Origin of the sequence: Actinomycetospora rhizophila (assembly GCF_042657905.1) — a bacterium.
In the GTDB taxonomy this organism is placed as follows: Bacteria; Actinomycetota; Actinomycetes; order Mycobacteriales; family Pseudonocardiaceae; genus Actinomycetospora; species Actinomycetospora rhizophila.
In genome coordinates this window covers 111,759-165,861 of record NZ_JBHSKG010000007.1, presented here as the reverse complement: position 1 = coordinate 165,861, position 54,103 = coordinate 111,759, and the positions used below count along the sequence as shown (strand labels likewise).

Below are 54,103 nucleotides of genomic sequence, written 5' to 3'. Positions count from 1 at the left end.
TGCTCTGCGGCGCGGTGCGGGGGGCGCACACGCTCTCGGTCGCCACGGCCGTCTCCGACCGGTGGGGCACGGAGCCCTACGCCACGCTCCTCGGCCGCTTCCACGGCGTCGTCGCCGTCGCCATGGCGGTCGGTCCGGCCCTGGGCACCGCCGTCGCCCTCGCGCTCGGCTCGTACCGGCTCGCCGCGCTCCTCCTGGCCGTCCTCTGCCTGTCCGCCGTGCTCCCCGCCCGGCGGAGCTGAGCCCGGCCACGACTGGTCCGCAAGAATCTCCGCCGGACCTGTCGATCCGGGCCGGGGCCGTTCGTGGAGGGGTGTGCGGGCGCCGGGCCCGCACACCGTGCCGTACCGACCGAGGAGGACCCCATGGCCCACTACCTGCTCAGCGTCGTCACCCCGAGCGACGGCGAGATGCCGTCCGAGGACGAGATGAACGTGATCATGGGCAACGTCGCGAAGCTGCAGGCGGACATGCAGGAGGCCGGCGTCTGGGTGTTCTCCGGCGGGCTCGAGGCGCCGGACACCGCGACCGTCCTGCGGCGCAGCGGCGACGACGTGCTGGTCACCGACGGCCCGTTCGTCGAGCTCAAGGAGTACGTCGGCGGTCTGACGATCATCGACGCCCCCGACCTCGACGCCGCCCTGCACTGGGGCCGGCGCTCCACCGAGGCCGTCGGCCTGCCGATCGAGGTCCGGCCGTTCCACTGGGCCCCGTGACACCCGCGCCCTCCTCGGTGACGATCACGCGGATCGTCACCGAGGAGTACGGGCGGTGCGTGGCGACGCTGACGCGCGTCCTCGGCGACATCGACCTCGCCGAGGACGCCGTGCAGGACGCGCTCACCGTCGCGCTGACCCGCTGGCCCGCCGACGGCGTCCCGCCGAACCCGGGCGGCTGGATCGTCACCACCGCCCGCCGGCGCGCGCTCGACCGCCTGCGCCGCGACGCCGTCGGGCGCGACAAGGAGGCCCGCGCGGCGCGCGAGGAGCCCGAGCAGGACGAGCCCGAGGAAGGAGGACCGGTGCACGACGACCGCCTGCGCATGATTTTCACGTGCTGCCACCCGGCCCTCGCCCTGCCCGCGCGGGTCGCGCTGACGCTGCGCCTGCTCGGCGGCCTCGAGACCCCCGAGATCGCCCGCGCGTTCCTCGTCGGGGAGCCGACGATGGCCCAGCGGATCGTCCGCGCCAAGAACAAGATCCGCGCCGCCCGCATCCCCTACCGCGTGCCGCGCGACGCCGACCTCCCCGACCGCGTGCCCGGCGTCCTCGCCGTCGTCTACCTGGTCTTCACCGAGGGGCACGCGACGGCGACCCGCGACGACCTCGCCGCCGAGGCGATCCGGCTGGGCCGCCTGCTGGCCGAGCTGATGCCCGACGAGCCCGAGGTGCTCGGCCTGCTCGCGCTGATGCTGCTCACCGAGGCCCGCCGGCCGGCGCGGACGGCCGCGAACGGCTCGCGGGTGCTGCTCGCCGACCAGGACCGCACGCGGTGGGACGCCGCGCTCGTCGCCGAGGGCCTCGACCTCGTCCGGCGCTGCCTGCGGCGTGACGCGCCCGGGCCCTACCAGCTCCAGGCGGCGATCAACGCCGTGCACGCCTCGGCGCCGGACACCGCGGCCACCGACTGGGCGCAGATCGTCGCGCTGCACGACCAGCTGCTCGCCCTCGCACCGAGCCCGACCGTCGCGCTCAACCGGGCCGTCGCGCTGGCCGAGACCGCGGGTCCGGCAGCCGCGCTGGTGATCGTCGAGGAGCTCGCCGCGCGCCTCGACCGCTACCACCTGCTGCACGCGGTCCGCGCCGACCTGCTCGGCCGGCTGGGCCGCGACGCCGAGGCGCGCGACGCGCTCGACGCGGCGCTCGCGCGCACCGACGACCCGGACGACCGGGCGCTGCTCGCCGCCCGCCGCGACGCTGCGGGGCAACGATCGCCACACCCGTCCCGGGGGCAGGATGGGGACCATGAGCGCGGAGCCCCCCGAGATGCGGATCGGCGACCGTGAGCGCAGGGCCACCGACGACACGCTGCGCACCGCCCTCGACGACGGCGTGCTGACCCTCGTCGAGTACGACGAGCGCACCCAGCAGGCCTGGGCGGCGCGCACGCAGCGTGAGCTCGACGCCCTGGTCGCCGACATCCCCGGCGCCGCCCCCGCGCCCGCCCCCACGCCGGCGGTCGCCGCCGCGCCGGCGGCACCCCGCACGCCGTGGCACGAGCGGCTGGGCAAGGCGGTCGTACCGCTCGTCGTCGCGGCGGCGGCCGTGTTCGTGGGCGGGCACCTCGTCACCGCCGACGACGGGGCGAGCGTGTTCGGCAACCGCACGGTGCAGGCGACGCCCGGCGACACCGAGGTGCAGGTCGGCACCCTGTTCGGCCGGACCGAGGTGGTCGTGCCGCCCGGGATGGTCGCGCGCACCACCGGGACGATGATCTTCGGAAGCACGCGCTGCGAGCAGGCCTGCCAGCTGCCGCCGGGCGGGGCGACGCTGCCCGAGGTGGTCGTCGACGCCAACGGCGCGTTCGGCAACGTCCAGGTCGTCACCCCCGCCGAGGCCGCCCGGGGCGGGCTGCGCGACCGCGACGATGACGACGACTGACGACCCCATGTGAGCGAACTTCGGGGCTATAGCCCCGAAGTTCGCTCACATACCGAGGTGGCGGCGCTGCAGGGCCCGGACCTCGTCGTCGAGGGGCGGCACCGGGCCGGCGACGCGCAGCGCCGGCGCGACCTCGGTGATCGGGATCGGGCGCACGGGCGCGGGCGGCGCCCCGAGCTCGGCGCGCCACTCGGAGAGCTGCGCCGACGAGCTCGCGTAGACGATCGGGCCCAGCCCGACCCAGGCGTGGGCCGCCGAGCACATCGGGCAGTGCTCGCCGGAGGTGTAGACGGTGCTCGCCGCCCGCTCCTCGGGCGTCATCTCCCCCGCGGCCCACCGCGCGATCGCGAACTCGGGGTGCTGCGTGGCGTCGCCCCCGGCGACCCGGTTGCGGTCGGCGAACCGGACCTGCCCGTCCGGTCCGACGAGCACGGAGCCGAACGGTTCGTCGCCGGCCTCGAGAGCCTCGCGGGCGAGGTCGACGCAGCGGCGCAGGTGGGCGAGGTCGTCATCGGTGAACGCGGGAGGCACACCGACGACCGTGCCACCCGCGCCACCGTCAGGCCTACTCGGGCCGCTGGGGCACCGAGATGACGACGTCGTCGGCCGTCGAGAACGTGCGGTCGGGCAGGGCACGCAGCGCGGTGAGCACGCGGTCGTCGCCCTCGCCGCGGTCGGTGGCCCAGGAGATCACCTGGGTGCGGTCGGCGGGGAACGCCATGCCCTGCAGGGCCTTGCGGACCCGGAGGTCGTCGCGGTCGGTCATCGGTCCTCCTCGGGAGGGGTCAGAGCCGGAACTGGCCCAGCTCGGCGGCCAGCGCCTCCGGCGGGTCGTGCAGCTCGACGCGGGCCTCGCGCGCCAGGCAGCGGATGCGCAGCCGGGCGAGCACCCGGGCCAGGCCGGCGTCGCACTGGTCCAGGCCGGACAGGTCGATGACGAGCTCGGTGCCCGCCTGGCGCTCGACCTCGGCGGCCAGGGCCCGCAGGCGCTCCCGTCCGGTGCGGTCGAAGCGTCCGCGCAGCGCGAGCGCCACGCAGCCCGGCCCGTAGCGGCGGATGCCGACCGCCGCGCGGCGGTTGCCGGTGGCGGCGGGCTCGGCGTGGGCGACGGCCTCGGCGACGGCGCGGCGCCGGCGCTCGGAGAGGTCGGCGGGCAGGTCGACCTCGTCGATGAGCGTGCGGGACGGAGCTGTCGGGGCTGGGGTGTCGATGGTCATCGGGCCTCCCTCGGACGGCCACGGGTCGACCCGGATCCCGGAGGGCGGGCCGCCTGTGCGTCGCGGCGTGGAGGTCTCAACCGACGACTGTCGTGTGAAGTTAACCCACGGCGACGGCGAGCGCACGCGCCGTGCGCGTCGGGGGTCACGGTGTCTCCCGCGTGTCCGGACGGTCCTGCACGCCGTCGACCTCGGCCAACAGCTGCGCGAGCTCGCCGCGCAGCTGCAGGACCCGGCCGACGCAGCGGTGCCCGTCGGAGCGCTGCCGCTCGGCCTGGACGGCGTCGAGGATCGCGAACGCGCGCTCGAAACGCGGGTCGACGGCCGCGTCGACGTGGGCGCGCCACGCGGCGGACTCGGCGCTCACGGGAGCGCTCGCCGGACGCTGGGAAGAGGAAGCTGCTTCATGGGGCGGCTCCGGAAGAGGGGCGCGCCCACGGGGGCGCGCGGCAGGGTCACTGCGCACCGCCCCGGGTCTCGAGCGGTCGTGCGGTCGGTGTCGTGGGCGGCCGATCAGGAGATGCGGGCCGCCGGGCCGTCGTCCTCACGATCCAGCACGGGACGTGAGGACACGGTGGTGGTACCCGGTGCAGCCCGGACGACATGCCTCGCCAGGCCCAGCAGATGGGCGGCGAATCCCTCGGGCGCGCGACCCTCGGTGCGGGCGCTGGTGGCGACGGGGTGGCGCCGGTCGCGGACGACCCGCAGCCCCGCCCGGTCGAGACGCTCGACGAGCGCGACGTCCTCGCCGGTCTCCCGCGGCGGGAACCCCCCGACCGCGCGGTACGCGGGCGCGGCGACCCCCAGGCTCGCTCCGTGCACGTGACGGTGCCGGTCGCCGAGGTGGTGGTCCGCCTCGTAGGCCGCGCGGTACCGGGCGGGCACCGCGCCGGGCACCCCGGTCCAGTCGACGACCTCGACCGTGCCCACCCACGCGTCGGCGCCCCGGTCCCGGGCGTCGAGCTGGGCGGCGAGCCAGTCCGGCGGCACCACCGAGTCGGCGTCCGTGGTGGCGAGCCAGTCGGCCCCGGGCAGCGCGGACACGCCCGCCGCCCGCGCCCGCCCGACGTTGCGCGCCGCCAGCGGCACCACCGCGACGCCGTGGGCCCGGGCGAGCTCCGCGGTGCGGTCGGCGCACGCGTCGGCGACGACGAGCAGGCGCACCCGCGCCCGGTCCGCGACGGCCGCCGCCGCGTCGCGCAGCCCCGCGAGGCAGTCGGCGAGCAGGTCCTCCTCGTCGTGGGCGGGCACCACGACACCGAGTGCGATCACCGCAGGCCCGTCTCCTCGGCCACCGACCGCGCCACGGGCGGGACGCGCGCGTACACCTCGAGCCGGAAGTCGGCCTCCTCGTGGCGGACGGTGCGGGCGAGGGCGGCCCGCCCGGCCAGCTCGTCGTGCACCTCCGCGCCCTCGACGGGGTACTCGGGCGCCTCGCGCAGCCAGTGCACGGCGAGCAGGTGGCCGCCCGGGCGCAGGCACGCCTCCACGGCGCACCAGAACGCCTCCCGGTCGCCCGCGTCGAGGTAGTAGACGACCTCCGAGGCGACGACCAGGTCGAACGTCCCGTCCGGTGCGCTCCCGGGCAGCGCCCCCTGCTCGACGCGCACGTGGGGCCGGCCGGCCAGCCGCGCCCGGGTCGCCGCCACGGCCCGGGCCGCGGGGTCCCAGCAGACGAGCTCGTCGCACCGGTCCGCCAGCGGCGCCGACAGCGCCCCGCCCGCGCAGCCGGGCTCGAACGCCCGCGCGTACCGCGCACGGGGCAGGGCGGCGAGGACGACCGCGCGCTTGCGCTCCTCGTACCAGCCCGCCTCGATGCCCCACGGGTCGGCGTCGGCGGCGTAGAGGCCGTCGAAGTACTCGCCGGACAGGCTCACCGCGGCCCCCAGACGATCTCGGTGTCGCGCCGGAACCGCGCGAGCACGGGCGCCGGCAGGACGGCCGCGTCGCGCGGGTCGTCCGACAGCGGCGCGATCTGCGTGGTGAAGTGGGCGATCGCCGCGGCCTTGGCGTTCACGGCGGTCCCGGGCAGGCGCAGCCGCCGGGCACCGTCGAACGACACGTCCCCGGGACGCGCCCAGTGCCACAGCCACACCGGGTAGCGCCAGCAGGCGACGCCGGCGCGCGCGGCCGCCGTGCCGGCACCGAGGGCGGTGGCGTCGTGGTCGGGGTGCCCGTCGCCGGTGACGGGCGCGATCACGGTGTCGCCGGGGCGCAGGACGGCCGCGACCCCGTCGGCGACGTCGTCGGCGGTCACCGCGGCGTCGGGGAGCCGGAGGCGGGCCACGGCCGCCTCGATCCCCAGCGCGGCGAGCGCGGCGCGGCGCTCCTCGGCCCGGCGGTCGGCGAGCACGGCGGGCGTGAGCGTCGGGGAGCCGGGGTGCGAGCCCTCGCCGTCGGAGACCGCGACGACGGCGACCTCCGTGCCTGCGGCCGCCCAGACCGCGAGCGTCCCGCCGACCCCGAGCACCTCGTCGTCGGGGTGCGGGGCGACCACGACGACGCGGCCGGGCGGGCGGACCGCGGCGGGGTCGCGCGCCGGCACCTCGTCCAGCCCGCCGGGGCCCCACCACGCGTCCTCGGGGGTCCCGGTGCCCTTCAGCGACGGCGTGCTCACGAGAGCGGGTCCTCGTCGACGGGGACCAGCGCACCCAGGTCCGCGAGGTCCCGCTCGGCGTGGCTCTGGCGCACGTAGACCTGGAGGTCGGCGACGCGCTGCGCGTGGGCGGCGTCGCCGGCGAGCGGCGCGGGCCCCAGGGCGCGCCCGCTGCGCGTCAGCGCGCTGTCGACGGCGGCCTCCACGACCGCGCGCACCTGCAGGGCGCGGCGCCGCTCGACGTCCCACGCGCCGGGCGGCTGCGTGTCGAGGGTGGTCGCCGCGTCCCGCAGCACCGCGCGGGCCGCGGCGAGGTCGGCGTCGACCGCCCCGAGGTGCGCGAGGCCGTGGGCGTCGAGGCGGCCGTCGCGCCCGGCCCGCCGTAGCGGCGCGGCGACCCCGGACGCGCCGCCGAACCAGGCCGCGGCGACGGCGATCGCGCCGTGCCAGAACCCGGGCCGCTCGAGGTACGCGCCGGGGCGGCCGATCTCCGTCGCCGGCACGTCGTCCAGGTCGACGGTCGCGGCGGCGCTGCCCCGCATGCCCAGCGCGTGCCACTCGCCGGCGTGGACCGCGATGCCGGAGTCGGCGAGGTCGATCGCGAAGAGGCGTCCGCCCTCGACGGTCACCAGCGCGTGCGTGCACGGCCCGGCCGCGCCCGAGCAGAACCGCTTGCGACCCGAGAGGCGTCCCCCCGCCTCGTGCAGGGGATCGGCGCCGGTCTCCGCCGCCCAGACGCCCCAGCACGTGCCGGGTGCGGGCGCGGGACCGCCGAGCTCGGCGAGGATCGTCGTCGCGTCCAGGTGCGCCTCGGCGAGGCGGGCGACGTCGAGGTCGCGCGCCGCGGCCGCCGCGAGCACCGCCAGGTTGTGGGGCGTGCGCCCCTCGCCCCGCGGCGTGGGCGCGGTGCGGAACCGGGCCAGGACGGGCCCGACCGCATCGATGGGGGTCATCGCTCTCCTCGGCGCCGGGACGGCGGCGGGCACGGGTGGGTGCGACCGCCACGGCGACGCACGGGGCGAGGGCTGCACCCCGGGGCGGAGGTGGACGCCGGCCGGCGCCCGCGACCTCGGCGGACCAGGCCGGGGCTACCCGGGGCTCCCCGGGCTCACCCGTGATCTAGGAGGCACCGCCGACGGCGCGCTCGATCTGCGCGGCGACCGACACCAGGCGCGCGTCCTGGTCGGGGCCGACGACGCACTGCACGGCGAGCGGGAGCCCGACGTCCGACCGGTCCACCGGCACCACGGCCGCCGGGACGCCGGCGTGGTTCCACGGCGGCGTGTGAGCGTACTGCTGCGCGAGCCCGAGCATCGTGGTCAGACCGCGACGGCCCGCCCAGTGCCCGACGGGCACCGCGGGACCCCGGGCGGGCGGGGTGAGCAGGACGTCGACGCCGAGGTCGGCGAGCGCCCGGCGCCCGAACGCCTCGCCCTGCCGGCGCGCCCGGCGCACCGCGGCGTCCGGGATGCGCCGACCGATCCACGCCACCTCGGCGGTGCGCGGCTCGAGCAGCGCCGGGTCGTCGACCTCCGCCGCGGCGCCGGCGACACCGTGCAGCATGCGGGCGACGAACCCCGCGGCCATGGCGCCGTGGCGCACGCGGACGTCGCGGACGTCGTGCCCGAGGCCGGCGAGGAGGTCGGCCGCCCGGCGGACCGCGGCCTCGAGCTCGGGGTCCAGGGGCAGGGCCGGGGTGGCGGGCGAGGCGAGGTCCACGCCGATCCGCAGCCGCGGCGGGTCCTGTGCCGCGGCGGCGGCGAGCGAGGACGGGAAGTCGCCGATCAGGTCGAGGTAGGTCGCGGAGTCGGCGACGCGCCGCGTCACGCAGCCCTGCACCGAGAGCCCGTTCCACCCGCCGCCGGGCGTCCGGCCCGCACCCGGCTTGATCCCGACGAGCCCGCAGCACGACGCCGGGATCCGGATCGAGCCGCCGCCGTCGCTGGCCGTCGCGATCCCCACCGCGCCGCCCGCGACCGCGGCCGCCGACCCGCCGGACGAGCCGCCGGAGGTCCGGCTCGTGTCGATCGGGTTGCGCGTCGCCCCGAACCGCTCGGACTCGGTGAACCCGTAGACCGCGAGCTCGGGCAGCGTGGTCCGCCCGATCGGCACCATGCCCGCGGTCCGCACCGCCGCCACGACCGGACCGTCGGCCCGGGCCGGGGTGGTGCGCGCCCGGGTGCCCCAGGACGTCACGTGCCCGGCGGCGTCGAGGTCGTCCTTGAGCGCGATCGGCACCCCGAGCAGCGGCCCGTCCTCGCCCGCGGCACGGCGCCGGTCGGCCTCCTGCGCCGCGGCGTGGGCCCCGTCGGGGTCGAGCTCGGCGAAGGCGTTGACCCGCGCGTCGACGGCGCGCGCGGCGCGCAGCGTCGCCTCGGCGAGGTCGACGGCGCTGACCTCGCCGGCGCGCAGCGCGGCGGCCTGGGCGAGCGGGGCCTCGGTGACGAGCGCGGCGGCGTCCACGGCAGCGGACGCTAGCCCCAGCCGGCGCGCACCGAGGCCGCGCACCGTCGCGGGTCGTCGCCGGCGGCGGTGAACAGCGCGGTCAGGATCGCCGGCACGTGCTCGTCGAGGGCGATGCGGGGCAGCACCTCGGAGATCACGAGCAGCAGCAGCCCGTGCCCCGAGGCCCACTGGCGGGTGGCGACGGCGACGGGGTCGGCGTCACGGAACCGCCCGGCCCCGGCCGCACGGCCCGCGGCCTCGACGAGCACCCCGAACGCCGCGCCGGCCGCCTCCGGGTCGGGCAGGTCCGCGGCGGCGTCGAACATCGCGCGGTAGAGCGCCGGGTGCTCGAGGGCGTTCGCGGCGTAGGCGGCACCCAGGGCGGCCAGGTCGCGCACCGGGTCGTCGGTCGAGGAAACGTCCGCCAGGCGACGGGCCAGGCGCGCGAACCCCTCCTGACGCACCGCGCCCCAGAGGCCCGCCATCCCGTCGAAGTGGGTGTACACGGCCATCGTCGACGTGCCGACGCGCGTCGCGAGCGCCCGCAGCGTCACCGGCTCGCGGGCGACCAGCATCGCGGCCGCCTGCTCGATGAGGGCGGTGCGCACGGCGGGATCGGGTGGGCGGGGCACTGGTGCAGTGTGGCATAACGCTGCTATACATTGCGAGACATAACAGCGCTATCCAAGACCCACGGAGGACGCCATGCCCGTCGAGCTCATCAACCCGTCCGGCCTGCCCGCCCCCGACGTCTACCGCCAGGTCGCGGTGGCGACGGGCACGCGCACGGTGTTCGTGTCCGGTCAGGTCGCGCGCACCGCGGACGGCGCGCCCGTCGGCCCGGGCGACCTCGCCGCCCAGACCGAGCAGGCGTACCGCAATGTCGCCACCGCGCTCGAGGCCGTCGGCGCCACGCTCCACGACGTCGCCAAGATGACCGTCTACGTCGTCGACCTGACCCCGGAGAAGATGGGCGGCTTCGGCGAGGGCGCGATGCGCGCGGCCGCCGCCCTCGGGCAGGTGACCCCGGCCATCACGCTGGTCGGGGTCACCGCGCTCGGGGAGCCCGACCTCCTCGTGGAGGTCGAGGCGACGGCCGTGCTCCCGTGAGGTGCGCTCCGCGCAGGTGAGCAGAAAGAAGTGCCGGAGCACTTCATTCTGCTCACGTGCCCGCAGGGCACCGCTCAGCCGAGGAACTCGAGCAGGGCCCGGTTGAACTCCTGCGCGTGGGTGGCGTTGAACCCGTGCGGGCCGCCCTCGACGACGACGGTCCGGCTGTCCTTCACGGCCTCGGCGGTGCGCCGGCCGGAGACCTCGAACGGCACGATCGCGTCGGAGTCGCCGTGGATCACGAGCGTGGGCACGTCGATCGTCGCGAGGTCGTCGCGGAAGTCGGTGTCGCTGAAGGCCCTGATGCACTCCAGCGTGCCCTGCGGCGACGCGAACTCGGCGATCTCGCGGTGGTAGAGCCGCGAGGGCTCGCTGATGAGGTCGGTGCGGTCGCCCGCGGTGAAGAAGTTCGTGACGAAGCCGTCGAGGAACGCGATCCGGTCGTCGGTGACGCCGTCGAGGAAGCCCTGGATCGTGGCGTCGTCGAGCCCGCCGTCGGGGTTGTCGTCGGTCTTGTGGAGGTAGGGCGGCACGGCGCCCGCGAACACCGCCCGCGTGACGCGCTCGCTGCCGTGGCGGCCGAGGTAGCGGGCGACCTCGCCGCCACCCATCGAGAAGCCGACGAGCGTGACGTCGCGCAGGTCGAGGTGGCGCAGCAGCGCGTCGAGGTCGGCGGCGAAGGTGTCGTAGTCGTAGCCGGTCCAGGGCTGCGACGACGACCCGAAGCCACGGCGGTCGTAGGTGACGACGCGGTGTCCGGCGTCGACGAGGGCCGGGACCTGCTTCTCCCAGGAGCGACCGGACAGCGGCCAGCCGTGGATGAGCACCACCGGGCGGCCGGAGCCGTGGTCCTCGTAGTACAGGTCGACCGGGCTGCCGTTCTCGTTCGCGACGGTGAGCGTGGGCATCTCGCAGTCCTTCCATCGGGGGCGATGTAATCGTTCGCAACTGACTTCCCGACGGGCGCATTCCCGACACTGTCGGTCCCCCACGGCAGGCTCCCCGTCATGGTCATCGCGATCACGACCCCCCGGGGGCACGTCGGGTCCCACGTCCTGCGCGTGCTCGTGCAGGCCGGCGTGCGACCGCGGGTGCTGATGCGGGAACCGGACGCGCTCGATCCGGTGTGGCGCGAGCGCGTCGACGCCGTGCGCTGCGACCAGGACGACGGCGACGCGGTGGTCGCGGCCACCCGCGGGGCCGAGGCCCTGTTCTGGGTGAGCCCGACGTCGTTCTCGGGCGATCCGGTGGAGGGCCACGCGCGCCTGGGTGCGCACGTCGCGCGGGCCGTGGTGGAGAACGGCATCGCGCGCACCGTGTTCCAGTCCAGTGTCGGGGCCGAGAAGCGCCGCGGCGCCGGGGAGATCGACGGCCTCGCCCGCGTCGAGGAGGCGCTCGACGCCACCGGCGCGCCGGTGCTGCACCTGCGGTCCGCCTACTTCTTCACCAACCTCGCGCTCGACCTCGACGGCATCCGTGAGGGTGTGCTGCACACGGCGTGGCCCCTCGACGCGCCGATGCCGTGGGTCGACCCGCGCGACATCGCCGAGGTCGCGGCCGCGCGCCTGCTCGCGCCGTGGAGCGGGGGCGGCGTGCAGGCCGTGCACGGGCCGCGCGACCTCACGTTCACCGAGGTCGCCGAGGTGCTCACGGCGGTGCTCGGGCGGCCGGTGCGCGCGGAGCGGGTCAGCGACGACGACGTGCGCGCCGGCCTCGCGTCGGTCGGGCTGGGCGGGGCGCAGGTCGAGGCGATCGTCGGGATGGCGGCGGGCCTGCGCGACGGCTTCGTCCCCGCGCAGCCGCGCTCCGTCCTGACGACCACGCCGAGCACCCTCGCGGGCTGGGTCGACGCCCACCTGCGGCCGCTGCTCTGACGATCACGCGGGGATCTCCGTGTGATCACCTCGTGGTCCCTCGCCCGCCGGGGGCCGCTCGTCCGCCGTGCGCGACCACCCGCCGCGCCGTCGGCGCCGCCTGATCGATCAGGTACTCCGGACGGGAGCACGAGGCCTCGGGGGCGCGTTCACTGGGGGACAACCTCCCCGGGCCCCGAGCGGCCCGGGCCTCGTCAGGAAGGGGCAGACATGATCAAGAATTCGGAACTGGCCCTCATCCCGGACTCCGCCCTGGGCATGCTCGAGCTCCCGGCCACCTCGCCGGCGCCCGGCCCGCGCCCGTCAGCCGACCGCTCGGCCGGGACGCCGCGCACCACCTCCCGGCGCCCGGTGCGCCGTCCCGAGCGGGTGGCTCGCTAGGAGGTGTGCTCGCGCGGCTGATCACGAGCACGTCATCCACGTCGCCGCGCCACGCGGAGTGCAGGGCGTGCTCGTGATCTCGGGATGCGGCCGGGTCGCGTCGGGTCGTGCCCGGCCCTCGGTGATCACGAGCACCTCATCGACGTCGACCCCGACCGCGAGGTGCACCGAGTGCCCCTGATCTCGGGACGCGTGCCGGCCCGGCGTGACCTCGCTGATCACGAGCACCTCATCCACGTCGACCCGCCCACCGCGGTGCACCACACGCTCCTGATCTCGCCGGGCTGGACGCGCGACGCCCGACGAGCGCCGCGCCCACCACACGACCCCACATGATCGTGGCGCCTTTCCTGACGTTGAACGCGAGCGTGGCCGCCAGGCTGGAACACCCACGAGCAGCATGCTCACTCGCAGGCGACGCCGTCGTCGTCGCGGTCGAGAGCGGCGCGGTAGCCCGGCTGCCCGCGCAGGAGTGGCGCCGCGCCCGCCGCCCGCGCCGCGGCACAGTTCGCGTAGGACCCGCCACCGGAGCGGGCCGCCGTCGACTCGCGCGTCGCCGTGCGCGGGGCCACGGGCAGCGCCGTGCGGGGCCGGTCGACGTCGGGCGAGGGGGTCGCGGTCCGGCGGGTCGTGGTCGGCGCCGTCGTGGTGGACCCGCAGGTCCGGCCGTCCGCGTCGAGCCGGCGCAGCGTCGCCTGCACGGTCGGGGAGGCGTCGTTGCGCCCGTCGGTGTAGATCGCCGTGTGGTCCATCGTGACCATCGACGACGCGAAGTCGCTGCCGCCCGCGGTGACGTAGCGCAGCATCCGCCCGTATCGGTCGCGGTCGACGCCGGGCTGCGCGGCCAGCGTCACGGGCGCCCCCACCAGCCGCGCGCGGGCGGCGTCGGTCGCGCGGCGCCCGCCGGGGGTCGTCGCCTCGCAGGAGTCGATGCCGAGCACCCGCACCTCGTCGCCCGAGGTGAGGCGGAAGGTGTCGCCGTCGATCACCTCGAGGACCCGCGCCGGTGCCGACCCACCCGCGGCGCCCACCGGCGCGGCGGCGGCCGTCGCCGGCAGCGACGACGAGCTCGCGACGGTCCCGGCCGGCGGCGTCACGCCCCGGCCCGACAGGTCGGTGACGGCGACGAGGCAGAACACGCCGGCCGCGATCCCGGACCACACCTTGTACGCCTGGCGCACGTCGACGTCCCCTCGAACCGGCGATGATCGTCGAGCTTGTCGGGCGGAGCGCCGCGGTCGTTACCGTCCGGACCTTCCCTGTCACGAAACACGCTCCCCGGACGATGGGGCCGGTGTGGCCGTGCTCCTGCTGATCAAGTGGCTCGCGATCACCGCGGTGATCCTCGCGGTGCCGTTCGGCATCTGGTGGACCATCGACCGGTCCCGACGTCAGACGCTCGCCGCCCCGGCCCCGCCCGTCCTCGCCGCCCCGCTCGTGACGCCCGCGATCCGCCCCGCCCGCCCGCCGGCACCCCGCCGCCCCGCGACGCGCGAGGGCGAGCCGCCCACGGCGCCCGTCCCCGTTCCGCGCGGCGCCGCCCCGGCGACGGTGCTCGACCCCGACCGCGAGGTCGTCGTGACGCGCGAGGAGGACCACCAGGACGTCCTCGCCGCCCGCCACCGCCCGGGCGCGGCGGCGACGCCGGTGACCGTCGAGCTGTGGTCGTCGACGGTCACCCGCGGCAAGTACCGGGGCGACTACGCGGTGGAGGTCCGCCTCGACGGCCGCCGGGTCGGGGAGCTGACCGCGGCGATGAGCGCGCGCTACCGCCACCTCGTGGACGTCGTCGGGCCGGTGCGCTGCCGGGGCGTCGTCACGCACGACGGCCGTCGCGGCTTCCAGGTCGACCTGAAGCTGCCCGACGTGGTGTAGCTCAGGCCGGGTGCCGCAGGGTCACCGTGGTGCCGGTCGGCCCCGGGTGGACGGTGTGGGCGTCGGCGAGCTCCTCGATGAGGGCGAGACCGCGTCCCCGGTAGCCCGCCCCGACCGAGGGCGGCCGCCAGCGCCCGGTGTCGGTCACGCTGATGACCACCGCGCCCGGGCCGGAGGGGTCGCGCTGCGCGGAGAGGGTCATCGTGCCCGGCTCGTCGCGGTCGGCGTACGCGTGCTCCGCGGCGTTCTCGAGGGCCTCGCTGACGGCGAGGGTCAGGTTGTCGACGGCGTCCGGATCCCGGTCGCCGAGCGCCTGGCGCAGCCAGCCGCGGACCGCGCGGCGCAGGCGTCCGACGTGGGCCGGGGTCGCCGGTACCTCGAGGTGCAACCCGTCGTCGCCCTCCCCCACGAGCACCCCCGTCTCGGTCCGTCCCGAACACCGCTGGCCGTAGGCTGTTCCCGGTGGAGGACGAGTCCAATCCGGGGCACCGGATCGACGACCCCGGACGGGTCGCGGCCGTCGTGTCGACGGGTCTCGTCGACACTCCCCGGGAAGAGGCGTTCGACCGCCTCACCCGGTTGGCCTCCGACCTCATCGGGGCCCCGATGGTGTTCGTCACCCTGGTCGACGACCGGGTCTCGTACTGGAAGAGCACCACCGGCCTCGACGACGCGGGCCCGCGGCAGAACGCCGTCGAGGAGTCGTTCTGCCAGTTCGTCGTCACCAGCGGCACCGAGCAGGTCATCGCCGACACCCGGGCCGACACCCGCACCAGGAGCATGGCCGCGGTCGAGTCGATGAACATCCAGGCCTGGGCCGGCATCCCGGTCCGGGCGGCGGGCGGTGAGGTGCTCGGCACGTTCTGCGCGATGGACGTCCGGCCCCGCGAGTGGACCCACCGCCAGCTGGAGATCCTGCGCACGCTCGCCCAGGCCGCGGGCGGCGAGATCGCCCTGCGGATGGCCCTGCAGGAGGCGCGCCACGCGTCCGCGGCGGCCGAGCGCCACGCCGCCGACGCCGAGCGCCACGCCGCGCGCGCCGAGCGCTCCGCCGCCGAGGCCACCGAGCTGGCGGAGACGCTGCAGCAGAGCCTGCTGCCCTCGGGCAACCCGCGGATCCCGGGCATGGAGGTCGCGGCGCGCTACCGCCCCGGCGGCGGGGGCGCCGAGGTGCTGGGCGACTTCTACGACGTCTTCCCGGTGCCCGGCGGCTGGGGCGTCGTCGTCGGCGACGTCTGCGGCAAGGGCCCGTGGGCGGCGCGCACCACGGCGCTGGCCCGCTCCACCGTGCGTGCCGTCGGGCACACCGAGGACGACACCCGGGCCGTGCTCGCCGCCCTCAACGACGTGCTGCACGTCTGGTTCGCCGGGCGGCACAGCTTCGTCACCGCCACCTACGCCACCATGACCGCCGCCGACGAGGGCCTCAACACGGTGGTGGTCAACGGCGGGCACCCGCCGGCGTTCCTGCTGCGCGCCGACGGCGAGGTCCGCCAGTTCGCCGACGGCGGGCGCGCGCTGGGTCTGCGCCCGGAGGCCGCGGTCGGGCGCGAGGAGGAGTGCCTGAAGCCCGGCGACAGCCTCGTCTTCTACACCGACGGTGTCACCGAGTCCCGCCCGCCGGGCAGCACCGACCAGTTCGGCGAGGACGGCGTCGCCCGCGTCCTCGGGTCGCTGCCGCCCGCGGCCGGCGCCGAGGCGGTGGCCGAGGCGGTCAGCCGCGCCGCGCTCGACCACGCGGGCGGCCAGGTCCCCGACGACACCGCCATCGTCGTCGTCCGCAGCCCGCAGAGCCTCCCGATCCCGGAGCCCGCATGACCACCTTCCGTGCCGCCGTCGAGCGCGGCGACATCGACGCCGCCGTCGCCCTGCTCGCCGAGGACGTCGAGTTCTCCAGCCCCGTCGTGCACACGCCCTACCGCGGGCGCGACGCCGTGGCGCCGATCCTGCACGCGGTGTTCACCGTCTTCGAGGACTTCCGCTACGTCGACGAGATCGACGGCGGGGACCGCCACCTGCTCGGGTTCCGCGCGCACGTCGGCGACCGCGAGCTCGAGGGCATCGACCTCCTGCACCACGACGCGTCCGGCGCGATCGCCCGCCTCACGGTGATGATCCGCCCGCTGTCGGCGCTGCAGGCGGTGGCGACGGCGATGCGCGAGCGCCTCGGGGGCTGACCAGGGCAGACTCCCCGTCGTGGACGCCGCCTACGACGCCGAGCCGTGGTCCGACTTCGCCGCCGGGATGGCCGGCGCCGCCGCCGCGCTCGCCGGCCTGCTCTTCGTCGCCGTGTCGATCAACATCCAGACGATCCTCGCCGGGCGCGGGATCGCCGGACGGGCCGCCCAGGCCCTGATCCTGCTGGCGCTGCCCGTGTTCATCTCGCTGGCGCTGCTGGTGCCCGGCCAGCCGGAGCTCGCGCTCGCGATCGAACTGCTCGTGATCTCCGCGGTGACCGTGCCCTCGCTCGGCTACCTCGCCCGCCCGAGCGCCCGCGCCGGCGAGCAGCCGATGACCTCCTGGGTGGCCACGAACCTCGTCCCGTCGGTCGTGGTCGGCGTCACGCCCGTGATCGCCGCGATCGGGCTGCTCACCGAGTCGCTCGGCGGGCTGTACTGGCTCCCGGCCGCCGTCGCGCTCGCCCTCGCCGGCGGGCTGGTGAACGCCTGGGCGCTGCTCGTGGAGATCCTGCGCTAGACGCCCCGTGACGCCGGGCGGGCCGCCAGCGCGCCGACCACCGCGACGATCGCGAAGGTCGCGAACAGCCAGCGCGCCGAGGCGAGCGGGTCGGTGCCGCCGAGGGCGAGCCCCACGCCGCCGAGCGCCGTGCCGACCGAGACGGCGAGCATCTGCACGGTCGTCACGGCCGCGGACGCCTTGTCGGCCTCGCTCTCGTCCTGCGCGGCCTCGGAGCCGGGGGACGGGTCCGCGCCGCCGATCGCCGACGCGGCGAGGTGCGGCCACGCGGTGCCGATGCCGGCGCCGCCCGCGAGCAGCCCGACCGCCCACAGCACCACGCCGACGGGGCCGTCGAACGTCAGCAGGCTGACCGCGACCAGGACGGTGCCGGCCGCGAGCAGCACCGGCCCGGCCAGGACCCGGGGCCGTGCGCGGCCGGCCGACGCGCTGACCATCTCGCCGAGGACCCAGCCGGCGCCCAGCGCCACGCCGAGGAAGCCCGCGAGCACCGGGGTGAGGCCGGCGACCTGCTGGCCGACGAGCGGCACGAACGCCTCGACCCCCGAGACGCCCACCAGCACCGCCATCAGTCCGTAGATCCAGCGCAGCGGCGAGCCGGGCCGGAACGTCGCGCGCGGGAGCACGGCGGCCGACGTGCGCCGCTCGTGGACGACGAAGAGCACGAGGAGCGCCAGCGCGAGGAGCAGCCCGAGGCCCGCGACCAGCGGGGTGGCGGCCAGCCCGGCGACGCTGAGCACGGCCGCGGCGGCCCCGACGAGCAGCACCGAGCCGACCGGGAACGGGCCGGGCGAGATCGGGGCGCGGGCGCGGCGCAGCGCCGACGGCACGATCGCGGCGATGACGAGGCTGCCGATGACGAGGGCGCCGAACGCCCAGCGCCACTGCCCCGCCTCGGCGAGCACCCCGCCGAGGCCGGGCCCGACGATCAGCGCCACGCCCCACATCGCGGCGATCACCGCGCTGCCGCGCGTCCACAGCGTGCGGGGCAGCGTGACGCGGATGAGGGCGTAGCCCATGGCGGCGAGCAGGCCGCCGCCGAGGCCCTGCACCACCCGCCCGGCCAGGAGCACGGCCATCGACGGGGCGAGGGCGTCGACCAGCGCGCCGAGGGCGAACACCCCCAGCGCGGCGAGGTAGGCCCGCGCCGCCGGCACCGTCGCCAGCACCCGGCTGGTCAGCGACGAGGCGACGACGGCGGCGAGCAGGAACAGGGTGGTGGGCCAGGCGTAGAACGAGGCGCCGCCGATCTCGGCGACCGCCGAGGGCAGGAGGCTCGCGGTGACGTAGGTGTCGATCGCGAACATCAGCGTGCCGCCGGCCAGCACCGTCACGGCTCCGCGACGTCCGGGCGCGACCATCTGCGCCCACGAACCGCCCTGCTCCTCGCTCATCGACCGGTCACGCCGCCCGGTCGGTGGGCACGTCGATGACCTGCCCGGGCTCGATCGCCCGGGCCGGGCGGGTCTCGAGGATTCGGTCACTGCGATAGCGGGCGACCTTCTCCGCCTTGCGGGGCGGGCCGTCGTTCGCGATCAGCACCGCCATCCACGGCAGCGGCACCGACAGCATGACGAGCACCGCGGCCGCGACGGTCCACCCGAACCCGAGGGCGAGCACCCCGGCCACCACGAGGCACGGGATGCGCAGGGACATGATCAGTGAGTAGCGACGCCGGCGCGCCGCGAACTCCTCCGCGGGGGAGACGGCCGCGCCGGTGATCAGGACGGGACTGCTCTCGTGACGTCGCAACGAACGACTCCTCTCCGGACTCCGTTGTCCGGACACCCGGTCCGACGATCTCGGCGCGATCTCGGGCCGGCATCGGTCTCAACGTCACGGGTCCCCGCGGCCTTCCGGTCGCCCCCGCGGTGGCGCGGTGCGTCCGGTCACCGGCCTCGCGGGAATTCCCTGGACCGCGCGCGCCGGGCGGACCAGGCTCCGGGACGTGCCCGATCACCTGCTCGCCTTCGTGGTCGCCTGCGCGATCGTCATCGCCGTCCCGGGCCCGAGCGTCGTGTTCGCCGTGAGCCGCGCGCTCGCCGCCGGGCGCCGCCGCGCGCTGTGCTCGGTGGCCGGCAACGCGCTCGGCATCGGCCTGCAGGTCCTCGCCGTCGGCGCCGGGCTCGGCGCGGTGCTCGCGCAGTCGGCGGCGGCGTTCACGGTGGTGAAGTTCGCCGGCGCGGCCTACCTGGTGCTGCTCGGCGTGACTGCGATCCGCCACCGCCACGCCACCGCGGCCGCCCTCGCGTCGCCGACGGCGACCCCGGCGCTGCCCGGGTGGTGGCGCTCGGGCGTCGACGGCGTCGTCGTGGGGCTGCTCAACCCCAAGAGCGCGCTCTTCCTCATCGCGTTCCTGCCGCAGTTCATCGACCCCGGCGCCGCGACCGCACCCCAGATCCTCCTGCTCGGCGTGATCATGACGTCGATCGGCCTCGCCTTCGACAGCGCCTGGGCGCTCGGCGCGGGTACCGCGCGGGCCTGGTTCGCGCGCTCGCCGCGACGGCTGTCGGTGCTCGGCGGCGCGGGCGGCGTCGCGATGATCGGGCTGGGCGCGGGGCTGGCGACCACCTCCCGCGCGGCCTAGGACACCGGGGGCCGCAGCACGCTCCCGGCCAGCGCCGCCGTGCGCGCCCGGGCGCCGGGGCGCAGCGCGAGGTGATGCACGCGCACCAGGCTGTTGATCAGCGCGAGCGCGGCGTGGACGAGCACGCGGGCCTCGGCCGCCGGGAGCCCGGGGCGGGCCGCGGTCAGCAGCGCGACCCACTCGGCGAGGTAGGCGCGCTGCGAGCGCCGCAGCTCGTCGCGGGGCTCGGCGGGCAGGTGGATGGTCTGCGAGACGAGCACGCTGACGATCTCGGGGTTCTCGGCGACGAAGGCGGTGTAGTCGGCGGCGAGGCGGGTCAGGGCGTCGTCGGCGTCGACGGCCCGGGCGAGCGCGTGGTGCAGGCCGAGCCACAGCGCCTCGTTCCCCCGGTACAGGACGGCCAGCAGCAGGTCGGTCTTGGTGGCGAAGTGCCGGTAGACGCTGGGGCCCGCGATGCCCGCCGCCGCGCCGATGTCGCCGAGCCCCACCGCCGGGTAGCCGTGCTCGCCGAAGAGCCGGGTGGCGGCGGCGAGCAGCGCCTCCCGACGCGACGCCGGCGCCAGCGCGCCGGGGCGGGCGGCCGCGGCCGCCGGTCCGGTCGCCGGCGGCAACGGCGCCGTGAGCACCGCCCGCGCGGCGCCGGCGAGCAGGTCGCCGAACCGGTCGCCCGGCAGCGCCCACCGGTGGTGCGCCGGGCTGTCGATCACCGACATCGCCGCCCAGGCACGCAGCTCGGCGGTCGCCGCGTCCGGCTCGGCGCCCGCGGCGGCGACGACGGCGGCCACGTCGCGCAGCCGGTGGCGGATCGCGCGGCTCTCCTCGGCGGGCAGGTGACCGGCCTCGCGCTCCCAGAGCAGGCCGAACTCGCGGCGCTCGAGGGTCAGCGCGGCGAGACCCGCCACGAGGTCGCCGTCGGGCGCGGCGACCAGGCCCTCGATGCGGGCGAGGTGCTCGTCGAGGATCGCGAGCAGGAGCTCCTGCTTGCCCCGCACGTGCCGGTAGAGCGCGCTCGGGGCGATGCCGACCGCTGTCGCGACGTCCGCCATTCCGACCCGGTGGTAGCCCTCGGACCAGAACAGCGCCGCCGCGGCCGCGAGGATCTGCCGGCGCCGGTCGCGCGGGCGGCGGCGCACGGGCGTGTCGGTCACCCGGGGGCCCGCGGCGCGAAGTGCGGGCGCCGGCGCTCGAGGAAGGCGGCGATGCCCTCCGTGCAGTCGGGCTCGCCGATGAGCCGGGTGATCGTGCGGCTCTCCGCCGCCGAGGCGGCGTCGGCGTCGGCCGGGAGGGCACGCAGCAGCGTCCGGGTGGCGGCGACCGCGGACGGCGAGGTGCGCTCGGCGACCGCGCGCGCCCAGCCGGTCGCGTGCCCGACGACGTCGTCGACGACCGCGCCGAGGAACCCCGCGGCGAGGGCCTCGCCGGCCTCGACGAGACGCCCGGAGAGCAGCCAGTCCGCCGCCCGTCCCGCGCCGACGACCCGGGGCAGCAGGAACGTCGAGGCGCCCTCCGGGCTGACGCCGAGGCGGGTGAACGGGAAGCCGACGCGCGTGCCGGTGGCGGCGAAGCGCACGTCGGCGCCGAGCGCCACGGTGGCGCCACCCCCGACCGCGTCGCCGCTCAGCGCGGCGACCACGGGTACGTCGAGCCGGGCCATCGCCGCCGTGACGCGGCCCGCGGGCTCCCGGTAGCCGGGCCGGTCGCCGCCGTCCTCGGCGATCAGCCGGCGCAGCGCGTCCGGGCCCCCGGTGAGGTCGGCACCGACGCTGAACGCCTCCCCCGCGCCGGTCACCACCACCACGCGCACCCGGGCGTCGCCTCCGCACGCCCCGAGCGCCGCCACCAGGGTGTCGGCGAACCCGGCGGTCAGCGCATTGCGGGGCGGGCGGTCCAGCACGAGCGTCGCGACCCCGTCCGCCACGCCCAGGTGCACGACGCCATCATCCGGGCCGCCACGGGAAGTGAACGACGGTTCACGTGCCGTGACGGTCATGTCGGGACACCGTCCTCGAACGCCCGGATCATCCCGTTCTCCTCCCGGCGGACGCTTCCGCGGCCGCGGGTGACGTGCTTCACTGTCGCTGGACTTGAGCTAATCACGGTTCACATAGCGCGGCAACCGCGCCGACGGGAGGACCGGACGTGGAGATCACCCAGGCGCTGCACCGCGCCGCCCAGCAGACCCCCGACCTGCCCGCGACGATCGCCGGCGAGCGCGTCCGGACGTGGGCGCAGTGCCGCGACCGCGTGGCCCGTCTCGCCGGCGCGCTGCAGGCGCTCGGGGTCGGGCCCGGCGACCGGGTCGCGATGCTCTCGCTGAACTCCGACCGCTTCCACGAGTACCTGTTCGCGGTGCCGTGGGCCGGCGGCGTCGTCACCCCGGTCAACATCCGGTGGAGCCCGGCGGAGATCGCGTTCTCGCTCGAGGACGCGCAGGTGGCGATCCTCGTCGTCGACGATGCCTTCGTGCCCGCGGTCCCGGCGATCCGCGCCGGAGCCCCGGTGCTGCGGACGATCGTCTACAGCGGCGACGGCGAGGTGCCCGAGGGCATGGTCGGCTTCGAGGCGCTCCTCGCCGAGCACGAGCCGGTGCCCGACGCGCGCCGCGGGCGCGACGACCCGTACGGCATCTACTACACCGGCGGCACCACCGGCACGCCGAAGGGCGTGGTGCTCAGCCACGCGAACCTGCTCGCGTCCGCGCTCGGCAGCGCGGCGAGCGGCGACTTCATGACCCCGGGCGGGCGCCTGCTCCACGCCGCGCCGATGTTCCACCTCGCCGACGGCGCCTCCTGGGTGGCGCGCAACGTCACCGGCGGCACCCACGTCATCGTCCCGATGTTCACGCCGGCCGGCGTGGCCGCGGCGATCGCGGCGCACGAGGTCACCGACGTCCTGCTCGTGCCGACGATGATCCAGATGCTGGTCGACGCGCCCGAGGCCGCCGACGCCGACCTCACCAGTCTGCGCCACCTGCTGTACGGCGCCTCGCCGATCTCCGAGGCCGTGCTCGAGCGGGCGGCCAAGCGCCTGCCCGCCGCCGAGTTCACGCAGGCCTACGGCATGACCGAGCTGTCGCCGGTCGCGACCCTGCTCCGGCCCGTCGACCACGGCGTCGACCGGCTGCGGCGCTCGGCCGGGCGCGCGGCGCCGCACGCCGAGGTCCGGATCGTCGACGAGAACGACGAGGAGGTCCCGTACGGCACGGTCGGCGAGATCGTCAGCCGCGGACCGCACGTCATGCTCGGCTACTGGAACCGCCCCGACGAGACCGCGAGCGCGCTGCGCGGCGGCTGGATGCACACCGGCGACGGCGGCCGGATGGACGACGAGGGCTACGTCTACGTCGTCGACCGGATCAAGGACATGATCGTCTCGGGCGGCGAGAACGTGTACTCGGTCGAGGTGGAGAACGCCCTGGCCAAGCACCCCGACGTCGCGTCCTGCGCGGTGATCGGCGTGCCCGACGACGAGTGGGGCGAGCGCGTGCACGCGGTGGTCGTGCCCGTGGCGGGCGCCGCGCCGAGCGCCGACCAGCTGCGCGAGCACGTCAAGGGCCTGATCGCGGGTTACAAGGCCCCGCGCACGGTGGAGCTGCGCGACGCCCTCCCGATCTCCGGCGCGGGGAAGATCCTCAAGCGCGACCTGCGCGCGGAGCACTGGTCGTCCGCCGACCGCGGCGTGTCCTGACCCGGTGCGCGCGAACGCCCGTCTCCCTCACGCGTCGAGGGCGGCGATCTTGCCCCGGAGCACGCCCCGCTCACGTTCGTTGCCGCAGCGCGCGACGGCGAGCTCCAGGGCCTGGCGCGCCTCGGCCGGCCGTCCCAGCCGGATGAGCAGCTCCCCGCGCACGCTCGGCAGCAGGTGGGAGCCCGCGAGGACCTCCGCGTCCGCCAGCCCGTCGACGATCGGCAGTGCGGCCGCCGGGCCCTGCGCCATCGAGACCGCCACGGCCCGGTTGAGGTCCACCACCGGGGACGGCGCGAGTCGCCCCAGCGCCTCGTAGAGCAGCACGATCCGCTCCCAGTCGGTGCCCGGCACCGACGGGGCGACCGCGTGGCACTCGGCGATCGCGGCCTGCAACCCGTAGGCGCCGAGGCCCCGCCCGAGCCCCTGCGCGCGGGCCAGCGCGGCCCGGCCCCGCCCGATGGCGGCCACGTCCCAGCGCCGGCGGTCCTGGTCCTCCAGGAGCACCGGCTCCCCGTCGGGCCCGGTCCGCGCCGGGAAGCGGGCCGCGGTCAGCTCGAGCAGCGCGAGCAGGCCGTGCACGTCGGCGTGGTCCGGGACGAGGCGGGCCAGCACCCGGGCGAGCCGCCGCGCCTCCGCGGCGAGGTCGACGCGGATCAGGGCGTCACCGGAGCTCGCGGACGACCCCTCCGTGAAGATCAGGTAGATCACGTTGAGCACCGACCCGAGCCGCTCGCCGCGCTCGGCCGCCGGCGGCACCCCGAACGGCACCCCGGCGGCACCGAGCGTCTTCTTCGCCCGGGTGATCCGGGCCTGCACGGTGGCCGTCGGGACGAGGAACGCCCGCGCGATCTCGTCACTGGTGAGCCCGCCGACCACCCGCAGCGTCAGCGCCACCCGGGCCTCGCGCGAGAGCACCGGGTGGCAGGAGACGAAGATCAGCGCGAGGACGTCGTCGTCGATGCGGTCGGGGTCGAAGAGGAGATCGTCGCCCTCGGGCACCGGTTCACCCCCCGTCGCCGCGCCGCCCTCGCCCAGCCCGTGGGCGAGGGCGGCGTAGCGCTCGTCGCGGCCGGCGCGGCGGCGGAACGCGTCGATGGCGCGCCGCCGCCCGACCGTGAGGAGCCACCCCGCGGGCTCGCGCGGCACGCCGTCGCGCGGCCACGTCACGAGGGCCTCCGCCAGGGCCTCCTGCGCGAGGTCCTCGGCGAGCGCGAAGTCGCCGGTGTAGCGGGCGAGCGCGCCGACGATCCGCGGCGACTCGATCCGCCACACCGCGCCCACCGCGTCACGGCCGCTCAGAGCTGCCCGGTCGCCTCGCGCCACGCCCGCTCCTTCTGGATCCACGGGTTGTCCTGGGGGAACTCGTCGATCGACGAGACGCGCCGGATCTCGGTCTTGAAGCCGGGACCCGTGCCGGGGGCGCGCTTCGCCCACTCGACGGCCTCCTCGCGCGAGGCCACGTTGAGCAGGTAGAAGCCGCCGAACAGCTCCTTGGTCTCGCCGTAGGGGCCGTCGGTGACGACCGGCGGCTCGGAGCCGTGGTCGACCACGACCGTCTCCGCCGGGTCCTCGAGGCCCTCGGCGGCGAGCAGCACGCCGGCCCGGAGCATCTCCTCCTGGAACCGGCCCATCAGCTCGATCATCTCGTCCATGTCGACGTCCGCCATCGACGCGTAGGCCTGGTCGGTGGCCCGCATGATCAGCATGTACTTCACGGCGTGTCTCCTTCGTCGGGGTCCCTGGTCGGACCCTGGCACCCACAGGTCGAGCGGCCTCCGCGCGGATCGACAGCGGATCCGCGGAACTTCTCCCGTCACCCGATTGATCACCTGCTGTCACCGGGATCGGTCCCTGTCCGGACGACGTCCCGACGGTTAGAGTCCGCCGGGTGACCGCGGACGCCCATGAGCTACTGAACGTAGCCGCGTCGGCCCTGGACGCCACGACGGCGCGGGCGGCGGGCATCCAGCAGCTCACCGAGCAGCTCTCCCGCGCGCTCACCCCCGCCGACATCGGTCGGCTCACCGCCACGACCGCGGCCACCCTCATCGGCGCCGACGCCTGCGCGGCCTACGGGCGGCGCGAGGGCACGGACGTCATGGAGTCGCTGCACACGCACGGCTGGCCGGGCGACACGCGGCCCTACGCCGAGGTGCCGCTGCACCGCGGGCGCCCGATGTCGGACGCGGTCCTCACCGGCGAGCCGGTCTGGCTCGAGGACACCGAGCAGTGGCACGTGCGCTACCCCGAGATGGCGCCGCTCGGGGTGTCGCAGGGCCACGAGGCATCCGCCGTCCTTCCCCTGCGCGTCGAGGAGCGTGACCTCGGCGCCGTGGTCTTCAGCTTCTACCGGCCCCGCGCCTTCGACCTCGCCGAGCGCGAGTTCCTGCTGACCGTCGCGTCGCTGTGCGCCCAGGCGCTCGACCGCGCCCGGCTCTACGCCGCCGAGCGTGCGGCGCGCGCCACGGCCGAGCGCGAGCGCGACCGCATGGCGTTCCTGGCGCAGGCGAGCAGTCTCATGGAGGCGCCGCTGTCGGTGGAGGAGCGCCTGCGCCAGCTCGCCGACCTCGCCGTCACGGGGATCGCGGACTGGTCGGCGGTGCACCTCGTGCGCGGATCGCGCGTCGAGAAGGTCGCCGTCGCGCACCTGGATCCCGAGAAGATCGAGTTCGTCGACCGCCTCGAACGGCGCTACCCCCAGGACCCCGAGGCGCGCGGCGGCGCGGTCGAGGTGGCCCGCACCGGCGTCCCCGTCGTCCTGCCGGACGTGCCCGACGCGCTCCTCGTCGCCTCCGCGGTCGACGCCACCCACCTCGCGCTGATCCGCGAGCTCGGGATGCGCTCGGCGATCGTCATGCCGCTGCTGGTCCGTGGGCGCAGCCTCGGCGCGCTGACGCTGGTGCAGGCCGAGTCGGGGCGGCGCTTCGGCGAGGAGGACCTGACGTTCGTGGGTCAGCTCGCCGCGACGGCCGCCCTCGCCATCGACAACGCCGCGCTCTACGAGCAGCAGCGCCTGGTCGCGCGCACCCTGCAGACCGCCCTGCTGCCCAGCGAGCTGCCGGACATCCCGGGGGTGTCGTGCGCCGGGCGCTATCTGCCGCCCGATCCGGACCTCACCGACGTCTACGTCGGCGGCGACCTCTACGACGTCCACCCCGACGAGGAGCACGGACGCTGGGCGCTGACCGTCGCCGACGTCTGCGGCAAGGGCCCGCAGGCCGCCGCGCTCACCTCGCTCATCCGCCACACCGTGCACGCCGAGGTCCGCCACGGGCTGGGGCCGGCGGAGGTGCTGCGGCGGGTGAACACCGCGATGCTGCGCCAGCACGGCGAGGCGCGGGCGCGGTTCGCAACCATCGCCCACGCGGCCGTGACGCCCGACGCCGGCGGCGTCGCCGTCACCCTGGTCAACGGCGGCCACCCGCCGGGTCTCGTCCTCCGCGGCGACCGCCTCGAGTGGATCGACCTGCCGGGCACCCTCGTCGGGGTGTTCGGCGACGTCGACCTCCCGGAGATCGACATCCGGCTCGATCCCGGGGACACCCTGGTGCTCTACACCGACGGCGTCACCGAGGCCCGCGGCCCGGCGGGCTTCTTCGGTCCCGAACGGCTCGCGGCCGTGGTCGCGGGCCTGGCCGGCCGGCCCGCCGACGCCCTCGCCGACGGCGTCCTCGCCGCGATCTCGGACTTCCAGCGCGGGCGGCTGCGCGACGACGTCGCGCTCCTCGTGGTCCGGGCACAGCCGTGACCGAGCCCCGCGCCGTCCTGGAGGTGGACCGCATGTCGCACGACGGCCAGCTGGTGCTGGCGCTGCGCGGCGAGCTCGACAACGACACCCTCGCCGCGGCCCAGGACCAGGTCGCGGCGGCCGAGGCCGAGGCCCCGCCGGTCCTCGTCCTCGACCTCTCGGGGCTCGAGTACGTCGGGTCGTGCGGCGTGCGCCTGGTGCTGCTCGCCCAGCACGGCGCCGAGGCGGCGCACCGGCGCCTCGCGGTGCGTCTCGGCCACGGTCAGACCCGGCGCATGTTCGACATCCTCGGGCTCACCACCCGCCTCGAGGTGCTCGACCGGGACTCCCCCGAAGGCTCGCCCACGTGACCGCCGCCCCCGATCGTCCCGCCCCGCCGACCGACGGGACGGCGGACCCGTTCCGCCACCTCGCGATCAACTACCACGACGTCGACGGCCTCGTCGCCACGCTCGCCCCGGTGCTCGAGGAGGCGCTGACCCGCGGCGACCTCGTGCTCGCCGTCGTCGACGACGTCGTCCGCGCGGCGATCACCCGCCACCTCGGCGACGCGGTCGCGGGCGTCGTGTTCGGGGAGCCGGCGCAGCCCTACACCTACAGCGGGCAGACGACCGCGGCGCGGCGCGCCTCGACGCTGCGCGAGATGACGGCGGGCGGGCGTGCGGCCCTGGTCCTCAGCGACAGCACCGCGACCGGCGACCCGGACGCCTGGAGCGCCCTGGACGCGAGCTCGAACCTGGCGCTGCGCGGTCTCCCGGTGACCCTGCTCTGCCTGTGCGACGCCACCCGCGCCCTCGAGGACGCCGAGCGCTTCCTCTACTGGAACCATCCCGAGCTCTACGTCGGGGCGACGGCGAGCCCGAACCCGCGTTACCGCTCCCCCGAGACGGTGCTCACCGCCGTCCCCGCCCCGCCCGCACCCGAGCTCGGCCCGCCGGAGCACGTGACGACGTTCGCGGGCGCCGGCGCGCTGCGCGAGATCCGGCGCGAGACCCACCGCCGCGGCGAGGAGGCCGGCCTCGACGACGAGCAGCTCGACGGCCTCGTCCTCGCGGTCGGCGAGCTGGCCAGCAACAGCGTCGAGCACGGCCCGGGGCACGGCTCGCTGTCGTGGTGGACGCGGCCCGGCCGGCTCGTCGCGCAGATCAGCGACCCCGGGCGGATGACCACCACGACGCCCGGGCTGCGCTGCCCCGAGACGCGGTCGGTACGAGGGCGGGGTGTGTGGCTCGCCCGACAGCTCACCGACGTGCTGCACCTGTGGACCGGCCCCGGCGGTACCCACGTGCGCCTCGAGATCGGTGACAGGGCGGGAAATTAGTTCCCCGTTTGCTCCCCCCACGGGCGCCGCCGTGCGGTCTGCTCAGCCGCGCGGTCGTCGAGAACCCGGCGGCTGCGCGACACGTGTCGGCCGGGTGCCGCGCAAACGGCCCCGCGCCACCAAGGAGGCCATTCGGTGATCGTCCTCGGCGTCATCCTCATCATCCTGGGATACATCCTCGGGATCTCGATCCTCTACACGATCGGCGCGATCCTGCTGGTCGTCGGACTCGTCCTCACCCTGCTGGGGGCGGCCGGTCGTGGGGTCGGTGGTCGCAAGACCTACTTCTGATGCTCCGCACGTGAGTGGAATGGGTCGTCAGGACGACCCATTTCACTCACGTGCGGCGGAGCCGCCTCAGGCCGGCGCGATCCCGATCGGCCGGGTCGGCATCCAGCGCGGGGCCGGGTCGGTCCGCGCGGGCGTCACGGGCCCCCGCGGTGCGGGGATGAGGTGGTACGGGAGGGGCGGCGGGTAGCCCCAGGGCGTCCACGTGGGTTCGCCCCGCCAGCCGGCCGCGATCGCGACGGCGTGCTGCCAGGCGGCGGCCGCCCAGGGCTCGCCGAGCTCGCCCACGTCGGCCAGCCCCGCCGGCGCCTCCACCCGCGGCGGCGCGGGGTGCCGGATCATCTGTCGCTCCATGCCGCTGTGACGGTCCGGGGACCCGGAAGTGTTCCCACGTCGGCTCCTTTCTCGAGGTCGTCGAGTTCGTCGAGGTCGCGGTCGTGCCGGCGGGCGAGCAGCAGCCGGGCGAGGAGCGCGCCGCACAGGCACAGCGCCATGTCCCACTGCGTGTCCCTGGGTCGCGAGATAGGCGTCGGCGCTCCGCCCGAGCGCGAGCGCCGATCGCCGGGACGACACCCGCGGACCACACGAGGGCCACCAGCACCACGGCGACCAGGGACCGATTGCGCACACCGCGACGGTCACAGGGACGAGGCCCGCGTCGCGTCGGTACTTCTACGCGGTCGGGGCCGGCGACAGCTCCTCGGCCAGCGCGACGATGATCCCCGCGGGTCCGCGCACGTAGCAGAGCAGGAACATCTCCTCGAACTGCGCGATCTCGCCGACGAGCTCGCCGCCGTGGGCGCGGAGGCGCTCGACGGTGTCCCGGATGTCGTCGACGGCGAACATCAGCCGGCGCAGACCGATGGTGTTCGCGGGCGCGCTCGGCTCGGCGGTGGTCGCCGTCGGCGTCCGGAACCGCGTCAGCTCCAGCTTGCTGTGACCGTCCGGCGTCCGCACCATCGCGACCTCGACGCTGACGCCGTCGAGCCCGACGACGCGGTCGACCCACGCCCCCTCGGCCGGCATCCGGCCCTCGAGCTCCATCCCCAGCTCGAGGAAGAACGCGGTCGCCGCGTCGAGGTCCTCGACGACCACGCCGACGTGGTCCATCCGCCTGACGGCCATGGTGGGCCCTCCTTCGTCCGTCCGTTCCTGTCCCCGGGGACGGAGCGGGGGCGGCGATCTCGACAGAAAGTCGGATGCGACGTGTCGGGGTCGGGCGCGAGGGTGCAGGGATGCTGCGCCTGCGAGCACGTCGGCACACGCGACCGTCGGTCGCGCTCGCCGTCTCCCGTGCGCTCGTCGACGCCGGGCCCCAGACCGCGGCGCTGGTGCGCGAGCACGCCGAGCAGCACGGCGACGTGGAGCCCACGGTGCTGCTGGCCGAGCTCGCCCACTGGTACGTCGCGGCGTCGCTCGGGCCGGTCGCCGGCTCGCGGGCCGTGGCCGACCGGGTCGTGGTGGCGCTGGCGCAGGAGTTCCGCGACGGCGACGACGTCATGCGCGCGATCATCGCGACCGGTTTCCTCGACGTGCTCCCGCCGCCCGGCGAGCTCGGTCACGAGGTCGTGGCGCGGCTGCCGCGGCGTCTGGCCCGCGAGCTGGTCTGACCCCCGCCACCGCCGTGCGAGCGGACAGCGGCGCTCACTCCCACGGCGGCTCCTCGTCCCCGTCGGCGATGCGCTCCCCCTGCTCGACGAGGGCGCGGTGGAGGTCGAGGAGGACGCGCGCCTGGTCGGCCACGGCGTCGTCGCCGTCGATCGCACGGGCGATCCAGTGGTGGGCCATCACGGGGTCGGCCTCCGCGATCGCGATCTGGGCGAGTCGCAGCTCGCACTGCCGACCCCGGCCGCCCGGCGCGGTGGTCGCGAGCCCGAAGAACGACTCGGCCCCGTCGAGGTCACCGCGACCGAAGGCGATCTCGCCGCGGACGGAGCACTCCCAGCTGCGCTCGCCGGCCGACCCCGCGGTGAAGCCCAGGAGCTCTCGCTCCGCGCCGTCGATGTCGTCGGCGTGCAGGCGGTCCTCGGCGAGGCGCAGGATGTCCGTGCCGGTCCGGGCCCGCCGGAACGCGCCGTCCGCGGCGTCCTGCTCCCCCCGGTCCGCCAGGATCCGGCCGAGGGCCAGCGACGCCTCCCGGATCCCGGCCAGGTCGGCCTGCCGCAGGAGCGGCAGCGCGTCGTCCGGTCGCCCGCCCCGCAGGTCCGCCCGCCCGGCCCGCCACGCCCCGAGCGCGGCGAGCTCCGGGTCGGGGCCGGCCGCGGCCTGCACCCACCAGCCCCGGGCGAGACGGCCGTCGCGCAGCCACGTGTCGATGTCACCGAGCGCGAGGAGGGCGCGCTGGTCGGGCACCGCCGCCTCGAACACCGGGCGCAGCGCCGCACGGATCTCGACGTCGGTGGACCACGCCGCCAGCAGCACCGCGCCGATCCGGACCCGCGACGCCGTGAACGCCACGGGGTCGCCGGCCGTCGGGGCGTCGCGCCCGATCAGCCGGGCGAGGCTCAGCGCCTCCCAGCGTGCGAGCTCCTGCTCGAGGTCCGTCGAGGTCACGGGCCCATGGTCGCGGCGGGCCCGCCTCGATCGCGACGGAGATTCAGCTGCCGGGCTCGCGATAGGCGCCCTGGACGGCCGCGGCCCGCTCGAGCACCGCCGGCAGGTCGGAGCTGGCGAAGATCTCGTGGGTCTCGAGGCTGCGGATCGCACCCGTACTGGACACCGCGATCGACAGGCCCGCCGCCCTGGCCGAATCCGGGAGATCGGTGATGACGAAGCCGTCGTACGACCCGAACATGAAGTAGGCGGCCTCGACGTTCCCGCCCAGCGACTCGGCCGCCGCCTGGACCGCGGCCCTCCGATCACTCGGGTTGGCGATCATCTTCGCCCACGTCTCGTCGGTGTAGCTGAAGAACGTGACGTACTTGGCCATGCCGCACCCCCGGCGCTCGTCGACGCGCCGACGCCGCCCCCTGCGGACGTGGCGCCCTGTCACTGTCCCGCCGCCGCCGGCGCAGACGGGTGTCGGAACGAGCGCGTTCTCGTCACGCGGCGCCCCGCGGCCCCGGGAAGCACTCCACATCGCATTCCTGGACCGCTCGCCACGGTGACCGGAACTGCGTCGAGTAGCGGGGCGGTGACGTCGGGTCCACCCTGCCTCCCCGCGTCGTTCGAACAGCGGTAGAACCCGCCCGGAGATCGGTCCACGCTGTGCGACACCTCGGGGCGCGCGGCGTCGGGGATGGCGCACTCCTGGGAGCCGGAAAATGAGCAATCGCGGTCGTTCGGTGAACTGCATCCTTCCCCCGCACATCCTGAACGCGCTCCTCGACAGCGACGACCGCGAGATCCGGCGCACGGCCGTGGCCACACTGACCAGCACCTCGCGCCTGCGCGGCGAGCGGACGGCCCGCTCCATCGCCGCCGTCGCCGCGCCGGCGGGCGGCCGCCGCACGATCTCCGACTGCCATCAGAGCAAGGTCCTGGCGCAGGCGACGGTGGAGCGCGGAGAGGACGACCCGGCGGTGGCCGACGGCTCGGTCAACGCGGCGTTCGACGGCCTGGGCACGACCCGCGACTTCTACGCCCAGGTCCTGCAGCGCAATTCCATCGACGGCAAGGGAATGCGGCTGAACGGCTACGTGCACTACGGCCAGGCGTTCAACAACGCGTTCTGGGACAGCCGCGAGATGGTGTTCGGCGACGGCGACGGCCGCGTGTTCAGCGACTTCACGGGCGCGCTGGACGTCATCGCCCACGAGCTCACCCACGGCGTCACCGAGCACACCGCCGGGCTGGACTACCACAACCAGTCGGGGGCGCTGAACGAGTCGATCTCCGACGTGTTCGGCTCCGTGGTGAAGCAGTGGAAGCTCGGGCAGACCGCCGCGCAGGCGGACTGGCTGATCGGCGAGAAGATCTTCACGCCGGGCGTCGAGGCGGACGCGCTGCGCTCGATGAAGGCACCGGGCACCGCCTACGACACCCCGTTGCTCGGCGGGAAGGACCCCCAGCCCGACCGCATGAGCAGGTTCCTCAACCTCCCCGACACCGACGAGGACGACAACGGCGGCGTCCACATCAACTCCGGCATCCCGAACAAGGCCTTCTACCTCGCCGCCACCGGGATCGGCGGGAACTCCTGGGGGGCGCCGGGCGTCATCTGGTACGAGGCGCTCAAGGCCTCGTCGCCGGACACCGACTTCCAGGCGTTCGCCGACACCACCTTCGCGAAGGCGGGCCAGCTGTTCGGGACGGGCAGCCCCGAGCAGCAGGCGGTCTTCGCCGCGTGGCAGGGAGTCGAGATCAAGATCAGCGGTGCGTCGCCCCTGTCGGTGCGGCTCAGTGCGTCGAGCAACGGGACGGGCGCCGCCGCGGCGGCGTCGCTGCCGAGTCGCGTCGACGAGCTCGCCGGCCAGATCAAGGCCCTGACCAAGGAGGTGAACGGCCTGCGGAAGGCCCGCGCATGAAGATCACGGTGACCGAACGGGGCGGGTTCGCCGCCACGGTGCTGCGCCAGCAGCCCGACAAGGTCGTCGACACCGCGGAGCTGGGGTCCGCGGACGCCGCCGAGCTCGAGGGCGCCGCCCGCACCGCGGTGGCGCGGGCGGCCGATCACGACGGCGCCGGGCACCGCGCCCGTCCCGACGAGCAGAACTACCGCATCGTCGTCGACGACCACGGGGACCAGACCGTCATCAAGGCCTACGACTCGACGATGGACCCGGCCGTCGCCGACCTCCTCGGCCGGCTCCACCGGCACTGGTAGGTCGCCTGCTCAGCGGTCGCCCGACCGGTGCTGCGTCGGCGCGCGCAGCAGGCGGACCGCCTTCGGCCCCACGCCGTGGATGGCGAGCAGCTCGCGGTCGGACATGGCCGCGACGCGGTCCATGGTCGTGATCCCGAGGTCGGCGAGGGCGCGGGTCGCGGTCCGGCCGATCGCCGACGGGAGATCGCCCACCTCCCCGGGTTCCGCGGACGCCGCGGCGGCGGCGTTCTCCGCGAGCGCCGTCGGCGCCTGCGCTGCCCACGCCCGCCGGACCCACTGATTGAGCTGCTGGCCGTCGATGTCGGCGAGGGCCAGACGGACGCCGGTTCTCCGGTCGTTCTCGTGCACGGCCTCCGCCGTGGGGTGGGCCTCGATCATCGCGTCGATCTCCGCGTCGGGGAGCGACAGGACGACGATCCGAGCCGTGTCCAGGACCGCGAACACCCGACCGTCGACGGCGAAGGCGGTGCGCCCCTCGTCGTCGGTGGTCTCCGCGGCCCGCAGCAGACCCAGAGCCGCCTTCCGCGGCTGGCGCTGAGTGGTCACTCGGCGAACCTAGGGCAAGTGGCGGTCAGGGCCGGTCCGCGACGGGCTGATCTCGGACGGGCCGCGCCCGCCGACCTGGGACTGGCGGACCATTGCCCCTCGAGCCGCGCCAGGGCGTCTCGATCACCCGCTGGCCGGCGAACGCACCGTCATCGCCGAGGCCCTGTAGATCTCCGCAGGAGGACCGTAGCGTCCCGATCTTGCGGTGATCCGCTCCGCGGATCTCCGAAGGTCGAGCGCTGGGGGGCGGCTGTGGCACTGGGGACGTTCGCGGTGCTGTTCATCGTCGGGGCGGCGATCGTGGCGCCGTTCCGCCGACGGATCGGTGGTCCGGGAGGCGGCAGCGAGAAGGCCATCGTCGGCGTGACGTGGTTCCTCGTAGCGATCTTCCTCGGCATCCTGGTGGCCTCGACCTAGCCTCGGGCGCGGGAAGCGGGGTGGAGCCGCCTTCGGTGCGCTTGCGACAGCACAAGGTCGCGTTCGCGCCGCCACGCCGAGAAGTGAGGTCAACCAGCCCGGTGGTGAGATCGATGCCGTGGCTGGGCGGTGGTGGCCAGGTAGGCCGCCCCGTCGACCCTGAGCGCGGCGACGCCCTCGCGCTCACCGGATGTAGAAGGACGCCACGACCGCGTCGAGGGCGGCGGAACACGACGCGGAAGCCTTCACGTGTCGCACGATTGGCTTCCGCTGAAACGGCTGTTGCCGTTGCTCTGAACAGCCCCGTTCAACGCACCAGTGGTCCTGCCCGACCTCTCGGAGGAGCGGTCATTGAAGGGTCCCTCGGTTGTCGTCGTGGGATCTGTCCCACCACGTGCCACGCAGGCTCCGAAGTTCCCGGGCGGGGCGGACGCGGCGTTGGCGACCCCGGCGAACACCCCGAACGAGGCGAGGACCAGGGCCCCCATCGCGATCGTCGAGCCCAGAGCACGGCTACGTGTCATCACTTGACTCCCCCTCGAACTTCGGGTCGCCCCGTCGGCGCATCCTCGGATAGGCGACCCTTGCCGTCACATCGGGCGTACGTCACCACGTCTCGTGGCGTGTTGACCAGATGCGCCGTCGAGCGTTCACCAGACGGCCTAGCGTGAGGCGTTCCGCGCCAAAAGCTCCGACTACTGTCGGTCGCAGGACGTACGGCGGCCCCGACCCGTGGTCACCGCCGCCGAGCTCGACGCCGATCGCGCTCGGCTTCCCGCCCTGGTCGCCGACGATCCGGTTCGCGGTCGAGCAGCTGGTCGAGCGCGACGGCACGCACGGCCTGCGCGAGCTCGCCGGGGATCACTCGACCCGCGCCTGGCCGGCGAGCGCCGTCTGCGGCCGCGCTGGCGTCGGGTGCTCGACGAGGAGCAGCCACGAGAGCCTTCTCCTCGCGCTCCGTTTCACCACCCCGGCGACCTTGGCACGCCGGCCGGCTGATCCAGCACGTCACCTCGGCGGGCGACCATGGTTCCTCGACTCGACGGACGAGGAAGCGAGCGCGACCGTGATTCCTCGACACCAAGTAAGGGAAGGCCGGTCCGGAGCGTTCCGGTCCGGCCCTGACCTGCGGAGCCGCCTTCGGGATTCGAACCCGAGACCTACGCATTACGAGTGCGTTGCTCTGGCCATCTGAGCTAAGGCGGCAGTAGCACCAAGTCTAGGGCAGGGCTCCCGCGGGATGGTCGGGCGGGTCTACGCCGCGACGAGCAGCAGGACGCCGAGCCACACGAGCGCGACGACCTTGGCGCCTTCGAGGGCGATGTAGGCCAGGTGCGCGCGGGAGCGGGGCGGGTCCTCGCCCGCGAGGACGCGGTCGGAGCGGCGGTTGAGCACCGGGCGCACGACGGCCAGCTGCACGATCAGCAGCACCACGAGGACGGCGACGAGCACCGTCGGCGCGGCCGGGACACCCGCGAGTACGACACCCACGATCGTGACCACCGCGAGCACGAGCTCGGCGACGTTGAGCGCCCGGAACACCAGCCGGCCGATGCCGAGGCCGATCACCGTCGTGACACCCGGCGCGCGGAACTTCAGCGGCGCCTCGAGGAACGAGATCGCCAGCACCATGCCGAGCCACACGAAGGTCGCCGCCGTCGCCACCGCCACGACCTCGGTATAGCAGCGGGAACAACCACGCCCACCGAACGGGTTGCGGCTGTCGTGGAGATCAGCCTGGTCGGCGCGGCCGTGCTCGTCGGCGTCCTCGTCGTCGCCACCGCCGTCGGGCTCGTCCTGCAGCGCCGGAACGGGCGTGTCCGGACCGTCGGGACCGCGGCCCACGGGTGGGACCTCGCGTGGATCTCGCCGGAGCCGGACGACCGGGTGCTCCTGCTCCAGCTCTCGTCGCCGATCTGCACGCCGTGCGCGCGGACCCGCGACCAGCTCGAGGCCCTCGCCGCCGAGCACCCCGACCTGCGCCACGTCGAGATCGACGTCGCCGACCGGCCTGACGTCGCGAAGGCCCTGCAGGTCCTGCGCACCCCGACCACCGTCGCGTTCGACCGCGCCGGCACCGAGCTCCTGCGCGTCGGCGGCGTGCCGCGCCGGGCCGACCTCGTCGCCGCCCTGCCCCTCGAGGAGTCCTGTTGACAGAGCAGCTCGACCCCCGCGGGGTGCGCTTCGCCGCCGCCGTCACCACGGTCGTCCTGGCCGTGGTCCTGCTGACCGGCAGCGGCGTGCTCGCCGCGCTGCAGGCGGCGGTGTTCGCGATCCCGGTCGTCGCGGGGATGCGCTGGTCGCCCTACGGCGCGCTCTACCGGGCCCTGCTCGCGCCGCGCCTCGGCCCGCCGAGCGAGCGGGAGGACGCCGCGCCGGTGCGGTTCTCGCAGGCGGTCGGGCTGGTGTTCACCGTCGTCGCCGCCGTCGGCTACCTGAGCGGCGCGACCGTGCTCGGTGTCGTCGCGACCGCGACGGCCCTCGCCGCGGCGTTCCTCAACGCGGCGTTCGGCTTCTGCCTCGGCTGCGAGATGTACGGCCTGATGGCGCGGGTGCGCGCCGCGCGCTGACTCAGTCCGGCGGACAGAGCGCCGGCGGGACGGCGTCGAGGACGATGCCGAAGACGTCGCGGTAGGTCGCGAGCTGCTCGTCGACCGACAGCTTCTTCTCGGTGCGCTCGCCGTCGTCCGGGGTCTCGATGAACAGGTCGCCGGACAGCGTGACGCGGGCGGTGGGCGTCAGGCGGGACGCGAGCAGGGCGTGGGTGAACGGGGACGTCGGCGAGGTCCGGTGCCACCACGCCATCGGGACGAAGTCGGCGAGGGACCGCGCCCGAGGGTCGAGGCGGTACTGCGTCCCGCCGTGCCAGACGATGTCGAGCTCGCCGTCGGGGGCGTCGCGGACGGTGAAGACGCCGGCGCGGTCAGGCTGCTCGTCGCGGGAGTCCAGGTCGAGCGGCCCCACGGCGAAGCGCCCGAAGCCCACGTCGACGAGGGTGCTGCCGCCGACGACGAGCGCCATGTGGTCGCCGGGGAAGCTGAGCCCGTCGTCGGTCGCGACCCGCGCCGAGCAGCACCGCACATCCCACCCGAGCGCGCCGAGCAGCCAGGCGAACGCGCCGTTGAGCTCGTAGCAGAAGCCGCCGCGGCGACGGTCGACGATCTTCTCGACCAGCGCGGGGTCCTCGAGCGGCACCCGGTCGCGCTGGTGCACCGAGAGGTTCTCGAACGGCACGGTCTCGAGATGGCGCGCCATCAGCGCGGCCAGCGGGTCGTCGGCGGCAGCGCCGATCCGCGCCAGGTAGGCCGTCGCGTCCACACACACGGTATACACGGTGCATGCGCGTCGCTCTGGCCCAGATTCTCGGCACCGACGACCCGTCGGCCAACCTGGAGATCGTCGCCGACCACGCCGCCCTCGCCGCCCAGCAGGGCGCGACGGTCGTCGCGTTCCCCGAGGCGACGATGTGCCGGTTCGGGGTGTCGCTGACGCCGATCGCCGAGCCGGTGGACGGGCCGTGGGCGAACGAGGTGCGGCGCATCGCCGAGCGCCACGACGTGCTCGTCGTCGCGGGCATGTTCACCCCGACCCCGGACGGCCGGATCACCAACACGCTGCTCGCCACCGGCCGCGGCGTCGACACGGCCTACGACAAGATTCACCTGTACGACGCGTTCGGGTTCCGCGAGTCCGACACCGTCGCCCCGGGGACCAAGCCGACCACGGTGACCGTCGACGGCACGACCCTCGGGCTCGCGACCTGCTACGACATCCGCTACCCGGAGCTCTTCCGGGCCCTCGCCGACCAGGGCGCCACCGTGACGCTGCTGCCGGCGAGCTGGGGCGCCGGGCCGGGCAAGGTCGAGCAGTGGCAGCTCATGGTCCGCGCCCGCGCGCTCGACGCGACGACCTTCGTGCTCGCCGCCGACCAGGCCGACCCGACGACCCGCGGCATCGATCCGGGCAGGGCTCCGCGCGGTGTCGGCCACAGCCTCGCGGCGTCTCCGTTCGGCGTCACGATCGACGAGCTCGGCGCGGAACCGGGGCTGCTCGTGGTCGATGTCGACCCCGAGCAGATCCCCGAGGTCCGCAAGACCCTGCCGGTCCTCGCGAACCGCCGCCTCTAGCGATCCCCTAGGCCGGGCGGCTCAGCCAGCTCACGCGGTCCTGGTAGGGCGCGAGGCGGGTGAGCAGCTCGCGGCGCGCGGCGGGGTCGGCCGTCGCCGTGAAGGCGCGGTCGCGGGTCATCCGCGCGCGCACGGCACCGGGATCGAGCACGAGGACCTTCGACGCCTCGCGCACGGCGGCGTCGAGTCCCTTGGCGCCGGCGTGGGTGGCTTCGCCTCCGACGCGGTCGGCATAGACCTGCGCGGCGGCCAGACCATCGGCGTCGGGCCGGGCGGCCACGACGAGGACGCGTTCGGCGTCGGGGGTCACTCGGGGGGCGGGAACGGGCAGGGCGGTCGCGGCCGGAGTGGTACCGGCGGCGCGGGTGGTCATCGTGAGCTCCAAGATCGTGCGCCTCGGACGGGACGGTCCGGCGACGCTGTTCGTCGTACGTCCTATAGACGCACGGGGCGGACTTCGGTGTCGTGTGATGTCCCGCACCTCAGGGCAGGATGCGGGAGAGAAGATCGATCAAGGTGTCGGACGCCTCCTCGGGAAGGAAGTGCCCGGCGCCCGGGACGATGTGGAGTTGCGCCCCTGGCAACGCGTTGCGCAATGTGGTACCCGCTGCTCGAGGGATCCATGCGTCCTCGGCACCCCAGACGACGTGGCTCGGCACGGTGATCTCGCCGAGGCGGGCGACGACGTCGCGGGTGTGGTCCTCGGTAAAGCCGGCGACCTGGTCGAGGTAGCGCTGCTGCCCCTCCGGGCCGGCGTAGCGGGAGAGATAGGCCCACTCCGCGTCGTCGGCGAGGGCGCCGGCCACGGTGGTCCGGAGATGCGCCGTGATCATCGCCGTGAAGAGGTGGTGGGGCATCGCCCGGTAGGTGTCGAGGTGCTCCCGGACGTGCTGGGTCGCCCCGGTGACCCACGGCGATAGCACGGCGGCGTCGGCGAGGACGAGCGCCCGAGCGGGAGCGGCGTACACCAGGTGGGCCCGCAGCGTGGTCGCGGCACCGATGTCGTGACCGATGAGCACGGGCGCGTCGAGCCCCCAGTGCTCGACGAGCGCGGCGAGCGTCCGGGCGTGCCCGTCGACGGAGGGGTGCTCGCCGGTGGAGTCGCCGTAGGTGGGGAGATCCCACAGGTGGACCGGACGCTGCTGCGCGAGCGCCGGCGCCACGCGGCGCCAGAGGTAGGACCAGGACGGCGTGCCGTGCGTGAGCACGACGGGGACACCGGGCCGGTCGGCGCCGAGGACGTCGACGGCGATGGTGCCGGTGGGCAGGGCCACGCGGTCGCGCAGCGCCCAGGTCGCGAGATCGGTGGTCACGGGCCCTCCTCGACAGGGTTAAACTCTCGGATTGGGCCTTACTCTACCGAGGAGCCGGTAAGGGATGCAAGCAGTCTTTGACGATTACGTGGCGGCAGCCGGGATGGCGACGGAGCTCGTCAACACGGCGCCGGGGGTGTGGCACGGCGAGGACCAGCTGCCGGACGGCGCCGCGCTGGCCGTGTTCGCGGGCGAGCACGGGCTGTCGGGCGAGGACGACGTCGACGCGGTCCACGAGCTGCGCGACCGCCTGCGCGCGGTCCTCGACCTGAGGGACGCGGACGACATCGAGCGTGCGGCGTCCGCGCTGGTCGCCCGGGGCCTGGGCTCGGTCGGCCTCGAGCCCGACGAGCGCGGGCGGCTGCAGTGGATCGCGCGGCCCGCTGCGGACGCCACGCTGGCCGACCGGCTGGCGCTCATCGGCGGCGTCGGCGTCCTCGGGGCGCTGCGGGCGCTGGGGCCCGAACGGTTCCGCGACTGCGCGTCGGACACGTGCTCGGGCGTCTTCATCGACACCAGCCGTCCGGGGCGGCGGCGCTACTGCATGCCCGACCTCTGCGGCAACCGCGCCAACGTCGCGGCCTACCGGGCGCGGCGCAGGGCGAGCGGGGGGCTTTCCTGACGTCCAACGCCGGCGTGGCCGCCAGGCTGGACCACGGCGCGCGGCGAGCCCGGGGTGTCGCGCGAGCGAGTGCGCTCTCGACCTCAGCGCAGGGCGCCCGCGAGGTCGGCGGCCGCCAGGAGGGCGACGAGCACGGGCACGACGCCGGAGTCGGGGACGCGGTAGGTGCGGCCGTCCTGCTCGACGACGCGGGCGGCGGTCAGCGTGCGCAGGTGGTGGTAGAGCTGGCCGGACGAGGAGAGCGCGGCGGCCTCGACCAGCTCGCCCGTGCCCGCCGGCCCGGCCAGCAGGCGGCGCACCAGCGCGAGGCGCACGGGGTGACCGAGCGCGGCGAGCACCTCGGCGACCGGGCCGGCGGCGAGGCCGAGGGTGGCGGCGGCGTCGTACCCGATCGTCCAGGTGATCGGACCATGGTCCTCCTGGAGGCGCACGCTGCCGTGGTAGCCGACCTCGCCCGTCGCGTCGCCGCGGTCGTCGGGCGGCGGGCCGCCCGCGCGCTCCTCGAGCGCGGCGACGCGGGCCTCCAGGGCGTCGAGGCGGGCCTCGGGGCTCGTCACGGCGTCACGCCAGGCAGAGCACGCGGCTGCGCGCGGCCGGGTCCTCGACCGCCGCGACGAGCAGGCGCAGCTGCCCCAGCGCCACCTCGTCCAGCGAGGTGCTCGGCCGGAAGCCCCGCCCGAGCAGCACGCCGACGCCGATGGTGCCGTCGGGGCGGCGCACGCTCACCGCCATCGTGCCGACGCCCGGGAACGACCCGCCCTTGATCGCGCGGACCTGGCCGTCGCGACGCGGCGCGTCGGGCTCCAGCTCACCGCGGGCGACGTCGGCGCCGGGCCCGAACGTCCCGCTGATCACCGCGCGCCACAGCCCGGCGAGCTGCACCGCCGAGCCCGTCGAGGTCGAGCGCGCCCACCGCTCGCTCTCGATGAGGTACGCCTCGATGTCCTCGGCCTGCACGGCGAGGCGGCGACGGGAATCCTCGCGGTAGGCCGGATCGGACGCGAAGCGCTGCGCCATCGCGAGCTCCGCGGGCCCCCGGACCGAGCGCGGCGCGGACAGCGGCGGCGCCTCCTGCGGGCGGACGAGGGCCAGCTGGGCGCCGAGCTCCGAGGGCAGGTCGAGGTCGCGCCAGCCGCCGGAGGCGGCCGCGTCGACCAGCGCCGGGTCGCCGAGGCGGTCGCGCAGGTAGTCGGCGGCGGCGTTGTCGCTGAACTGCACCATCGCGGCGACCATCTGCTGCAGCGTCACCGTGCGGCCCGGGTCGACGGCACCCAGCAGGCCGTTGCGCGGGATGCCGAGGGCGTCCAGCGCGCCGACGTGCGCGCCGGCGTCGGCGGCCAGGTACCAGTTCTCCCAGTCGCCGACGCGGACCTGGTCGTCGGGACGCACCCGCCCCTCGGCCACCGCCCGGCCGTACGCCGCGACGTGCACGATCTTGACCGCCGACGCGAGGGGCATCTGCGCGCCGGGGGCGTGCGAGACGACCGCGCCCCGGCCGTCGTCCACCACCAGACCGACGTCCTCCGGCGTCGCGGCCATGATGCCCAGCCACCCGTCGGACGTCGTCGGGGTCGCCGCGGGCGCGGGCGCACAGTCCGCGGGGCGGGGCGGGTTCGCGGGCACGGACGCGGCGGGCACCGGCTCCGGCGCGGTCCCCGCGTCCTCGCCGGACGAGCAGGCGGCGGGCACGAGCAGCGCGACGACGAGCGCCATCACCGCGATTCCGCTTTTCCGTGATTCCGGCACACGACACACTAGCCCGGATGGCGCACACCGCACCACCGAGGGTCGGTGCGGCGGCGGTCAGCCCGCGCGCAGGGCCGTGACCAGGGCGTCGATCGCGATCTCGGGCTTCACGTTCGCGGCCAGGGCGTCGCGGCAGGCGAGGATCGCCTCGAGGCGGCGCAGGGACGACTCGGGCGTGCTGTCGCGGGCGGCGTTGCCGATCTCGGTCGCGCGGTCGGGGTGGGTCGAGGTGACCGATGCGCCGACGCCGCGCACGAGGACGTCGCGGTAGTAGCCGGCGAGGTCGACCAGCGCGCGGTCCAGCGCGTCGCGCTTGGTGCGGGTCAGCCGGGACTTCTGCTTCTTCTCGAGGTCCTTCTCCGCCGCGCGCGCCGAGCGCTGGGCCTGCGCGGTGCCCTTGCCCGTGCCGCCGGCGCCGAGGGAGACGGCGAGCTCCTCGCGCTCGGCCTCGTCGCGGGACGCGGCGAGGGCGGCGGCCTCGGTCTCGGCCGCGCCGACCATGGCGTCGGAGGCGGCGAAGGCGTCGGCGGGCGAGCGCAGCGCGCGGGGCAGGGCGAGGACGGCGTCGCGCTCCTCCCGGGCCTCGGGCACCCGCGCCAGGCGGCGCGCCCGCCCGATGTGCCCGCCGCAGACCGACGCCGCCCAGGTGGCGTCGGCCTCCGGGACGCCGTCGCGCTCGACGAGCACCGCGGCGATGGCGTCGGGCGCGGGCGAGCGCAGGCGGACCGCGCGGCAGCGCGAGCGGATGGTCACCGAGATGTCGTCGGGGTGCTCCGAGGGGCAGCACAGCAGGAACACCGTGCGCTCCGCCGGCTCCTCCACCGACTTGAGCAGCGCGTTCGACGCCTGCTCGGTGAGCCGGTCGGCGTCCTCGACGATGACGATCTGCCAGCGTGCCGTGGTGGGCCGCCGGGCCGCGACGTCGATGGTCGTCCGCACCTCCCTGACGCTGATCGAGAGGCCCTCGGGCACGATCTCGCGCACGTCGGCGTGGGTGCCGGCCATGACCGTGTGGCAGGCGGGGCACTCGCCGCAGCCCTGGTGGGGGCACTGGAGCGCGGCGGCGAAGGCCCGGGCGGCGACCGAGCGCCCCGAGCCGGGCGGGCCGGTGAACAGCCAGGCGTGCGTCATCCCGGGGCCGGCGCCCTGCTCGGACGCGCCCTCGTCGAGCTCGTCGGAGAAGCGCACCCGGGCGCCGCGCTCGGCCGCGGCCCGCAGCTCGGCCACCGCGGCGGGCTGCCCGACGACCTGCGACCACACGCTCACGCCGTCGATGATGCCCCACCGGTCCGACGGCTTCGCCACGTGAGCGAGATGGGTCGTCACGACGACCCGGATCGCTCACGTGGCGGAGCCATCACCCGCGCCACGAGCGGGGCGAGCAGCTCGCGCACGCGGACCGCGACGTCGGCGGGGTCGCCGTCGCCGTCGACGCGGACGTAGCGGTCGGGGTCGGCCGCGGCCATCTCGGTCAGCGTCCGCTGGACCTGCCAGGTGTCGACGATCCCGCCGGTGGTCGGAGCGGGGTCGTGGACGCTCGGGTCGCGGTCGAGCAGGACGGTGACGTCGGGGCGCACCGCACCGGTTGCCCAGGCGCCGAGACGTTGCAGGTCGGCGGCGTCGAGCTCGTCGCCGACGCGCGCCAGCGGCGAGTCCAGGCAGCCCTCGATGACGACGACCCTCCCCGCACGCAGCGCCGGCAGCACCTCCTGCGCGAGCACCTCGGCCCGCACGGCCGCGGCGACCAGCGCCCGGGCGCGCTGCCCGTCGAGCCCGCTCGCCGACACCGCCGCCGACACCCGCGCGGCGTCGGTCGCGCTGCGCCCGGCGAGCACGACGTCGGCGCCCTGCTCGCCGAGCCACCGCACGAGGCGCTCGGCCTGCTCGGCGGTGTCGGTGCGCGAGGCGCCCTCGACGGCCACGAGCAGGCCGGGCTCGCCGTGGCGGCTGCGGCGCAGCGCCCGCTTGACGTCGGCGAGGATCGTGCGGTCCCGCCGGTCGTCCATCTGGTGGTAGGCGAGCACGCCGACGGCGGCGGCGACGAGCCCCGCCCCGAAGAGCACGAACCGGGTGCCGTCGACCTGCGCGGTCTGCCCGAAGAGCGTCAGCGTCCGCGACTGCACGAGCCCGACCAGCAGCGGCACCACCGACATCGACGCCAGCAGGTCGACCCGCACGATCGACTGCACGAACGCCACGACCCGCCCGCGCACCGCGTCCTCGACCTGCGCACCGATGATCGTCAGCCCGGTGAGCAGCGCCGTCCCGGCGAAGAAGCCGACGAGGACGACGGTGGCGAGCGCGAGGTAGAGGTGCCAGGCCACCGCGACGGCGAGCAGCGAGGTCCCGGCGCCGACGATGGCCACGCCGAAGAGCCGGTGGTGGGGCATGCGCCGGGAGAACCGCGGCACCAGCGCCATCCCGAGCGCGAGCCCCGTGAACAGCGCGATGAACAGCACCGAGTACGCCGCGTCCCCGCCGCCGAGGCTCGCCGCGTAGAGCCGGGCGCTCGCGATGACCGCGCCGCCCGCGGCGAACGCCCCGACGATGCCGACCACGAGACCGCGCACGAGCGGGGTCGTCGACACGAACTGCGCACCGTCGCGCAGCATCGCCAGCAGGCCCGGGGCGGCCGCGCGCCGCTCGGCGCTGCGTCCCGAGATCTCGGGGATGCGGAAGGCCACGGTGGCCGCGGTGAGCAGCGCGGCGAGGCCGTTGACGACGAGCGCGAGGTACACCGTGGTGGTCGGGCTCGGGTGCCAGCCCGCGATGTTGCCCGACTTCGAGATCAGCGCGAACACGCCGGCCGCACTGATGACCGCCACGCCGTAGGTCATCACCAGGGAGAGCTGGTTGGCCGTCTCGACCTGGTCGGAGCGCTTGAGCAGGTTCGGCACCGACGAGTCCTTGGCCGGGATCCAGCACAGCGCGCACAGCTCGATGAGGAACGTCGCGGCGAACAGCCACCACAGCGACCCCACCAGCGGGATCGACAGGAACAGCAGGGCCTTGAGGACGTCACAGGTGACCATCACCGTGCGGCGGTCGAACTTGTCGGCGAGCACCCCGCCCAGCGGCGCCATGAACAGCGCGGGCAGCAGCTTCGTGGCGACCACGCCGCCGAGCGCGAAGCTCTGGGCCTGATAGCCGCTGGTCAGCTGGGTGGCGAGCGCGGTGAGGGCGAGCAGCGAGAGCCAGTCGCCGAAGCTCGCGACCGCGGTGACGGCCCACAGCCTGCGGAACGGGCGGATCGCGAGCACGCTGCGGATCCGGTGCGTCGCGGACGCCGCACCGCCACCCGTGGGCTGCTCGTCGATCCCCGGTCACCCCTCGCGTCGCCCTGACCGTCCCCGCAGGGTAGTGGCGCGCGCGATCGTCTTCGTGAGGCGCCGCTCAGCAGGTGCCGTCGGCCTGCATCTCGCGGATCTCCGCCGCGACCTGGCAGGCGGTCGCGCCGTCCGACCCGAGGGCGAGGCGCTGCAGGAGCGCGCGCAGCTGGTCGCGCTCGGCGGGGTCGAGCGGGGCGAGCAGCTCGTCCTCGGCCTCGCGCAGCCGGCGCTCGAGCTCGCAGAGCCGGGCGCGGCCGGTGTCGGTGAGCAGGACCTGGCGCGCGCGCCGGTCGGCCGGGTCGGGGCGGCGCGCGACGAGGCCGGCCCCCTCGAGCTCGTCGAGCAGGTAGGTCATGACGGTCCGGTCGACGCCCAGCGAGCGGGCCAGGGCGAGCTGCGTGCGCGGCGGGCCGTCCTCCAGCCCGGCCAGCACGTGGTAGCCGCGCGGGCCGCCCGGCAGGTCGGACACCACGTCCTGCGCGGTGCGCATGTGCGCGCGCGTCACCCGCCCCAGGGCCCAGCCCAGGTCGGCCTCGACGCGCGGCGTGGTCATGACCACAGACTAGCGGTCGCAGAGCACTTCTGTTGACAAGAACGTCTGCTCAACAGAACATCTTGGAGACAGCTCGTTCTGCTCCTCCCGGAGGATCCCGTGACCCTGTTCCGTCTCGACAGCAGCATCCGCACCGAGGGCTCGGTGAGCCGCGAGGTCGCCGACACGCTCGAGCGGGCCTACCTCGACCAGCACCCCGACGGCACCGTCGTGCGCCGCGACCTGCGCGCCGCTCCCGTGCCGGCCGACGCCTGGCCCACCGCCGCGCTCGCGGGCTTCACGCCCGAGGACCAGCGCAGCGACGAGCAGCGCGCCGCCGTCGACCTCGCGGCCCGGCTGGCCGACGAGGTCGAGGAGGCCGACGCGCTCGTCGTCGCCACCCCGCTCTACAACTTCGGGGTGTCGCAGCAGCTCAAGATGTGGATCGACCTGCTCATCACCGACCCCCGCTTCGCCCCGGGAACCTCGCCGCTGGCCGGGAAGCCGGTCACGCTGGTGATCGCGCGCGGCGGCGGCTACGGCGAGGGCACCCCGCGCGAGGGGTGGGACCACGCCACCGCCTGGATCGTGCGCATCCTCGCCGACGTGTGGGGCGGCGACGTCACCCTCGTCGAGGCCGAGCTGACCCTGGCCGACGTCGTGCCGGCGATGGCCGAGCTGCGCCCGCTGGCCGACCAGGTGCGCGCCCGCGCCCACGAGCTGGCCGGCGACGCCGGCCGGCACATGGCACGCGCCGCCGGGGCCGCCCGGGTGGCGTGAGGCCGCCGGTGGCGGCGACGGGACCCGTGTCCTCGGGACACGGGTCCCGCCGGCGTCAGCTGGTCGGCGTCCCGCGCTTCGTGCCCGTGCCCGACTTCGCGGTGGTCTTCTTGGCGGTGCCGGTCTTGCCGGCTGCCTTCTTGGCCGGCGCCTTCTTGGCCGCCGGCTTCTTGGCCCCGGGCTTGACGCCGTCCTTGGACCGCTTCTCGGCGAGCAGCTCGGCGGCTCGCTCGTCGGTGAGCGTCTCGACGTCGTCGCCCTTGCGCAGCGAGGCGTTCACCCCGGTGCCGTCGGTGACGTAGGGCCCGAACCGGCCGTCCTTGACGACCATCGGCTCACCCGAGGCCGGGTCCTTGCCGAGCTCCTTGAGCGGCGGCTTCGCCGCGGCCCGGCCCCGCTGCTTGGGCTGGGCGTAGAGCTTCTGGGCCTCCTCCAGCGTCACCGTGAACAGCTTCTCCTCGCTGTCCAGCGACCGGGAGTCCTTGCCCTTCTTCAGGTACGGCCCGTAGCGCCCGTTCTGGGCGGTGATCTCCTCGCCGGACTCGGGGTCCGTGCCGACGACGCGCGGCAGGCTGAGCAGCTTCAGCGCGTCCTCGAGCGTGATCTCCGAGAGCGTCATCGACTTGAACAGCGACCCGGTGCGGGGCTTCTCCTTCGCACCCTCGGGCAGCGACTCGGTGACGTAGGGCCCGAAGCGGCCCTCCTTGGCGAGGATCTCGTGGCCCGACTCCGGGTCGGTGCCGAGCGAGCGGCCCTCCTGCGGGGTCGAGAACAGCTCCTCGGCCAGCGCCAGGTCGAGCTCGTCGGGCGGGAGGTCGTCGGGCAGGTTGGCCCGCTGGGACTTCTCCTCGCCGTTCTCGCTGACGATCCGCTCGAGGTAGGGCCCGTAGCGGCCGACGCGCACGACGACGTCGCGACCCTGCTCGTCGGCGAACATCCGCAGCGAGTTGACCTCGCGGGCGTCGATGCCCTCGAGCTTGTCCCCGACGAGCTTCTTCAGCCCGCCCAGGTTCGACATGGACGCCTCGACGCCCTCGCCGCCACCGTTCGGCGGGCCCGACCCGTTGGTCCCGTTCCCGTTCGACCCGTTGCCGTTCGCCCCGAAGTAGAAGTGCGACAGCCACGTCTCGCGCTGGGCGTCGCCGGCCGCGATGGCGTCGAGCTCGTCCTCGAGCGCGGCGGTGAAGTCGTAGTCGACGAGACGCCCGAAGTGCTGCTCCATCAGCCCGACCACCGCGAACGCGATCCAGCTCGGGACGAGCGCGCTGCCCTTCTTCCAGACGTAGCCGCGCTCCTGGATCGTGTTGATGATCGACGCGTAGGTCGAGGGTCGGCCGATGCCGCGCTCCTCGAGCGTCTTGACCAGGCTCGCCTCGGTGTAGCGCGCGGGCGGGTTGGTGCTGTGCCCCGACGGGTCGAGCTCGTCGGGCGCGACCCGCTCGCCGGACTCCAGGCGCGGGAGGCGGCTCTCGGCGTCGTCGGCCTGCCCGCCGGCCTCCTCGTCGACGGTCTCGACGTAGGCGCGCAGGAAGCCGGGGAAGGTGATGGTGCGCCCGGACGCGGAGAACGTGCACTCCTCGCCCGTGGCGGCGGAGGCGGCGATCCGCACCGTCATCGTCGTGCCCCGCGCGTCGCGCATCTGGCTCGCGATCGTGCGCTGCCAGATCAGCTCGTAGACGCGGAACTCGTCGTTGGAGAGCTCGCCCGCGACCTGGCCGGGGGTCCGGAACGACTCCCCCGCCGGCCGGATCGCCTCGTGGGCCTCCTGCGCGTTCTTGACCTTGCGCGTGTACTGGCGCGGCTTCTCGGCGACGTTCTCCTGGCCGTAGAGGTCGCGGGCCTGGGTGCGCGCGGCGTTGATCGCCGTGTCGGACAGCGTGGTCGAGTCCGTGCGCATGTAGGTGATGTAGCCGTTCTCGTACAGGCGCTGCGCGGTGCGCATCGTCCGCTCGGCCGAGAACCGCAGCTTGCGCCCACCCTCCTGCTGGAGCGTGGACGTCATGAACGGCGCGTAGGGCTTGCGCGTGTACGGCTTCTCCTCCACCGAGGAGACCGTGAAGTCGCGGTCGGCCAGCGCCTCGGCCAGGCGGCGGGCGCTGGCCTCGTCGAGCCGGCGGACGCCCTCGGTCTTGAGCTGGCCGAGGGAGTCGAAGTCGCGGCCGGTGGCGACCCGGGCGCCGTCGATCTCGACGAGGCCGGCCTTGAAGGTGGGGGTGTTCGCGGAGTCCTGCTCCTTGAGCGAGCGCAGGACCGCGTCGATGCCCCAGTAGCCCGCCGACACGAACGCCATCCGCTCGCGCTCGCGCTCGACGATGACGCGGGTCGCCACCGACTGCACCCGGCCCGCCGAGAGCTTCGGCATGACCTTCTTCCACAGCACGGGGCTGACCTCGTAGCCGTAGAGGCGGTCGAGGATGCGCCGGGTCTCCTGCGCGTCGACGAGGTCCTGGTCGAGGTCGCGGGGGTTGGCCGCGGCCGCCTGGATCGCCGACTCGGTGATCTCGTGGAACACCATGCGCCGGACCGGCACCTTGGGCTTGAGCGTCTCGAGCAGGTGCCAGGCGATGGCCTCGCCCTCGCGGTCGCCGTCCGTCGCGAGGTAGAGCTCGTCGACCTCCTTGAGGGCCTCCTTGAGCTCCGTGACCGTCGACTTCTTGTCCGGCGTCACGATGTAGAGCGGCTCGAAGGAGTTGTCGACGTCGACGCCCAGACGCGCCCAGGCCTCGCCCTTGTACTTGGCGGGGACGTCGGCGGCGCCGCGCGGCAGGTCGCGGATGTGGCCGCGGCTGGACTCCACGATGTAGCGCGAGCCCAGGTAGTCGGCGATCTTGCGGGCCTTCGCCGGGGATTCCACGATCACCAGCCGGCGACCGCCGTCACCGGCGGGCGTCGCGCCGCCGCGACCGGTCTTCCCGCCGCCCCCCGAGGACTTCGCGCCGGACTTCGCGCGCGTGCTCGATCGCGCCGCCGACCCGCTCTCGGTGGGGGTCGGGGCGTCGGTCGTCGCGCTGCGTGCCGTCGTCGAGCCCTTCGTCGATGCCACGGACATGCCTCGTCTCGTCGTACTCATGGCGGGTCGCCACTCGCCGCCAGTGTGCCTCACGGTGTCCGCTGCGCCAGGCGCGACCGGTGTCACCGCGTCGGCACGGGGGTGGTGACGGTGCCCGCCGGACCCTCGACCGGGCCGGTTGCCGGCCCGATCGATGCTGGTCACGGGATCGTCGGGGTGTTCTGCGAGCCGGTGTCGCCGGGCTCACACCGGCCAGACGCCGTCGGCGAGATCGCGGGGCGGACGGCCCAGCAGCTCGCCGAGACGACCATGACGTCGCTTCCCGACGATACGCAGCACCGGCGTCCGTGCCGCGCCCGCCAGGGTGGCGCCGAGCCCGACGTCGCGACTCGCCGTGAGCAGACGGTCACTCGATCCCGGCGCGTCCGGGTCGAGCCCGAGCGTGTACGCCGTCCCGTCGAGCGCGCCCGCCGCCAGTACCCAGAGCCGCAGCCGCGGCCCGTCCAACTCGAACCCGTCGGGCACGTGCTTCATTCCCCCGCCGCAGGTCCAGGCCCGGGCCAGCCCCACCAGATCGGCCCGGAACGCCGTGCACACCTCCGGCCGCCCGTCCTCGGTACGCCGGACCTCGGCGGGCACCCCGCGTGCCCGCAGCGCGCAGCACAGGGCCCGCACGCGCCACGTCAGGAGCGGGTCGTCGGGGCGCTCGGGGCGGCGAGCGATGCGGCGTTGCCGGCGTCCCACGCCAGGATCGCCACACGCTCGCGACGGCGACACGCCGGCGTCGTGGGGGTCGGCGTGGATGTCAGCGTGGCGGCCTCGTGCGGCACGGAGCGGAGCGGGAGCTGCCGCGCCGGAGGCGAAATACTGACGCTCAACGTCAGGAAAGCCGCCCGCTCGCCCCATCAGCGCCGCGATCTCCTCGGGGTCGAGGTCGAGGTGGGCGAGCTCGTCCGGGTCGAGCGCGGGGGTGGATCCGGAGTCGTCGATCTCGAGCGTGGGCTCGGGCGTGTCGTCGGGCGGGGGCGCGTCCTCGTCCTCGTCGCCCTCGTCCTCCTCGGGCGCCGGCTCGGGCTCCGGGCCCAGGACGATCGTCAGCCGCGCCGCCGAGCCCCGTCCGAAGATCTCCGCACGTCCGGGCCCGCAGAGCAGCCCCTCCAGGTCGCCCAGGGCGCGCGGACGGGCGTCCGCCGACCAGAACGACAGCTGCCCCACGGCCGCGGAGCCTAGAACACGCGTTCGAACGGACGTGGGAACCGGCCGGTCCCCGAGACGAGCGAAGGGCCCCTCCGGTCGAGTAGATCGACCGGAGGGGCCCTTCGCTCAGTACGTGCTGACCCGGGTCAGGCCTGGGCGGGAGCCGCCGCGTCCTGATTCGAGTCGGCGATCGCCGTCGAGCGGCGCTTCGACACGTAGATCGCCACCGCGATCCCGATCACCGCGACGACCGCGATCGTGATGCGGACGGCCGGGTTGGCGTCCACGCCGACCGACAGGGCGACGACGGCCGGGGCGATCAGCACCGAGACCAGGTTCATGACCTTGATCAGCGGGTTGATCGACGGGCCGGCGGTGTCCTTGAACGGGTCACCGACGGTGTCACCGATGATCGTCGCCTCGTGGGCGTCGGAGCCCTTGCCGCCGTGGTTGCCGTCCTCGACGAGCTTCTTGGCGTTGTCCCAGGCACCACCGGAGTTGGCGAGGAACACCGCCATCAGCGTGCCCGCGGCGATCGCGCCGCCGAGGTAGCCCGCGAGCGGCCCGACACCGAGGCCGAAGCCGACGGCGATCGGGGCGAGGATCGCCAGCAGGCCGGGGGTGGCCAGCTCGCGCAGCGCGTCGCGGGTGCAGAGGTCGACGACCTTGCCGTACTCCGGCCGACCCTCACCCTGGCCGCCCCGGTACTGCATGATCCCGGGGATCGAGTTGAACTGGCGGCGCACCTCGTAGACCACGGCGCCCGCCGCGCGGGACACGGCGTTGACCGCGAGGCCCGAGAACATGAACACGACGGCCGCGCCGATGACGACGCCGACGAGGATGTTCGGGGCGGTGATGTTGTAGATGTCGCCGATCGCCTGGCCGGCCTCGCTGTAGGCCTGGGTGATCGCGTCGTTGTACGACCCGAACAGCGCCGTCGCGGCGAGCACCGCGGTGGCGATCGCGATGCCCTTGGTGATGGCCTTCGTGGTGTTCCCGACCGCGTCCAGCTCGGTGAGGATGTCCGCGCCGGCGCCCTCGACGTCACCGGACATCTCGGCGATGCCCTGCGCGTTGTCGGAGACCGGACCGAAGGTGTCCATGGCGACGATGACGCCGACCGTGGTCAGCAGGCCGGTGCCGGCGAGGGCCACGGCGAACAGGGCGACGAACACGGAGCCCGAGAGCAGGAACGCGCCGTAGACGGCCGCACCGATGACGATCGCGGTGTAGACCGCCGACTCGAAGCCGACCGAGATGCCGGCGAGGATCACCGTCGCGGCACCGGTGAGCGAGCTCGTCCCGACGTCCTTGACCGGCTGGGTCTCGGTGCCGGTGTAGTAGCCCGTCAGCGACAGGATGATGATCGCGAGCACGATGCCGATGACCACGGCGACCGCGGCGATGACGGCCGGGTTGCCGGCCGCGGCGAGGTCGCCGATGCGCTCGGCGTCGACCCCGGGCAGCTCCGCGAAGCTCGTCGGCAGGTAGTAGAACGCCGCGAGCGAGCAGGCGACGATCGAGATGATCGCCGAGATGTAGAAGCTGCGGTTGATGGCGCGCAGCGCGTTCTCGCCCTCGCGGGTGCGGGTGATGAACACGCCGACGATGGCGGTGAGGACACCGATCGCCGGGATGATCAGCGGGAACGTCAGGCCCAGCGTGCCGAAGGCGACCGAGCCCAGGATCAGGGCGGCGACCAGGGTGACCGCGTAGGACTCGAACAGGTCGGCGGCCATGCCGGCGCAGTCACCGACGTTGTCGCCCACGTTGTCGGCGATCGTCGCGGCGTTGCGGGGGTCGTCCTCGGGGATGTTCTGCTCGACCTTGCCGACGAGGTCGGCGCCGACGTCCGCGGCCTTGGTGAAGATGCCGCCGCCGACACGCATGAACATGGCGAGCAGGGCGGCGCCGAGGCCGAAGCCCTCGAGGACGCGCGGGGCCTCCTCGACGAAGATCAGCACGACGATCGCCGCGCCCAGGAGGCCGAGGCCGACGGTGGCCATGCCGACCACGCCGCCGGTGCGGAACGCGATCTTGGCGCCCTTGTCGCGCCCGCCGGGCTCGTTGGCCGCGGCGGCGACCCGGATGTTCGCCTGGGTCGCGAGGTTCATGCCCAGCGCGCCGATCGCCATGGAGAACAGGGCGCCGACGACGAAGGCGACCGAACGCCCGATCAGCTCGCCCGTGCTGCCGGCCGGCAGCGCGAAGAGCACCAGGAAGACGACGACGATGAACGGAGCGAGCGTCTTGAACTGGCGCGTGAGGAACGCACTCGCGCCCTCCTGCACCGCACGGCCGATGTCACGCATCCCCTGCGTGCCCTCGTCGGCCGCGAGGACCTGCTGGCGCAGGACGACGCCGATGATCAGCGCGATGACGGCCACGACCGCCACCACGACGACCACGATGTTGTCGCCGGCGGAGAACGAGATCCCCGCGGCGAGGACGGACGCTTGCATCCAGCCTCCCGGTTGGCACTTCTGCTCGACGCGCCCGGCCCGGCCTCGCGGCGACCTCGGCGCGTGATGAATACAGGCCACCGACCCGACGACACTCAGGTGGTGGACAGGTGCCGCAGTGTAGGAGGTGGGAGTCACCCGGTCGCACGGCAGTTCCCCCGGGCGCTGTGAGGTGTGTTTCTTTCTCGAACGAGAGCGGGAGTGCGGGGCCTGTGTCAGGGTCGGAGCGCGTGGGCGGCGGACACGGGCTGGTGGACGGCCCCGCCGCGCTGCCCGGCGACACGCGCGGCGCGCAGCTGCTGCGCCGGGTGCTCGCCGGCACCCCCGAGGGCGAGAGCCCGCTGACCCACGCCGAGATCGTCCCCGCCCGCGACGGCCGGACCACCGGGTGGCCCGAGTGGGTGCCCGAGTCGGTGCGGGCCCCGTTCGTCGCCCGCGGCGTCGAGCGCCCGTGGAAACACCAGGTCGCCGCCGCCGACCGCGCCTGGGCCGGCGAGCACGTCGTCGTCTCCACCGGCACGGCGTCGGGGAAGTCGCTGGCCTACCAGCTGCCGGTGCTGTCGTCCCTGCACACGGACCCGCGCGCGACCGCGCTGTACCTCTCGCCGACGAAGGCGCTGGGCGCCGACCAGCTGCGCACCGTCCACGATCTGCGCGTCGACGGGGTGCGCGCCGCGTCCTACGACGGCGACACCCCGATCCCCGAGCGCGACTGGGTCCGCCAGCACGCCAACTGGGTGTTCACCAACCCCGACATGCTCCACCGCGGCGTCCTGCCGCGGCACGGTCGCTGGACCACGTTCCTGCGCCGGCTGCGCTACGTCGTGA

65 protein-coding genes and 1 tRNA gene (2 of these 66 only partly in view) are annotated in these 54,103 nt (G+C 75.1%); 27 read left to right on the top strand and 39 right to left on the bottom strand.

Features of this window, described 5'->3' with window-relative positions:
- The 4 genes from ACFPK1_RS15435 to ACFPK1_RS15420 all read left to right on the top strand — a co-directional run.
- Positions 1-242, top strand: the 3' portion of a protein-coding gene (locus ACFPK1_RS15435) for an MFS transporter (RefSeq protein WP_378021811.1). It extends 160 nt beyond the left edge of the window; only the last 242 of its 402 coding nucleotides appear in the window; its start codon lies beyond the left edge, outside the window; its stop codon occupies positions 240-242.
- A gap of 123 nt (positions 243-365) precedes the next feature.
- Complete coding sequence (locus ACFPK1_RS15430) at positions 366-716, top strand: YciI family protein (RefSeq protein ID WP_378021810.1); 351 nt, start codon at positions 366-368, stop codon at positions 714-716.
- Positions 713-2,005 (top strand): RNA polymerase sigma factor, encoded by a 1,293-nt coding sequence (locus tag ACFPK1_RS15425; RefSeq protein WP_378021809.1) that lies wholly within the window; start codon positions 713-715, stop codon positions 2,003-2,005. Before ACFPK1_RS15430 ends, ACFPK1_RS15425 begins: the two co-directional genes overlap by 4 nt.
- Complete coding sequence (locus tag ACFPK1_RS15420) at positions 1,965-2,600, top strand: DUF1707 SHOCT-like domain-containing protein (protein ID WP_378021808.1); 636 nt, start codon at positions 1,965-1,967, stop codon at positions 2,598-2,600. Before ACFPK1_RS15425 ends, ACFPK1_RS15420 begins: the two co-directional genes overlap by 41 nt.
- A 45-nt stretch (positions 2,601-2,645) precedes the next feature.
- Here the strand turns inward: ACFPK1_RS15420 and ACFPK1_RS15415 are convergent, their stop codons facing one another.
- The 10 genes from ACFPK1_RS15415 to ACFPK1_RS15370 all read right to left on the bottom strand — a co-directional run bounded on the left by ACFPK1_RS15415 (position 2,646) and on the right by ACFPK1_RS15370 (position 9,490).
- Positions 2,646-3,131 (bottom strand): nucleoside deaminase, encoded by a 486-nt coding sequence (locus tag ACFPK1_RS15415; protein ID WP_378021807.1) that lies wholly within the window; start codon positions 3,129-3,131, stop codon positions 2,646-2,648.
- Positions 3,132-3,165: 34 nt separating this feature from the next.
- On the bottom strand, positions 3,166-3,366 hold the full coding sequence (locus tag ACFPK1_RS15410) for a DUF2795 domain-containing protein (RefSeq protein ID WP_378021806.1): 201 nt from the start codon (positions 3,364-3,366) through the stop codon (positions 3,166-3,168).
- 19 nt (positions 3,367-3,385) lie between these two features.
- Positions 3,386-3,817: an STAS domain-containing protein gene (locus ACFPK1_RS15405; protein WP_378021805.1), complete on the bottom strand. Its 432-nt coding sequence runs from the start codon at positions 3,815-3,817 to the stop codon at positions 3,386-3,388.
- Positions 3,818-3,962: 145 nt separating this feature from the next.
- On the bottom strand, positions 3,963-4,184 hold the full coding sequence (locus tag ACFPK1_RS15400) for a hypothetical protein (RefSeq protein ID WP_378021804.1): 222 nt from the start codon (positions 4,182-4,184) through the stop codon (positions 3,963-3,965).
- A gap of 146 nt (positions 4,185-4,330) precedes the next feature.
- Positions 4,331-5,089, bottom strand: a complete 759-nt coding sequence (locus ACFPK1_RS15395) for a glycosyltransferase family 2 protein (protein ID WP_378021803.1) — start codon at positions 5,087-5,089, stop codon at positions 4,331-4,333.
- Positions 5,086-5,694 (bottom strand): class I SAM-dependent methyltransferase, encoded by a 609-nt coding sequence (locus ACFPK1_RS15390; RefSeq protein WP_378021802.1) that lies wholly within the window; start codon positions 5,692-5,694, stop codon positions 5,086-5,088. The genes ACFPK1_RS15395 and ACFPK1_RS15390 overlap by 4 nt, the downstream gene beginning before the upstream one ends.
- Positions 5,691-6,434: a PIG-L deacetylase family protein gene (locus ACFPK1_RS15385; RefSeq protein ID WP_378021801.1), complete on the bottom strand. Its 744-nt coding sequence runs from the start codon at positions 6,432-6,434 to the stop codon at positions 5,691-5,693. Before ACFPK1_RS15385 ends, ACFPK1_RS15390 begins: the two co-directional genes overlap by 4 nt.
- Positions 6,431-7,366 (bottom strand): acyl-CoA dehydrogenase family protein, encoded by a 936-nt coding sequence (locus tag ACFPK1_RS15380; protein ID WP_378021800.1) that lies wholly within the window; start codon positions 7,364-7,366, stop codon positions 6,431-6,433. The genes ACFPK1_RS15385 and ACFPK1_RS15380 overlap by 4 nt, the downstream gene beginning before the upstream one ends.
- A 166-nt stretch (positions 7,367-7,532) precedes the next feature.
- Positions 7,533-8,876 carry an amidase gene (locus ACFPK1_RS15375; protein WP_378021799.1) on the bottom strand — a complete coding sequence of 448 codons (1,344 nt, stop codon included), beginning with the start codon at positions 8,874-8,876 and terminating at the stop codon, positions 7,533-7,535.
- 11 nt (positions 8,877-8,887) lie between these two features.
- The gene (locus ACFPK1_RS15370; RefSeq protein ID WP_378021798.1) at positions 8,888-9,490 is read right to left on the bottom strand and encodes a TetR/AcrR family transcriptional regulator; all 603 of its coding nucleotides are present in this window, start codon (positions 9,488-9,490) and stop codon (positions 8,888-8,890) included.
- 73 nt (positions 9,491-9,563) lie between these two features.
- Here ACFPK1_RS15370 and ACFPK1_RS15365 point away from each other — a divergent pair, with 73 nt between their 5' ends.
- Complete coding sequence (locus ACFPK1_RS15365; RefSeq protein WP_378021797.1) at positions 9,564-9,968, top strand: RidA family protein; 405 nt, start codon at positions 9,564-9,566, stop codon at positions 9,966-9,968.
- Between the two features lie 74 nt (positions 9,969-10,042).
- Here the strand turns inward: ACFPK1_RS15365 and ACFPK1_RS15360 are convergent, their stop codons facing one another.
- The gene (locus tag ACFPK1_RS15360) at positions 10,043-10,876 is read right to left on the bottom strand and encodes an alpha/beta fold hydrolase (protein ID WP_378021796.1); all 834 of its coding nucleotides are present in this window, start codon (positions 10,874-10,876) and stop codon (positions 10,043-10,045) included.
- 99 nt (positions 10,877-10,975) lie between these two features.
- Here ACFPK1_RS15360 and ACFPK1_RS15355 point away from each other — a divergent pair, with 99 nt between their 5' ends.
- Positions 10,976-11,842, top strand: a complete 867-nt coding sequence (locus tag ACFPK1_RS15355; RefSeq protein ID WP_378021795.1) for an NmrA family NAD(P)-binding protein — start codon at positions 10,976-10,978, stop codon at positions 11,840-11,842.
- Positions 11,843-12,052: 210 nt separating this feature from the next.
- A complete protein-coding gene (locus ACFPK1_RS15350; protein ID WP_378021794.1) occupies positions 12,053-12,223 on the top strand; it encodes a hypothetical protein in 171 nt (56 codons plus the stop codon).
- Between the two features lie 21 nt (positions 12,224-12,244).
- On the opposite strand, the gene ACFPK1_RS15345 is transcribed toward ACFPK1_RS15350, so the two are convergent.
- Together ACFPK1_RS15345 and ACFPK1_RS15340 are read right to left on the bottom strand one after the other, a co-directional pair.
- Positions 12,245-12,460, bottom strand: coding sequence for a hypothetical protein (locus ACFPK1_RS15345; protein WP_378021793.1), 216 nt, complete (start codon positions 12,458-12,460; stop codon positions 12,245-12,247).
- A gap of 167 nt (positions 12,461-12,627) precedes the next feature.
- Positions 12,628-13,404: a thermonuclease family protein gene (locus ACFPK1_RS15340; protein WP_378021792.1), complete on the bottom strand. Its 777-nt coding sequence runs from the start codon at positions 13,402-13,404 to the stop codon at positions 12,628-12,630.
- A 115-nt stretch (positions 13,405-13,519) separates the two neighbouring features.
- On the opposite strand from ACFPK1_RS15340, the gene ACFPK1_RS15335 reads away from it, so the two are divergent.
- Complete coding sequence (locus ACFPK1_RS15335) at positions 13,520-14,098, top strand: hypothetical protein (RefSeq protein ID WP_378021791.1); 579 nt, start codon at positions 13,520-13,522, stop codon at positions 14,096-14,098.
- A gap of 1 nt (position 14,099) precedes the next feature.
- Here the strand turns inward: ACFPK1_RS15335 and ACFPK1_RS15330 are convergent, their stop codons facing one another.
- Positions 14,100-14,513 (bottom strand): ATP-binding protein, encoded by a 414-nt coding sequence (locus ACFPK1_RS15330; protein ID WP_378021790.1) that lies wholly within the window; start codon positions 14,511-14,513, stop codon positions 14,100-14,102.
- 47 nt (positions 14,514-14,560) lie between these two features.
- On the opposite strand from ACFPK1_RS15330, the gene ACFPK1_RS15325 reads away from it, so the two are divergent.
- From ACFPK1_RS15325 to ACFPK1_RS15315, 3 genes are read left to right on the top strand one after another with little or no spacing between them, the layout of a single operon-like run.
- The gene (locus ACFPK1_RS15325) at positions 14,561-15,916 is read left to right on the top strand and encodes a PP2C family protein-serine/threonine phosphatase (protein ID WP_378021789.1); all 1,356 of its coding nucleotides are present in this window, start codon (positions 14,561-14,563) and stop codon (positions 15,914-15,916) included.
- Entirely contained in the window at positions 15,913-16,275 is a 363-nt protein-coding gene (locus ACFPK1_RS15320; protein ID WP_378021788.1) for a nuclear transport factor 2 family protein, read from the top strand. Before ACFPK1_RS15325 ends, ACFPK1_RS15320 begins: the two co-directional genes overlap by 4 nt.
- Before the next feature lie 19 nt (positions 16,276-16,294).
- Positions 16,295-16,795, top strand: coding sequence for a hypothetical protein (locus ACFPK1_RS15315; RefSeq protein WP_378021787.1), 501 nt, complete (start codon positions 16,295-16,297; stop codon positions 16,793-16,795).
- Here the strand turns inward: ACFPK1_RS15315 and ACFPK1_RS15310 are convergent.
- Positions 16,792-18,189, bottom strand: coding sequence for an MFS transporter (locus tag ACFPK1_RS15310; protein ID WP_378021786.1), 1,398 nt, complete (start codon positions 18,187-18,189; stop codon positions 16,792-16,794). The genes ACFPK1_RS15315 and ACFPK1_RS15310 overlap by 4 nt on opposite strands.
- 7 nt (positions 18,190-18,196) lie before the next feature.
- Entirely contained in the window at positions 18,197-18,547 is a 351-nt protein-coding gene (locus ACFPK1_RS15305; RefSeq protein WP_378021785.1) for a DUF3099 domain-containing protein, read from the bottom strand.
- Between the two features lie 196 nt (positions 18,548-18,743).
- Here ACFPK1_RS15305 and ACFPK1_RS15300 point away from each other — a divergent pair, with 196 nt between their 5' ends.
- Complete coding sequence (locus tag ACFPK1_RS15300) at positions 18,744-19,382, top strand: LysE family translocator (RefSeq protein WP_378021784.1); 639 nt, start codon at positions 18,744-18,746, stop codon at positions 19,380-19,382.
- Here ACFPK1_RS15300 and ACFPK1_RS15295 read toward each other — a convergent pair.
- Positions 19,379-20,530, bottom strand: coding sequence for a TetR/AcrR family transcriptional regulator (locus ACFPK1_RS15295; RefSeq protein ID WP_378021783.1), 1,152 nt, complete (start codon positions 20,528-20,530; stop codon positions 19,379-19,381). The genes ACFPK1_RS15300 and ACFPK1_RS15295 overlap by 4 nt on opposite strands.
- Positions 20,527-21,312 (bottom strand): enoyl-CoA hydratase-related protein, encoded by a 786-nt coding sequence (locus ACFPK1_RS15290; RefSeq protein WP_378021782.1) that lies wholly within the window; start codon positions 21,310-21,312, stop codon positions 20,527-20,529. Before ACFPK1_RS15290 ends, ACFPK1_RS15295 begins: the two co-directional genes overlap by 4 nt.
- Positions 21,313-21,521: 209 nt before the next feature.
- Here ACFPK1_RS15290 and ACFPK1_RS15285 point away from each other — a divergent pair, with 209 nt between their 5' ends.
- The gene (locus ACFPK1_RS15285) at positions 21,522-23,069 is read left to right on the top strand and encodes a long-chain-fatty-acid--CoA ligase (protein ID WP_378021781.1); all 1,548 of its coding nucleotides are present in this window, start codon (positions 21,522-21,524) and stop codon (positions 23,067-23,069) included.
- Between the two features lie 27 nt (positions 23,070-23,096).
- On the opposite strand, the gene ACFPK1_RS15280 is transcribed toward ACFPK1_RS15285, so the two are convergent.
- Both ACFPK1_RS15280 and ACFPK1_RS15275 read right to left on the bottom strand, forming a co-directional pair.
- Positions 23,097-24,392, bottom strand: a complete 1,296-nt coding sequence (locus ACFPK1_RS15280) for an RNA polymerase sigma factor (protein ID WP_378021780.1) — start codon at positions 24,390-24,392, stop codon at positions 23,097-23,099.
- Complete coding sequence (locus ACFPK1_RS15275) at positions 24,365-24,784, bottom strand: YciI family protein (protein WP_378021779.1); 420 nt, start codon at positions 24,782-24,784, stop codon at positions 24,365-24,367. Before ACFPK1_RS15275 ends, ACFPK1_RS15280 begins: the two co-directional genes overlap by 28 nt.
- Before the next feature lie 173 nt (positions 24,785-24,957).
- Between ACFPK1_RS15275 and ACFPK1_RS15270 the strand changes: the two genes are divergently transcribed.
- The 4 genes from ACFPK1_RS15270 (at position 24,958) to ACFPK1_RS15255 (ending at position 28,429) form a co-directional block, all read left to right on the top strand.
- Entirely contained in the window at positions 24,958-26,817 is a 1,860-nt protein-coding gene (locus tag ACFPK1_RS15270; protein ID WP_378021778.1) for a GAF domain-containing SpoIIE family protein phosphatase, read from the top strand.
- On the top strand, positions 26,814-27,167 hold the full coding sequence (locus tag ACFPK1_RS15265; RefSeq protein WP_378021777.1) for an STAS domain-containing protein: 354 nt from the start codon (positions 26,814-26,816) through the stop codon (positions 27,165-27,167). Before ACFPK1_RS15270 ends, ACFPK1_RS15265 begins: the two co-directional genes overlap by 4 nt.
- Entirely contained in the window at positions 27,164-28,138 is a 975-nt protein-coding gene (locus ACFPK1_RS15260; protein ID WP_378021776.1) for an ATP-binding protein, read from the top strand. The genes ACFPK1_RS15265 and ACFPK1_RS15260 overlap by 4 nt, the downstream gene beginning before the upstream one ends.
- 135 nt (positions 28,139-28,273) lie before the next feature.
- On the top strand, positions 28,274-28,429 hold the full coding sequence (locus ACFPK1_RS15255) for a DUF6131 family protein (RefSeq protein ID WP_274284104.1): 156 nt from the start codon (positions 28,274-28,276) through the stop codon (positions 28,427-28,429).
- 66 nt (positions 28,430-28,495) lie between these two features.
- Here the strand turns inward: ACFPK1_RS15255 and ACFPK1_RS15250 are convergent, their stop codons facing one another.
- The 3 genes from ACFPK1_RS15250 to ACFPK1_RS15240 all read right to left on the bottom strand — a co-directional run bounded on the left by ACFPK1_RS15250 (position 28,496) and on the right by ACFPK1_RS15240 (position 29,551).
- Entirely contained in the window at positions 28,496-28,768 is a 273-nt protein-coding gene (locus ACFPK1_RS15250) for a hypothetical protein (protein WP_378021775.1), read from the bottom strand.
- A complete protein-coding gene (locus tag ACFPK1_RS15245) occupies positions 28,765-28,920 on the bottom strand; it encodes a hypothetical protein (RefSeq protein ID WP_378021774.1) in 156 nt (51 codons plus the stop codon). Before ACFPK1_RS15245 ends, ACFPK1_RS15250 begins: the two co-directional genes overlap by 4 nt.
- Before the next feature lie 178 nt (positions 28,921-29,098).
- Entirely contained in the window at positions 29,099-29,551 is a 453-nt protein-coding gene (locus ACFPK1_RS15240; protein ID WP_378021773.1) for a VOC family protein, read from the bottom strand.
- A 110-nt stretch (positions 29,552-29,661) separates the two neighbouring features.
- Here ACFPK1_RS15240 and ACFPK1_RS15235 point away from each other — a divergent pair, with 110 nt between their 5' ends.
- Positions 29,662-30,036 (top strand): hypothetical protein, encoded by a 375-nt coding sequence (locus ACFPK1_RS15235; protein ID WP_378021772.1) that lies wholly within the window; start codon positions 29,662-29,664, stop codon positions 30,034-30,036.
- A gap of 34 nt (positions 30,037-30,070) precedes the next feature.
- Here ACFPK1_RS15235 and ACFPK1_RS15230 read toward each other — a convergent pair whose 3' ends face one another.
- The gene (locus ACFPK1_RS15230) at positions 30,071-30,979 is read right to left on the bottom strand and encodes a tetratricopeptide repeat protein (protein WP_378021771.1); all 909 of its coding nucleotides are present in this window, start codon (positions 30,977-30,979) and stop codon (positions 30,071-30,073) included.
- A 43-nt stretch (positions 30,980-31,022) separates the two neighbouring features.
- On the bottom strand, positions 31,023-31,355 hold the full coding sequence (locus ACFPK1_RS15225; RefSeq protein ID WP_378021770.1) for a GYD domain-containing protein: 333 nt from the start codon (positions 31,353-31,355) through the stop codon (positions 31,023-31,025).
- Between the two features lie 334 nt (positions 31,356-31,689).
- Here ACFPK1_RS15225 and ACFPK1_RS15220 point away from each other — a divergent pair, with 334 nt between their 5' ends.
- Together ACFPK1_RS15220 and ACFPK1_RS15215 are read left to right on the top strand one after the other, a co-directional pair.
- Entirely contained in the window at positions 31,690-32,892 is a 1,203-nt protein-coding gene (locus ACFPK1_RS15220) for a M4 family metallopeptidase (RefSeq protein WP_378021769.1), read from the top strand.
- Entirely contained in the window at positions 32,889-33,191 is a 303-nt protein-coding gene (locus ACFPK1_RS15215; protein WP_378021768.1) for a protealysin inhibitor emfourin, read from the top strand. Before ACFPK1_RS15220 ends, ACFPK1_RS15215 begins: the two co-directional genes overlap by 4 nt.
- A 9-nt stretch (positions 33,192-33,200) precedes the next feature.
- Here the strand turns inward: ACFPK1_RS15215 and ACFPK1_RS15210 are convergent, their stop codons facing one another.
- A complete protein-coding gene (locus ACFPK1_RS15210; RefSeq protein WP_378021767.1) occupies positions 33,201-33,737 on the bottom strand; it encodes a hypothetical protein in 537 nt (178 codons plus the stop codon).
- Positions 33,738-33,989: 252 nt separating this feature from the next.
- Here ACFPK1_RS15210 and ACFPK1_RS15205 point away from each other — a divergent pair, with 252 nt between their 5' ends.
- Positions 33,990-34,154: a hypothetical protein gene (locus ACFPK1_RS15205; protein WP_378021766.1), complete on the top strand. Its 165-nt coding sequence runs from the start codon at positions 33,990-33,992 to the stop codon at positions 34,152-34,154.
- A gap of 1,132 nt (positions 34,155-35,286) precedes the next feature.
- Here the strand turns inward: ACFPK1_RS15205 and ACFPK1_RS15200 are convergent.
- Together ACFPK1_RS15200 and ACFPK1_RS15195 are read right to left on the bottom strand one after the other, a co-directional pair.
- A tRNA-Thr gene (locus ACFPK1_RS15200) sits at positions 35,287-35,360 on the bottom strand.
- 48 nt (positions 35,361-35,408) lie between these two features.
- Positions 35,409-35,786 carry a hypothetical protein gene (locus ACFPK1_RS15195; RefSeq protein ID WP_378021929.1) on the bottom strand — a complete coding sequence of 126 codons (378 nt, stop codon included), beginning with the start codon at positions 35,784-35,786 and terminating at the stop codon, positions 35,409-35,411.
- 93 nt (positions 35,787-35,879) lie between these two features.
- Here ACFPK1_RS15195 and ACFPK1_RS15190 point away from each other — a divergent pair, with 93 nt between their 5' ends.
- Both ACFPK1_RS15190 and ACFPK1_RS15185 read left to right on the top strand, forming a co-directional pair.
- Positions 35,880-36,308, top strand: coding sequence for a thioredoxin family protein (locus ACFPK1_RS15190; protein WP_378021765.1), 429 nt, complete (start codon positions 35,880-35,882; stop codon positions 36,306-36,308).
- Positions 36,305-36,724, top strand: a complete 420-nt coding sequence (locus tag ACFPK1_RS15185; protein ID WP_378021764.1) for a DUF4395 domain-containing protein — start codon at positions 36,305-36,307, stop codon at positions 36,722-36,724. The genes ACFPK1_RS15190 and ACFPK1_RS15185 overlap by 4 nt, the downstream gene beginning before the upstream one ends.
- 1 nt (position 36,725) lies before the next feature.
- Here the strand turns inward: ACFPK1_RS15185 and ACFPK1_RS15180 are convergent, their stop codons facing one another.
- Positions 36,726-37,472, bottom strand: coding sequence for an arylamine N-acetyltransferase family protein (locus ACFPK1_RS15180; protein ID WP_378021763.1), 747 nt, complete (start codon positions 37,470-37,472; stop codon positions 36,726-36,728).
- Between the two features lie 20 nt (positions 37,473-37,492).
- Between ACFPK1_RS15180 and ACFPK1_RS15175 the strand changes: the two genes are divergently transcribed.
- Positions 37,493-38,281 (top strand): carbon-nitrogen hydrolase family protein, encoded by a 789-nt coding sequence (locus ACFPK1_RS15175; RefSeq protein ID WP_378021762.1) that lies wholly within the window; start codon positions 37,493-37,495, stop codon positions 38,279-38,281.
- 7 nt (positions 38,282-38,288) lie between these two features.
- Here the strand turns inward: ACFPK1_RS15175 and ACFPK1_RS15170 are convergent, their stop codons facing one another.
- Both ACFPK1_RS15170 and ACFPK1_RS15165 read right to left on the bottom strand, forming a co-directional pair.
- The gene (locus tag ACFPK1_RS15170) at positions 38,289-38,654 is read right to left on the bottom strand and encodes a hypothetical protein (RefSeq protein WP_378021761.1); all 366 of its coding nucleotides are present in this window, start codon (positions 38,652-38,654) and stop codon (positions 38,289-38,291) included.
- Between the two features lie 109 nt (positions 38,655-38,763).
- Entirely contained in the window at positions 38,764-39,594 is an 831-nt protein-coding gene (locus ACFPK1_RS15165) for an alpha/beta fold hydrolase (RefSeq protein WP_378021760.1), read from the bottom strand.
- A 103-nt stretch (positions 39,595-39,697) separates the two neighbouring features.
- Between ACFPK1_RS15165 and ACFPK1_RS15160 the strand changes: the two genes are divergently transcribed.
- Positions 39,698-40,216 (top strand): CGNR zinc finger domain-containing protein, encoded by a 519-nt coding sequence (locus tag ACFPK1_RS15160; RefSeq protein ID WP_378021759.1) that lies wholly within the window; start codon positions 39,698-39,700, stop codon positions 40,214-40,216.
- A gap of 83 nt (positions 40,217-40,299) precedes the next feature.
- Here ACFPK1_RS15160 and ACFPK1_RS15155 read toward each other — a convergent pair whose 3' ends face one another.
- From ACFPK1_RS15155 to ACFPK1_RS15135, 5 genes are all read right to left on the bottom strand, one after another.
- Positions 40,300-40,773 carry a helix-turn-helix domain-containing protein gene (locus tag ACFPK1_RS15155; protein WP_378021758.1) on the bottom strand — a complete coding sequence of 158 codons (474 nt, stop codon included), beginning with the start codon at positions 40,771-40,773 and terminating at the stop codon, positions 40,300-40,302.
- A 4-nt stretch (positions 40,774-40,777) separates the two neighbouring features.
- Complete coding sequence (locus tag ACFPK1_RS15150) at positions 40,778-41,929, bottom strand: serine hydrolase (protein WP_378021757.1); 1,152 nt, start codon at positions 41,927-41,929, stop codon at positions 40,778-40,780.
- Positions 41,930-42,019: 90 nt separating this feature from the next.
- The gene (locus ACFPK1_RS15145) at positions 42,020-43,228 is read right to left on the bottom strand and encodes a DNA polymerase III subunit delta' (RefSeq protein ID WP_378021756.1); all 1,209 of its coding nucleotides are present in this window, start codon (positions 43,226-43,228) and stop codon (positions 42,020-42,022) included.
- 56 nt (positions 43,229-43,284) lie between these two features.
- Positions 43,285-45,222, bottom strand: a complete 1,938-nt coding sequence (locus ACFPK1_RS15140; protein WP_378021755.1) for a bifunctional MFS transporter/dTMP kinase — start codon at positions 45,220-45,222, stop codon at positions 43,285-43,287.
- A 133-nt stretch (positions 45,223-45,355) separates the two neighbouring features.
- Positions 45,356-45,844: a MarR family winged helix-turn-helix transcriptional regulator gene (locus tag ACFPK1_RS15135; protein WP_378021754.1), complete on the bottom strand. Its 489-nt coding sequence runs from the start codon at positions 45,842-45,844 to the stop codon at positions 45,356-45,358.
- 99 nt (positions 45,845-45,943) lie between these two features.
- On the opposite strand from ACFPK1_RS15135, the gene ACFPK1_RS15130 reads away from it, so the two are divergent.
- The gene (locus ACFPK1_RS15130; RefSeq protein ID WP_378021753.1) at positions 45,944-46,603 is read left to right on the top strand and encodes an FMN-dependent NADH-azoreductase; all 660 of its coding nucleotides are present in this window, start codon (positions 45,944-45,946) and stop codon (positions 46,601-46,603) included.
- A gap of 55 nt (positions 46,604-46,658) precedes the next feature.
- On the opposite strand, the gene topA is transcribed toward ACFPK1_RS15130, so the two are convergent.
- From topA to ACFPK1_RS15115, 3 genes are all read right to left on the bottom strand, one after another.
- On the bottom strand, positions 46,659-49,466 hold the full coding sequence (gene topA / locus ACFPK1_RS15125) for a type I DNA topoisomerase (protein WP_378021928.1): 2,808 nt from the start codon (positions 49,464-49,466) through the stop codon (positions 46,659-46,661).
- A 390-nt stretch (positions 49,467-49,856) separates the two neighbouring features.
- Positions 49,857-50,828, bottom strand: coding sequence for a hypothetical protein (locus tag ACFPK1_RS15120; protein ID WP_378021752.1), 972 nt, complete (start codon positions 50,826-50,828; stop codon positions 49,857-49,859).
- A gap of 128 nt (positions 50,829-50,956) precedes the next feature.
- Positions 50,957-53,275, bottom strand: a complete 2,319-nt coding sequence (locus tag ACFPK1_RS15115) for a sodium-translocating pyrophosphatase (RefSeq protein WP_378021751.1) — start codon at positions 53,273-53,275, stop codon at positions 50,957-50,959.
- Between the two features lie 230 nt (positions 53,276-53,505).
- Between ACFPK1_RS15115 and ACFPK1_RS15110 the strand changes: the two genes are divergently transcribed.
- A protein-coding gene (locus tag ACFPK1_RS15110) for a DEAD/DEAH box helicase (RefSeq protein WP_378021750.1) crosses the window boundary here: on the top strand, positions 53,506-54,103 show its beginning. 1,763 nt of this gene lie beyond the right edge of the window; the window shows 598 of its 2,361 coding nt (coding positions 1-598); it begins with the start codon at positions 53,506-53,508; its stop codon lies beyond the right edge, outside the window.

Coding starts and splice junctions, on each gene's coding strand:
- ACFPK1_RS15430 (WP_378021810.1), top strand. CDS start 366: ATGGCCCACTACCTGCTCAGCGTCGTCACCCCGAGCGACGGCGAGATG.
- ACFPK1_RS15420 (WP_378021808.1), top strand. CDS start 1,965: ATGAGCGCGGAGCCCCCCGAGATGCGGATCGGCGACCGTGAGCGCAGG.
- ACFPK1_RS15410 (WP_378021806.1), bottom strand. CDS start 3,366: ATGACCGACCGCGACGACCTCCGGGTCCGCAAGGCCCTGCAGGGCATG.
- ACFPK1_RS15405 (WP_378021805.1), bottom strand. CDS start 3,817: ATGACCATCGACACCCCAGCCCCGACAGCTCCGTCCCGCACGCTCATC.
- ACFPK1_RS15380 (WP_378021800.1), bottom strand. CDS start 7,366: ATGACCCCCATCGATGCGGTCGGGCCCGTCCTGGCCCGGTTCCGCACC.
- ACFPK1_RS15365 (WP_378021797.1), top strand. CDS start 9,564: ATGCCCGTCGAGCTCATCAACCCGTCCGGCCTGCCCGCCCCCGACGTC.
- ACFPK1_RS15360 (WP_378021796.1), bottom strand. CDS start 10,876: ATGCCCACGCTCACCGTCGCGAACGAGAACGGCAGCCCGGTCGACCTG.
- ACFPK1_RS15355 (WP_378021795.1), top strand. CDS start 10,976: ATGGTCATCGCGATCACGACCCCCCGGGGGCACGTCGGGTCCCACGTC.
- ACFPK1_RS15350 (WP_378021794.1), top strand. CDS start 12,053: ATGATCAAGAATTCGGAACTGGCCCTCATCCCGGACTCCGCCCTGGGC.
- ACFPK1_RS15320 (WP_378021788.1), top strand. CDS start 15,913: ATGACCACCTTCCGTGCCGCCGTCGAGCGCGGCGACATCGACGCCGCC.
- ACFPK1_RS15310 (WP_378021786.1), bottom strand. CDS start 18,189: ATGAGCGAGGAGCAGGGCGGTTCGTGGGCGCAGATGGTCGCGCCCGGA.
- ACFPK1_RS15250 (WP_378021775.1), bottom strand. CDS start 28,768: ATGATCCGGCACCCCGCGCCGCCGCGGGTGGAGGCGCCGGCGGGGCTG.
- ACFPK1_RS15245 (WP_378021774.1), bottom strand. CDS start 28,920: ATGGCGCTGTGCCTGTGCGGCGCGCTCCTCGCCCGGCTGCTGCTCGCC.
- ACFPK1_RS15240 (WP_378021773.1), bottom strand. CDS start 29,551: ATGGCCGTCAGGCGGATGGACCACGTCGGCGTGGTCGTCGAGGACCTC.
- ACFPK1_RS15235 (WP_378021772.1), top strand. CDS start 29,662: ATGCTGCGCCTGCGAGCACGTCGGCACACGCGACCGTCGGTCGCGCTC.
- ACFPK1_RS15225 (WP_378021770.1), bottom strand. CDS start 31,355: ATGGCCAAGTACGTCACGTTCTTCAGCTACACCGACGAGACGTGGGCG.
- ACFPK1_RS15220 (WP_378021769.1), top strand. CDS start 31,690: ATGAGCAATCGCGGTCGTTCGGTGAACTGCATCCTTCCCCCGCACATC.
- ACFPK1_RS15215 (WP_378021768.1), top strand. CDS start 32,889: ATGAAGATCACGGTGACCGAACGGGGCGGGTTCGCCGCCACGGTGCTG.
- ACFPK1_RS15195 (WP_378021929.1), bottom strand. CDS start 35,786: ATGGTGCTGGCGATCTCGTTCCTCGAGGCGCCGCTGAAGTTCCGCGCG.
- ACFPK1_RS15175 (WP_378021762.1), top strand. CDS start 37,493: ATGCGCGTCGCTCTGGCCCAGATTCTCGGCACCGACGACCCGTCGGCC.
- ACFPK1_RS15170 (WP_378021761.1), bottom strand. CDS start 38,654: ATGACCACCCGCGCCGCCGGTACCACTCCGGCCGCGACCGCCCTGCCC.
- ACFPK1_RS15160 (WP_378021759.1), top strand. CDS start 39,698: ATGGCGACGGAGCTCGTCAACACGGCGCCGGGGGTGTGGCACGGCGAG.
- ACFPK1_RS15150 (WP_378021757.1), bottom strand. CDS start 41,929: ATGGCGCTCGTCGTCGCGCTGCTCGTGCCCGCCGCCTGCTCGTCCGGC.
- ACFPK1_RS15135 (WP_378021754.1), bottom strand. CDS start 45,844: ATGACCACGCCGCGCGTCGAGGCCGACCTGGGCTGGGCCCTGGGGCGG.
- ACFPK1_RS15115 (WP_378021751.1), bottom strand. CDS start 53,275: ATGCAAGCGTCCGTCCTCGCCGCGGGGATCTCGTTCTCCGCCGGCGAC.